Source organism: Rhodococcus sp. PSBB066 (genome assembly GCF_017068255.1).
GTDB lineage: Bacteria > Actinomycetota > Actinomycetes > Mycobacteriales > Mycobacteriaceae > Rhodococcus > Rhodococcus aetherivorans.
In genome coordinates this window covers 3363015-3419782 of sequence record NZ_CP070859.1, presented here as the reverse complement: position 1 = coordinate 3419782, position 56768 = coordinate 3363015, and the positions used below count along the sequence as shown (strand labels likewise).

The following is a 56768-nucleotide window of genomic DNA, read 5'->3' as shown; positions in this document are numbered from 1 at the left end:
CTACGACGGTCCGACGCTCATCGAGCACCTCGAGTCCGTCCCGGTCGACGCCGACGTCCACGGCCGTCACGAGATCGGGCTGCGGTTCCCGGTCCAGTACGTGATCCGGCCCCGCACCGCCGAGTTCCCGGACTACCGCGGCTACGCCGGACAGGTCGCGGCGGGCAGTGTCCGTCCCGGCGACGAGGTCGTGATCCTGCCCGCGGGCACCCGGACCACGATCGAGCGGATCGACACCGCCGACGGCGAGCTCGACGTCGCGCACGCCGGCCGCAGCGTCACGCTGATCCTCGCGGATGACGTGGACGTCTCCCGCGGCGACGTCATCGCCGCCCCGGCCGCCGCCCCGGAACCGATCGGCCAGTTCGAGGCGACGGTGTGCTGGCTGGCGGAGAAGCCGCTGCGGCCCGGTGCCCGGCTGCTGCTCAAGCACGGCACCCGCACGACGCAGGCGATCGTCGGGACGCTCGAGGAGCGCTTCGACGAGCAGACCCTGACCTCGGTTCCCACCCCCGAGTCGCTCGAGCTCAACGAGATCGCCCGCATCACCGTCCGGGTCGCCGAGCCCATCGCGGCCGACGACTACAAGGTCAACCGGCGCACGGGCAGCTTCCTGCTCATCGATCCCGCGGGCGGCAACACCCTCGCGGCGGGCCTGGTGGGCAACAGCCTCGCCGAGATCGAACTCGGGGACCGCGTCCCCGCATGATCCCGCTCGTCGCCGTCGCGCACGGCAGCCGTGACCCGCGCTCGGCGCGCGCCATGGCTGCCGTGCTCGCGGCGCTGCGGGAACGCCACCCGGGCCGGGACGTGCGGCTTGCGTTCCTGGACCTGAACACCCCGTCGGTGGGGCAGGTCGTCGACGCCGTCGCCGCCGAGGGACACCGCCGCGTGGTGGTGGTCCCGTTGCTGCTGGGCAGCGCCTTCCACGCCCGCGTGGATCTGCCCGCGCTGCTCGCCGAGGCCCGCGCCCGGCACCCGCTTCTCGACGTGATCCAGGCGGACGTCCTCGGCGCCGACGACCGTCTCGTCGCGGCGGCCCGCGAGGCGATCGCCGCCACCGGTGTCTCCCGGACCGACCCGACGGTGGGCGTCGCGCTGTGCGCGGTCGGATCCCGCCGCCACGACGCCAACGCCGCCACCGACGCGATCACCCCGCGCCTGCTGCGGGGCACGTCGTGGGCGTGGGGCCGGACGTGCTTCGCCACCGCCGCGGCACCGACCGTCGTCGACGCCCTGGCGGCCCTGCGCGCCGCCGGCGCCACCACCCTCGTGCTCGCGCCGTGGATGCTCGCCCCCGGCCTGCTGTGGGACCGCGCCGTCGCCGCCGCCCGGGCGGCGTTCCCCGAGGTCAGCTGCGCCACCACCCTCGCGGCCTCCGATTCCGTCGGGCTCGTGATCGACGAGCGCTACCGGCAGTCGCTCGTGCACGCCGGGACCGCCGCGCGCCACATCGCCTGACAACCACCGATTGCCTCTGGCGCACGCCGGTCCTATCGGGACAGACTGGAGTCGAGGCAAGGAGGCATCGTCATGGCCACAGCACCGATTCGGCACGGGATCGTAGTCGGCATCGACGGTTCGGACGGCTCGTTCTCCGCGGCCCACTGGGCCGCATCTGCCGCCCGGATCTTCCGCGAGCCGCTGCACCTCGTCAACGTGCTGCCCGATGCGCCGAGCGCGACCGGCGGCAGATCCAAGGAGGAGTTCGCCAAGCTCCTGCAGGCCGACAGCGAACGGCTGCTCGAACGCGCCCGCCGGGCGGCGCTCGACGGCCGCACGGACGTGACGGTCGAATGCAGCAGCCGGCCGGGACCGCCGGCGAAGACCCTCGTCGAACTGTCGAAGACCGCCCGCCTGCTGGTGGTGGGCCGGACCACGACCGGTGAACTGCGCTCGATGTTCGCCGGCTCCGACGTCGTCCGCGTCGCCAACCACGCCCGTTGCCCGGTCGTGGCGTGGCGGGGCGAGGGCGACCACGAGGAGGTGGACACCCGGCCGGTCGTCGTCGGCGTCGACGGCAGCGCGTTGAGCAACGCCGCCATCGAGCATGCGTTCGAGTTCGCGTCGTTCCTCGGCGTACCGCTGATCGCCGTGCACGCATGGACCGAGCAGTCGACCCTGCGGGGCTACGACGAGTCCGCCCGCTTCGTCGACTGGACGACGTACGCGGAGCAGAAGGTCGCCGACCTCGCGGAGAGCCTGGCCGGCTGGCGCGAGCGGTATCCCGACGTCGAGCTGCGGACGGAGCTCGAGCGCCGCGGCGCGATGGTGGCCCTCATCGAGCGTTCCATCGACGCGCAACTCGTCGCGGTGGGCAGCCACGGTCGCAGCACGATCGCGTCGGCTCTGCTCGGCTCCACCGGCCAGGGCCTGCTCCATCACTCCCGCTGCCCGGTACTCATCTGCCGCGAGTGACGCATGCGGCCGTGACCTCCGGTCGCGCAAGGAATTTCGAGCGCAGCAGTCCGCAGGGCGCGCGGATCCCCGGCTCCGTCGCCCTAGTTCGCCGCGTCGGCGTAGATCACGGCGATGCTGCCGGTACCGGGCCGGAACAGCTCGGCGTCGACCGTGCTCCAGCCACCGAGATCCTCGACGGTCCACAGTCTTTCGGGATCCGGGAAGTCGTCGGCGAACTCGCGTGCGGCACCCGGGTCGGCGGGCCGGAATCCGGCCGCCGCCCACAGCCGTTGCGCCTCCCCGGTGTAGAGGAAGTCGTTGAACTCCTGGGCCGCCCGCACGTCGGGTGCGTTGTCGATCACCGCGGCGGGGCTGTCGATCCGGAGAGTGGTGGTCAGGGGGACACGCCGGACGGCGGCGCCGTCGCGCTCGAGCCGCAACGCCTCCTGTTCCGAGAGGAGCAGCACGTCGCCGGCACCCTGCACGAACGCCTCCACGGCCTCTTCGCCGCTCGCGGGCGAGGTTTCGACGTGGTCACCGACGAGCGCGGCGAGGTAGTCCAGCCCCGCCTGCGGATCGGCACCGCCGTCGCTCGTCGCGGCGTACGCGGCGAGCAGGTTCAGCTTCGCCGCACCGGAGGCCGACGGGTCGGGGGTGATCACCTCGAGACCGGGCGCGAGCAGATCGTCCCAGCCCGCCACACCCCGCGGATTGCCCTCCCGCACGACCATCGTGACGACGGACCCGTACGGGACTCCCCGGTACGCTCCCGCGTTCCAGTCCGGGTCGACGAGTCCCGCGTCGACGAGGCCGGTCAGGTCCGGCACCGATGCGAAGGTGACGAAATCGGCCGAGGCGCCGTCCACGACGGCGACGGCCTGCTGCGCGGACGGACCGGACGCGACGTCGAACCGGACGTCCTCGCCGGCCTCGGTGGCGCCGAACGCGGCGATCACCGTGTCCAGCGCCGCCCGGGCACCCTCGTGGGCGTACAGGTCGACGGTGGGCCCGGAGGCGGCCTCGGCCGCGTCGCCGCGATCGCCGGAGCCGGCCGAACACGCGGTGAGCACGACGGCCGCGATCGAGGCGAGCGCCGCGACGCGCCGGCCCGGACGAGATTTCACGACGTACCTCCGGCGCAGGGTCAGCGGGTCAGCAGCCAGGCCACGACGACGAGAACGAGCAGGGCCAGCAGGGCCAGGGTCACGCGCGAGCGTGGCATGTCAGCGATCCTCCGTCTTCCGTTCGGACGCGGCCGGCTCTCTGCGTCCGACGGCCGCGAGCACGCCCGCGAGGGCGCGGTCGAGCAGCCAGGCCACGCCGGCGCACAACGGCACCATGACGACCAGCACCAGCGCGACCTGCGGGACGAAGGGAAGGCCGGCCAGCCACAACTCGAAGCCGTCCCACCACGATGCCACCCGATCCACGCCCCCACCCTAGTCGTCGCCGTTTCGGTGGACGCCGACGGCCGGGTGCCGGGATCATGAGGTGATGGCACAGACGTTTCCGGGGTCCGGGATCTCCTCCGCGCATTCCCACCCGCCACACCGCAGCCCGTACCCGCCGATCGACGACTACGCGTTCCTGTCGGACTGCGAAACGACATGCCTCATCGCGCGCAACGGGGCGGTGGAATGGATGTGCCTGCCCCGGCCCGACTCGCCCAGCGTGTTCGGGGCGATTCTCGACCGCAGCGCCGGGTACTTCCGCGTCGGACCGCACGACCGCACCGTGCCCGCTGCACGCCGGTATCTGCCCGGCGGACTGATCCTCGAGACCACGTGGCAGACCGAGACGGGATGGATGGTGGTGCGGGACGCGCTGGTGATGGGGCCCTGGCACGCCGTCCAGGAACGATCGCGCACCCACACCCGGACGCCGACGGACTGGGACGCCGAGCACATTCTGCTGCGCACCGTCCGCTGCGTGAGCGGGACGGTGGAACTCGACGTCAGTTGCGCGCCGGCGTTCGACTACCACCGCGCCCCGGTGCGCTGGGAGTACACGGGCAAGGTGTACGAGGAGGCCACCGCGTTCTGCACCGGCGGCGAACCCGGCGAGCATCCCGAACTACGGCTCACCACCGACCTCCGGCTCGGGCTCGAGGGCGGCGAGGCCCGGGCACGCACCCGGATGGTCAAGGGCGACAAGGCGTTCGTCGCGCTGTCGTGGTCGGATGTGCAGTGTCCCGCCACGTTCGAGGAAGCCGCCGCGAAAATGGCGGAGACGGCCGACTTCTGGCGCGAGTGGATCACCACGGGCCGTTTCCCCGATCACCCCTGGCGGAGTTACCTGCAGGCCAGCGCCCTGACCCTCAAGGGCCTGACCTACGCACCGACCGGCGCCCTGCTCGCGGCGGCCACCACGTCTCTCCCGGAAACGCCTGGCGGAGAACGTAACTGGGACTACCGCTACGCATGGGTGCGGGATTCCACGTTCGCACTGTGGGGCCTGTACACCCTCGGCCTCGACCGGGAGGCCGACGCGTTCTTCGCGTTCATCTCCGACGCCTCCCGCAGCGAGGACGGCCGGTTGCAGCCGCTGCAGGTGATGTACGGCGTGGGTGGGGAGCGCGTGCTCACCGAATCGCAGCTCGACCACCTGTGCGGCTACGACGGGGCCCGTCCGGTGCGGATCGGCAACGATGCGTATCACCAAACGCAGCACGACATCTGGGGCGCCATGCTCGACTCGGTGTACCTGCACGCGAGGACCCGCCGGCACATGCCCCAGACCTTCTGGCCGGCCGTGCAGCGGCTCGTCGGCCAGGCCGAGGACCACTGGCGCCTGCCCGATCGCGGCATCTGGGAGGTCCGGGGAGAGCCGCAGCATTTCACCTCGTCCAAGGTGATGTGCTGGGTCGCCCTCGACCGCGGCGCGCGACTGGCGCGCATGCAGGGCCGCCCGGACCACGCCGCGCGGTGGGACGCCGTCGCCGACGAGATCAAGGCGGACATTCTCGCCCACGGCGTCGACGAGCGCGGGGTGTTCACCCAGCGCTACGGTCATCCCTCCCTGGACGCGTCCGCGCTGCTGGTCGTGCTGCTGCGGTTCCTGCCGGCCGACGACCCGCGGGTGCGGGCGACGGTCCTGGCGATCGAGGACGAACTGACCGAGGACGGCCTGGTCCTGCGATACCGGGTGGACTCCACCGACGACGGATTGACCGGCGAGGAGGGCAGCTTCACGATCTGCTCGTTCTGGCTGGTCTCCGCCCTGGTGGAGATCGGCGAGGTGGAACGGGCCCGCACCCTGTGCGAACGACTCCTCGGCTACGCCAGCCCGCTCAAGCTCTACGCCGAGGAGATCGACCCGCGCTCGGGCCGGCACCTGGGCAACTTCCCCCAGGCCTTCACCCACCTGGCGCAGATCAACGCGGTCGTGCACGTGATCCGGGCGGAGGAACAGATCGCGGCCGGGGAGTTCCTGCCCGCGCGTCCGGCGCCCTGACCCGCTACCCGAAGCGGCGCAGCAGTTCCTCCGCGCGGGTCGCGATGTCGCGGACGATCTCGCCGGCGGGCCGCTGTTCCCGCACGAGTCCGGCCGCCTCACCCGCGTAGACCACGCCGAGCCGGGGGTCGTTGCCGTCGTACGCGGCGGCGAGGGTCTCCTCGTCGGCGCCGCGCCCGTGCCACTCGGCGGTGTAGTCGTTCGTCAGGGCCCGGCCGCCCCACCGCGCCGGCCACGGCTGGTGCCGGGCCCGGTCGAAGACGTCGGTGTAGACGGTGTCGGTGCTGCTCGCCGCGACGAGCCTGTCCCGGGCATACTCCGGGCCGACCGTCTCGGGGCTCGCCAGCAACGCGGTGCCGACGAGCGCGCCCTCGGCGCCGGCCGCGAGCACCGCGGCCAGTCCCCGTCCGGACGCGATGCCGCCGGCGGCGAGCACCGGCAGCGACGTCGATTCGAGCACCTCCTGCAGGAGCGGCAGCGTCCCGATGCGGCCGGTGTGCCCGCCGGCCTCGTGTCCCTGCGCGACGACCGCGTCGACCCCGGCGGCCTCGACGATCCGCAGGTCCTCGATCGTGTTGATCTGGGAGATCGCCAGGGCGCCCGCCGCGTGCACGCGCGGCACATAGGGCGCCGGATCGCCGAAGGACAGCGACACCACCCGGGGCCGTTCGGCCAGCACCGCGTCGAGAAGACTGTCGTCGGCGGCCAGCGACCACGTCATCAGGCCGAAACCGAGCAGCCCGCCGCCGAGTTCGCGGGCCACCGCCGACTCGGCCGACAGCCATTGCGGGGTGTTGTAACGCGCGGCTCCGATCAGACCGAGGCCCCCCGCGCGGGTCACCTCGCCGGCCAGCCGGCCGCCGGCGCGGCCTCCCATCGGGGCGCCGAGCAGCGGGACGGTGACGCCCAGGGTGCGCGTGAGCCAGGTCTCGAGCACGGTGGGCTACTTCCCCTTCGGCTTGTCGGCAGACGCCTCGGACGAGAGCGCGGCCACGAACGCCTCCTGCGGAACGTCCACCCGGCCGATCGTCTTCATCCGCTTCTTGCCCTCCTTCTGCTTCTCGAGCAGCTTGCGTTTGCGGCTGATGTCGCCGCCGTAGCACTTGGCGAGCACGTCCTTGCGGATCGCGCGGATGTTCTCCCGGGCGATGATCTTCGACCCGATCGCCGCCTGCACCGGGACCTCGAACTGTTGCCGCGGGATGAGCTCCTTGAGTTTGGTGGTCATCTTGTTGCCGTACGCGGCCGCCGCGTCCTTGTGGACGATCGCACTGAACGCGTCGACGGCCTCGCCCTGCAACAGGATGTCCACCTTCACCAGCGCGGCTTCCTGCTCGCCGGCCTCCTCGTAGTCGAGGCTGGCGTAGCCGCGGGTGCGGGACTTCAGCGAGTCGAAGAAGTCGAAGATGATCTCGGCCATCGGCAGGGTGTAGCGCAGCTCGACGCGGGTCTCGGACAGGTAGTCCATGCCGCCGAGCTCGCCGCGCCGCGACTGGCACAGTTCCATGATCGAACCGATGAACTCGCTCGGGGAGATGATCGTGCACTTGACGATCGGCTCGTAGATTTCGCGGGCCTTGCCCTCGGGCCAGTCCGACGGGTTGGTGACGATGTGCTCCTGCCCGCCCTCGAGCACCACGCGGTAGACCACGTTGGGGGCGGTGGAGATCAGGTCGAGGCCGAACTCGCGCTCGAGCCGCTCCCGGGTGATCTCCATGTGCAGCAGGCCGAGGAAGCCGCACCGGAATCCGAAGCCCAGAGCCACCGACGTCTCGGGTTCGTAGGTGAGCGCGGCGTCGTTGAGCTGCAACTTGTCGAGGGCGTCGCGCAGGACGGGGTAGTCCGACCCGTCCACCGGGTACAGGCCGGAGTAGACCATCGGGCGGGGCTCGCGGTAGCCGGTGAGCGGCTCGGCGGCGCCGCCGCGGGCAGAGGTGACGGTGTCGCCGACCTTCGACTGGCGCACGTCCTTCACGCCGGTGATGAGATAGCCGACCTCGCCGACGCCGAGACCGGCGGTGGCCTTCGGCTCGGGCGAGACGATGCCCACCTCGAGCAGCTCGTGGGTGGCGCCGGTGGACATCATCTTGATCTTCTCGCGGGGCACGATCTTGCCGTCGACCACACGCACGTACGTGACGACGCCGCGGTAGGTGTCGTACACCGAGTCGAAGATCATCGCGCGGGCCGGCGCGTCGGGGTCGCCGACCGGCGGCGGCACCTGCCGGATCACCTCGTCGAGCAGTTCCGGCACGCCCACGCCGGTCTTGCCCGACACGCGCAGCACGTCCTCGGGCTCGCAGCCGACGATGTGGGCGAGCTCGGCGGCGTAGCGGTCCGGGTCGGCCGCGGGCAGATCGATCTTGTTCAGGACCGGGATGACCGTCAGATCCTTGTCGAGAGCGAGGTAGAGGTTCGCGAGGGTCTGCGCCTCGATGCCCTGGGCGGCGTCGACGAGGAGCACCGCGCCCTCGCATGCCTCGAGCGCACGGGAGACCTCGTACGTGAAGTCCACGTGCCCGGGCGTGTCGATGAGGTGCATCACGTAGTCCTCGCCGTCGACCTGCCACGGAAGCCGCACGTTCTGGGCCTTGATGGTGATCCCGCGCTCGCGCTCGATGTCCATCCGGTCGAGGTACTGGGCCCGCATCTGGCGCTCCTCGACCACACCGGTGAGCTGCAGCATGCGGTCCGCGAGCGTCGACTTGCCGTGGTCGATGTGCGCGATGATGCAGAAGTTCCGGATCTTCGCGGGGTCCGTGAACGTGGTGTCGGCGAAGGTGCTGATGTCGGGCTCCTGACTCGGACGGGCAGCGGCCCTGGCGGGACGCGGTCACCCTTGCAGAATATCCAAGTCGCGGCGGGTCCGGTCCCGCGGCCGCACCTGCGCGGCCCCGCACGCCGCTAAGCTCGCCGACGTGGCTGGCACATGGAAGAAACTGGGCAGGCAACTGGGACGGCTCGCGGTCGAGCAGGGACCGCGATTGCTCGAGCAGGTGCAGCGCTCCGGCGCCCTCGACCGGGCCCGGACCGCGCTCGGCTCCGGTGCCGCCGACACCGCCCGGCCGGTCCCGAAGCCCGGCCGCCCGGTGACCTCCCACACCGCTCCCACCGCGCAGCGCGCCCGGCGGATCGCCTACGCCCCCGACCTCGACGGCCGCGCGGACCCCGGCGAGATCGTGTGGACGTGGGTGGCCTACGAGGAGGACGCGACCCAGGGCAAGGACCGGCCCGTGCTCGTCGTCGGACGCAACGGTGGCACCCTGCTCGGCCTGATGCTGTCGTCGAACAACGACCGGGACGGTCACCGCGACTGGCTGGCCCTGGGCAACGGCAGCTGGGACGCGGGCAACCGGCCCAGCTGGGTCCGTCTGGACCGCGTGCTGGACGTGCCCGAGGAAGGCATCCGGCGCGAAGGCGCGGTGCTCGACCGGGCCCGGTTCGAGCAGGTCGCCGCGCGCCTTCGCGCCGAGTACGGCTGGCAGTAGCCGGCCCTCGCCTTACCGCCGGCGGGCGCCCGCCACCCGCGCCGTGGACGGCCGCAATCCGGCGAACCGCCCGAACAGCGACCGGTAGACCAGCGCCCCGAGGGCGCCGCCGATCAGCGGGAACAGGATGAACAGCCAGAGCTGTCCGAGCGCGCCGTCCTGGTACGGCGCGACCGCGATGCTCCGCGCCGGATTGACCGAGGTGTTGTCGATCGGGATCGAGACCAGGTGGATCACCGCCAGGGTGAATCCGATCGACACCCCGGCCAGCAGGACGTCCGAGGCCTGGTCCGTCGCGGCGAGCACCACGAACACCAGCAGCGCGGTCAGCAGCACCTCGACGACCATGGTCGCCCCGATCCCGTAACCCTCGACGAGCACACCGCCGAGCGGGCCCTCCACCGCCGACGGGCTGTGCGGGCCCCAGCCGTTGGCGCCGAGCCCCTGCGCGGCCCGGTCGTAGGTGGGCAGCGACTGCGCCACCGAGTAGATCGTCACGCCCGCGACGAGGCCGCCGAGGACCTGGGCCACGACGTAGAACACCGCCCGCTTGAGGGTGACCTGGCCGATCGCGAGCTGGCCGACCGTCACCGCCGGGTTCACATGGCATCCGGAGATCGGCCCGATGGCGTAGACGAGGAACAGCAGGGTCAGCCCGAACGCCAGCGCGACGCCGAGATTGCCGACCTTGTCCCCGGCGAACACCGCCGTGCCGACCGCGGAGAAGACCAGCACGAACGTGCCGATCGCCTCCGCGGCGTACTTCTTGGCGTCCGAGAATTCGTCCTTCTCCACGGCCTCGAGCGCGGTCTCGTGCTCGGTCTCGTGCTCGGCGGCCCCGGGTGCCCGGTCCGCCGCCCGGCCCTCGTGGCCCGTCTCGCGTTCGTTCGTCATGCGCCCACCTCGCGTCGTGCGGTCCCGCGGGACCGGATCCGATGTGTCGAACTTCGGCACTGGCGAGCACCACGGGTCGAAGACGGGCTCACAGGCCGCACAGCACTACCGCAACAAGACACAGCGGACACTACGCAAGCCGGGTGACCTCCACAACAACGTCGAGTGCCGTCGAACCGCCGCCGGAGTAGATGCCCTTCAGCGGCGGCACGTCCGCGTAGTCCCGGCCGGTACCGACGGACACGTGCTGTTCACCGACGACCGTGGCGTTGGTCGGGTCGTAACCCCACCACGAACCGGTCCAGGCCTCGACCCACGCGTGCGACTCCCCCGCGACGGTCGCCCCGACGGGGGCAGCGGCCGTCGGATGCAGGTAACCCGACACGTACCGGCTGGGAATTCCCATGCCGCGCAGCAGGAGCAGCGTCAGGTGCGCATAGTCCTGGCAGACCCCCTCGCGTTCCTCGAAGGCCTGCACGGCCGAGGTGTGCACCCCCGTCGTGCCGGGGACGTAGGACATCTCGTCGTGCACCCACTGCGCCGCGGCCAGCACCGCGGCCACCGGATCGGCACCCTTGGCGATCTGCCGGGCGACCCTGGCGAGACCGCGATCGGCCGGCACGTACCGCGACGGCAGCAGCACCTCGTCGTAGCGGTCCCGGTTCTCCTCGCTGCGCAGTTCGTCCCATCCGATCGCCTCGTCGGGCACCGCGGTCTCCTCGGTCTCCACCACCGACAGTCCGGTGACCTCCAGCGAGGTGTGCGGCGCGTGCAGGTCGAACGCGGTCACCGCCGTGCCCCAGTAGTCGACGTACCGGTACGACCGTGTCGCCGGGGTGGTCTCGACCCGGTTGAGCACGACGGTCTGCCGGCTGTCCGCGCGGGGCGTGAGCCGTACCTCGTTGTACGACGAGGTGACCGGCGCGTCGTACGCGTACCCCGTCTTGTGGACCACTCGCATCCGCCAGGTCACAACTCACCCTCCACGATCGTCTCCCCCTGTGCCGCGCCGGCATCGGTCCAGGCCACCCACGGCGCTGCGTGGAAGTACTGCAGCGCGATCGCCTCGCCGACCTGCCGGCACATCTCCTGCAGCGACTGCAGGCGCGTCTGCAGATCCTCGAGCAGCCGTCCGGGGGCGAGGAACTCGAGTTCGCTGCGGGCACGGCCGAGCAGACGTTGCGCCTCGTCCCGGGCACCGATCCGGCTGTGCGGATGCCGGTCGAGCGCACCGAGGCACCGCTCGGCCTCGCTGATGGCGAAGAACACCGACCGCGGGAACAGCCGGTCCAGCAGCATGAATTCGAGCACCAGGCTCGCGTCGAGGGCACCGCGGTAAGTGCGCAGGTAGGTGTCGTGACCACCGACCGACCGCAGGACCGTCGCCCACGTCGGCGAGCCCGGGCGGTCGCCCGCCCGGGAGAGCAGCAGCCGTACCACCATGTCGACGCGTTCGATGGACCGGCCCAGCAGCAGGAAGCGATAGCCGTCGTCGCGGCTGAGCGTCGAGTCCGCCAGGCCCGCGAACATCGCCGCACGCTCCTCGACGTACCGGAAGAACTCGTGCGGTCCGAGCCGCTGGGCGGCCCGCTTGCGCTCGGCGAGACCGTTGTAGGTGGCGTTCAGGCACTCCCACATCTCGCTGGAGGTGACCTCGCGGGCGCCGCGGGCGTTCTCGCGCGCGTGCGCGACGGAATCGACGATCGACCCCTGCCCCTGCCGGTCGAACGCGATCAGGTCGACCACGGTGGACACGTCCAGCACGCCCGGCGGCTCGGCGAATCCGAGTACCCGCAGCAGCTGCCGGCAGGTGCGGTCGGGGTCGACCGTGGAGTCCTCGAGCAGCTGGTGCACCGCGACGTCCATGATGCGGGCGGTGTCGTCGGCGCGTTCGACGTAGCGGCCGATCCAGAACAGGGACTCGGCATTGCGGGCCAGCATCAGCGCCCACCCCCGAGCCCGCTCTGCTGCTGCTGTTGTTGCTGTTGCTGTTGCGGGCCGCCGATGTCGGGTCCGTGCTCGACCTGCGCGCCGTGCGCCGGCCGGTCGACCACCTGGGCGCCGCCGAGTTCTCGTTCCTCCCCGGAACTGCGCGCGGCGAGCACCCACGTGTCCTTGCTGCCGCCGCCCTGGCTCGAGTTCACCACGAGCGACCCTTCGGGCAGCGCGACGCGCGTGAGACCGCCGGGCAGCACCCACACCTCCTCCCCGTCGTTGACGGCGAAGGGCCGCAGGTCCACGTGACGCGGCGCGAGCCGGTCCCCCACCCGGGTGGGAACGGTGGACAACTGCACGACGGGCTGGGCGATCCAGCTGCGCGGGTCGTTGCGGATCTTGCGGGTCATGGTCTTCAGCTCGGCGGGCGAGGCGTCGGGACCGAACACGATGCCGTACCCGCCGGAGCCTTCCACCGGCTTGATCACGAGTTCGTCGAGACGGTCGAGCACCTCCTCGCATTCCTCGTCCAGCCAGCAGCGCAGCGTGTCGACGTTGGGCAACAGCGGCTTCTCGCCGAGGTAGTAGTCGATGATCTCGGGGACGTAGGTGTAGACGAGCTTGTCGTCGCCGACACCGTTGCCGACGGCGCTCGAGATCACGACGTTGCCGGCGCGGGCGGCGTTGAGGATGCCGGCGACGCCGAGCACGGAGTCGGGACGGAACTGCATCGGATCGAGGAAGGCGTCGTCGATCCGGCGGTAGATCACGTCGACCTGCCGTTCGCCTTCGGTGGTGCGCATGTAGACCGCGTTGTCACGACAGAACAGGTCCCGGCCCTCGACGAGTTCGACACCCATCTGCCGGGCCAGCAGGGAGTGCTCGAAATACGCGGAGTTGGCCACGCCGGGGGTCAGCACCACCACGGTCGGGTCGGCAGCGTTGAGCGCGGCGGCCGCCCGCAGCGCCCGCAGCAGGTGCGAGGCGTAGTCGCCGACGGGACGCACCCGGTGCTCGCGGAACAGGTCCGGGGCGATCCGGGCCATCACCCGCCGGTTCTCCATGACGTACGACACCCCGGACGGCGAGCGCAGATTGTCCTCGAGGACCCGGAACGTGCCGTTCTCGTCGCGGATCAGGTCGATGCCCGCGACGTGGATCCGGACGCCGTTGGGCGGGACGATGCCGACGGCCTCGCGGTGGAAGTGCTCGCACGAGGTCACCAGCCGCTTGGGGATGACGCGGTCGCGGAGGATGTGCTGCTCGCGGTAGACGTCGTCGAGGAACATCTCGAGCGCCTTCACCCGCTGGGTGATGCCCCGTTCGAGGCGGGCCCACTCCGCCGCCGCGATGACCCGGGGCATCAGGTCGAGCGGGAAGGGCCGCTCCTGTCCGGACAGGGAGAAGGTGACGCCCTGGTCGGTGAAGGCGCGGCCGAGGGCCTCGGTGCGCGCCGCGAGCTCGTCGGCGCCGGTGGAGACGAACCGTTGGTGCAGCCGCCGGTAGGGGGCTCGCACCCCACCGGCCTCGTCGAACATCTCGTCGAACGCGAGCGTGTAGCCGGGCACGTCGCGATAGCCGTCGAACACCCCGTCGGAACGCCTGCGCGAGCGGGAGCGGTCGGGGGGTCGGGCGACGGTTGTTCGGCTGCTCATGCCCGAAATCCTGCTACAGGATGCCGGGCTGTGCAGTGCCGGAAACCCGCTTGTCACCTGCCCGTCACCACCGGCGGTTCCGGCGCCCGGTTTGGGGTTTGCGACAGGCCGCTGGTATCGTGGTCCGTCGGTGCCGTAGTGCGCCCAGAGCTTTCCGACCAACTACCAGCAAGACGACAGGATTTTACGCGTGGCCAACATCAAGTCCCAGGTGAAGCGGATCCGCACCAACGAGCGCAACCGACTCCGCAACCAGTCGGTCAAGTCCTCGCTGCGCACGGCGATCCGTTCCTTCCGCGAGGCCGCGGCCGCCGGTGACAAGGACAAGGCCACCGAGCTCCTCGTCTCCACCAGCCGCAAGCTCGACAAGGCTGCCAGCAAGGGCGTGATCCACGCCAACCAGGCCGCCAACAAGAAGTCCGCCCTGGCCAAGGTCGCCAACGGACTCTGAGGTAGAACGCAAGCTCTGCTCCGGAAGCCGCCCCGTCCCTCGGACCGGGCGGCTTCCGTCGTCTAGTGGGTCCGGCCGGCCAGCCCCGCGACGCGGCGCACGGCGCGCTCCACCGCGTAGTCGGCGTCCGCGGCCGCGCCCTTGACGTCGGCATTGAGGTCGGCCACGACCTGCAGCGCCGCCCCGATCGATCCCGGGTCCCACGCGCGTGCCTGGGCCTGAGCCTTCTTCACCTTCCACGGAGGCATCCCGAGCTCGGATGCCATCTTGAACGGGTCCCCGCGCCCGGCCGAGCCGACCCGCGCGATCGTGTGGACAGCATCCGCGAGGGCGTCGGCGAGCAGGACGTGCGCGACGCCCCGATGCGTCGCCCACCGCAACGATTCCAGCGCCCCCGGCTCGTCGCCCGCCACGGCCTTCTCGGCCACCTCGAACCCGGTGACCTCGGCCTTGCCGGAGTAGTAGCGCTGCACGGCTGCGGCGTCGATCTTGCCGCCCGTGTCGGCGACCAGCTGGCTGCACGCCGCTGCCAGCTCCCGCAGGTCGGAGCCCACGGCGTCGATGACCGCCTGTACGACCTCCGGCGCGACCCGCACACCCGCCGCGCGAAACTCCGCACGCACGAAGTCCACCCGCTCGGCCGCCTTGGTGATCCTGGCGCACTCGTGGGTCTCGGCGCCGCACTTCTGCAGGGCGCCCACCATGGCCTTCGCGCGGCCGCCGCCACTGTGCAGGACGACCAGGGAGACCCCCTCGGGCGGTTCGGTCGCCGCATCGAGGATCAGCGCGACGGCGTCCTTGCCGGCCTCCGCGGCGGATTCGAGGACGACCACCCGGTCCTCGGCGAACAGCGACGGGCTCAGCAGCTCGGCGAGTTCGGCCGCGCCGGCGTCCCCGGCGCGCAGCCGCGAGACGGGCAGCTCGGACCCCGCACCCGTCCGCGCCCGGACGTCACCGACGATCCGCGCGACGGCGCGTTCGACGAGGAGGTCTTCGTCACCGAGCACGAGATGCAGCTGCGGGTTGCTCACGGATCGATCGTGCCACGACGGCCGGACATCACCGCCGGTGCCCCGGGCCGGCGTCCACGCCACAGTCGCGGCAGGCACCGGGCGGCGACGAGCCCGCCCCCGACGGCGACTGCTCCGCCCACGCCTCCGGGCACGGGCACCTCGGCCAGGGGCAGGTCGGCCGCGCGGTCCGCCACCTCGAGGATCCACCACAGCATGGGTGCGGTGCCGCGGGCGAGCAGCTCCGCCGCCGTCGGCGACGCCGTGGAGACCACCGCGACGGTGGTACCGAGCACGGTCAACGGCGGAAGTACCGGCGCGACGAGGATGTTGGCCGCGACCGCCACGACGCTGACGGTGCCGGACAGTGCGGCGACGATCGGGGCGGTCACGACGAACGCGGCCGCCGAGACGGCGCACACCTCCGCCGCCGAGCGGGGCCAGCCGCGGGCCCGCAGCCGGGTCACCCAGGCCGGCGCCACCAGCACCAGCCCGGCGGTGGCCGCGACCGACAGGGCGAACCCGACGTCCGTCGCGAGTTCCGGTGCGGCGACGAGCAGGGCGCCGACCGCGCCCGCGAGGGCCGGCAGGCCGTGCCGGCGCCGGCCCGTCACCAGAGCGAGCAACCCGATCGCTCCCATCGCGGCGGCGCGCAGCACACTCGGCGACGGGCGCACGACGACGACGAACGCCACCAGCGCGACCGCCGCGAGCGCCGTGCCGGTGCGGGGGCCGAGGCCGAGGCCCCGCACGGCGAGGAGCACCGCGCCGAGGACGATGCTGACGTTGGCCCCGGACACCGCGGTCAGGTGGGTCAGTCCCGCCACCCGGAAGCTCTCCCGGACGTCGTCGGACAGCCGTGAGGTGTCGCCGACGACGAGGCCCGGCAGGAGCCCGGCCGCAGCGGGCGGGAGCACCGCTCCGGACGCCGAGGCGAGCCGCTCGCGGATCCGTCCCGCCCACTGCTGCACCCGCGAGGGGGCCTGCACCGATCGGGGCGGGCCGTCGACACGGACCACGGCCACCGTCAGATCCGCGCCGTCCGGTTCGGCGAGCCGTCCGCGCAGGGTGATCCGCTGGCCCGGCAGCAGCTCCGCCCAATCGTCGACAGGGGCGAACACCACGACGGCGCCGCCGCCCGAGTACCGGTCGGGTCCCAGCTCGGCGCGGTGCAACGTTGCCGGCACCAGCACCTGGTCCCCGCCGAACGCACTGTCTCCCAGTCTTTTCGGGTCCTCCGTCGGTTCGACCACCAGGGTGGCCCAGCCGGCGCGTGCGGCCGCGGCGGCGAGCGGATGCGTCTCGGCCGCCCACACCCGCAGTGCGACCGCCGCCGAGAATCCGGCAGCGACGACGAGAGCGGCGAGCAGCGGCCGGGCCGCGGCACGAAGCCGTCGTCGCCGTGCCACGACGACCGTGGCCACCGCGCACACGGCGGCCGTCGCCGCGATCCCGAACGAGACCCGCCAGCCGGCGTGCAACCCGAGCGCGGTTGCGGCCCACGCCGCGACCGCGCCCGGCACCAGTCGCGCGTCGTCGCGGTCGGGCGCGGTCACACCACGACCAGCGTCCGCAGGCGTGCCAGCCGAGCGGGACCGATCCCGTCGACCTCGGCGAGCTGTTCGATGTCGGTGAACGGCCCGTTGTCCCGGCGCCACGCGACGATCGCGGCCGCGGTGACGGGACCGACGCCGGGCAGCGCATCGAGCGTCGCCTCGTCGGCGGTGTTGAGGTTCACCGGCCCCGCCCCGGGGGCGGCGCCGGGCTCCCCGACCCCACCCTCGCCGCCGGAGCCGGACACCCCGCTCGCCGGCGGAACCGGCGGCGACGCACCCACCACGACCTGGTCTCCGTCCGCGAGCCGCTGCGCCAGATTCAGGGTGGCCAGGTCCGCACCGTCGAGGGTGCCGCCCGCGGCGGCGAGGGCGTCGGCGACCCGCGCGCCGGGCGCGACCCGCACCAGGCCGGGCTTGCCCACCAGGCCCACCACGCTGACCACCACCTCGTCCGGCGCCGTGTCCTGCCGGGACGCAACGGGGTCGGCCGCCGGTGCCGCAACCTCCACCGCCGGCAGCGGCGGTACCGGCTCCGCGACGGGACGATCGCCCCAGACCACGACGAGTGTGGCCAGCACCGCCACGACACCGACCGCGGCGAGGGCCCCGGCCCCACCCCGGCCGGTCTGCCAGCGCGCCGCGCGCAACCGCTCGAGCGGACCCGGCGGCTCGACGGTGCCGGCCGGGTCGTACCACGGGTGCGGGTCGTCGTCCGCCTGGTGCGGGATCGTCGGCGCCGCCGATGCCCGATCGCCGGCGGACCGGGCGATCGCGTCGAGCCGGCTGCGCACGAGATCGTGCTCGTCGCTGCTGCCCATGGCGCGACGCTAACCGGATCCGGCCGCCGTCCACGCGGCCGCCGAAGCGATCCGGCGAATCTGTGGATGAATCGTGTGCCTGTGGACAACCCCTACGCGCGGGAGACGACCACCCCGACGGCGCCGGGACCGACGTGTGCGCCGAGAACCGCGTCGAGTTCGGACACCGACAGCGCGGTGCCGGCGGGCAGCCGCTCGGCGAGCTGCGCGACGAGCTGTTCGGCGCGTTCGGGGGCCTCGCGGTGGTGGACGGCCACCGCGGTCACCGGGTCCGCGGTGTCGACGACGCCGTCGACCAGCTTCGCCATCGCCTTGGTCATGGTGCGGGTCTTCTCCCGCAGCACCAGCCGGCCGTCGACGAGGTGGAGCACCGGCTTCATCGCCAGAGCGGTGCCCAGCAGGGCCGTGGCGGTGCCGATGCGGCCGCCACGGCGCAGATGGTCGAGCCGGTCGACCACCAGCAGGGTCCGGCTGCGGGCGGCGACCTCCACAGCCCGTTCGTAGACGGCCCGCACGCTCGCACCGGACCGGGCCAGCTCCGCCCCCGCCAGGGCAGCGAATCCCAAACCCATTGCGGTGGTTCGACTGTCGACCAGCTGTACCCGGTCACCGAGGGCGTCGGCGGCGTAGCGGGCGGCCGACCAGGTACCCGACAGCTCACGGGACAGGTGCACGGCGACCACGCCGTCGCCACCGCTGTCCGACAGCGCCTCGGCGTACGCCTCCGTCAGTTCGGCCGGGGAGGGACCGGAGGTGGTGACGCCGGACAGGTCGGCGGGCAGATCGTCCACGCCCTCGCGCAATTCGACACCGTCGACGATCACGTGCAGCGGCACGACACGGATGTCGTACCGCTCCACCATTTCCGGGTCGAGACAGCACGACGAGTCGGTCACCACTACTACAGACACGCCGCCTACCGTATGTCCTCCGCGGCGGCGCGCGCATCCCGGCGCACCATCCGTACCGCCTCGAGAACCGCGGCGGCCACCTCGCTGTGACCGTCCCAGCCCCAGTGGATGCCGTCCGGGTTCGCCGCGCCGGAGTGGATGTCCGCGTGCACGGCCTCGCCGAGATCGACCAGGGGAACCGACTTTTCGGACGCCCAGCGGTTGATCGCCCGGGCCGCGGCGGGACGGCCGCGGTGCACGGCGCGGTACTGCTCGCTGCGATGCACCGACGGCAGCGTGCCGATCACGGGCAGGTCCGGCCGCATGTACGCCAGCGACTCGCGGATGGTTTCGAGGTAGTCCACGCTGACCCGGGGCGGCAGGGCCACCGGCCAGCCGAGGGGCGAGAGCCGGGGCTGCAGCCATCCGTAGGTCTCCCGCACGACGCGGCGCAGGCGCGGCGGCCGCACGTAGCGCAGGGTCTCCCGCAGCGCCGTCGGCAGAGGGGACGGCAGGGTGTCCATGCCGCCCACGGCCAGCACGACGGCACCGGCCCGCGGGATCGTCGCCCACACGCGTGGATCCTGCGTCATCGCCCACCACGCGTCGCGTGTCGTCCACCCGATCCGCGCGACGAGTTCGACGTCCCAGTCGAGTTCCCGCGCCACGATGTTCGGCCAGATCCGCGGATGGTCCGCCGGCAGTCCGCCCTTCGGGCCGTAGTAGCTGAGCGAGTCACCGATCACGAGCAGCGTCGGCCGCTGCGGCCCGGCCACCGGCCGTGGGTCAGAGGACGTCATCGGCCGCCACCGTAGCCGTCGCGTTCCACACGTCGAGCCGCCACGCGGGCTGGTCCCCGTATCCGCTGAGCTGGACCCAGCCGGTGTTGCCGAGTCCGCCGAGGACCGGCCACCGGTCGACCGGGAGATCGAGCAGTGCGGCGGTCAGTGCCGCGATCAGTCCGCCGTGCGCGACGACGATGATCGGCCGCTGCACCCACTGCTCGTGTTTGTCGAGCAGTTCCTGGATCACCGGGGCGCTGCGCCGGGCCACGTCGACCCGGCTCTCCCCCTCGGGAGGCGCCCAGGTGGCGTCGGCCCGCCACGCTGCCCGCGCCCCCGGGGACACCGAGTCCACGTCGTGGTGGGTCAGGCCCTGCCACCGGCCGAGGTGGGTCTCGCGCAGCCGCGGATCGATCGCCACCGGCAGGCCGGCCTGGTCACCGAGTTCGACGGCGGTGTCGTAGGCGCGCCGCAGATCGGAGGAGACGATCGCCACGGGCCGGTGCTCGACGAGGATCCGGGCGGCGGCCACGGCCTGACGCCGCCCCAGCTCGGACAGCTCGGTATCGAGCTGCCCCTGCATCCGGCTGGTGGCGTTGTACTCGGTCTGCCCGTGACGCACCAGGATCAGGCGCCGGACCGGTACCCGATGGGTCACCGGTCGCCCGGCGTGTCGTCCGCGGTGGGCGTGGCGTCGTCGGCCGCGGGCGACCCCGCGCCGGTGTCGTCGGCCGCGGGCGACCCCGCGCCGGTGTCGTCGGCCGCGGGCGACCCCGCGCCGGTGTCGTCGGCCGGCGCGGGAGCGCCGATGCCGTCGACGGTGATCACCGGGCAGTCCTTCCACAGCCGGTCGAGTGCGTAGAAGTTGCGTTCGTCGTCGTGCTGGATGTGTACCACCACGTCGACGTAGTCCAGCAGCGTCCAGCGACCCTCGCGGGTGCCCTCGCGCCGCACGGGCTTGTGGCCTGCCAGCCGCAGCTTCTCCTCGACGTTGTCGACGATGGCGTTGACCTGACGCTCGTTGGCCGCGGAGGCGATCACGAAGCAGTCGGTGATGACCAGTTGCTCGGACACGTCCAGCACCACGACATCGGTGGCCAGTTTCTCGTCGGCCGCGCGGGCCGCGATGCGTGCCATCTCGATGGCTTCTGCAGTTGCCGTCACTGCGTGGTCTTCCTCTCGGGGTGGGGGTGGGACTCGGGGTGGGGGTGGGACTCGGCGTGGGGATATGACACGGTCGCCGCCCCGTCGAGGCGCCGCGAGTTCGCGGGCCGGTACAGGTTGCGCTTGGTGATGTACTGCACCACCCCGTCCGGCACCAGGTACCAGATGGGCCTGTGGTCACGCACCCGCGTCCGGCAGTCGGTCGAGGAGATCGCCAGCGCGGGGATCTCGACGAGACCGACGGTGTCGGCGGGCAGTTTCTCGAGGTGTTCGGCGAGATGCTCGACGTGCAGGTCGTAGCCCGGACGCGACACTCCCACGAACCGGGCCAGCTCGAACAATTCGGTCCAGTTCTGCCACGACAGGATCGAGGCGATCGCGTCGGCGCCGGTGATGAAGTACAGCTGGGCGTCGGGCATCAGCGAACGCAGGTCGCGCAGCGTGTCGACAGTGTAGGTGGCCTTGTCCCGCTCGATGTCGACCCGGCTGACGGAGAACCGCGGATTCGAGGCGGTCGCGATGACCGTCATCAGATAGCGGTCCTCGGCCGTGCTGACCTCGCTCCCCGACTTCTGCCACGGCTGTCCGGTGGGCACGAACACGACCTCGTCGAGGTCGTACCGGTCGGCCACCTCGCTGGCTGCGACGAGGTGCCCGTGGTGGATGGGGTCGAAGGTGCCGCCCATGACACCGACGCGACGTCGTGTGTCACCGACGCCGTGTCGTGTGTCACCGTCGCGACGTCGCGGCGCCGGATTCGGGGCGGATGGCTCATGCACGATTGTCCAGCTTACGGGTTCACACCGGCAGCAGGCCCGCCACCACCTGCGCGAGCTGCTGCGCGGACCGGCACTCGTGCATCGTGATCACCTCGCCGTACGCCTTCGCCGCCGAATCTCCGGCTCCCCATTGGCCGCGGGGTTCCGGGTTGAGCCAGTGGGCGTGCCGGGCGACGGCCACCAGGTGCTCGAGGGCGCCGAGGTTGGGATCGCGGTAGTTGGTCCGCGCGTCACCGAGCACGAGCAGGGAGCTGCGGCTGGTGAGGCTGTGCGCGTACCGCTCGGTGAACACGCCCAGCGCGTGACCGTAGTCGGAGTGGCCGTCGTAGGCGATCAGCTCGGCCTCGCGCAGCATCCGCGACATAGCGGCCCCGAGGTCGGCGCCGGCGGAGAAGTGGTGGGTGACCTCGTCGGTGCTGTCGATGAACGCGAACACCCGGACGCGGGAGAACTGCTCGCGCAGGGCATGCACGAGCAGCAGGGTGAAGTGGGAGAAGCCGGCGACCGACCCGGAGACGTCGCAGAGCACCACCAGCTCCGGACGGGCCGGGCGCGGCTTGCGGTTGACCAGGTCGATGGGCACCCCGCCGGTGGACATCGACTTGCGCAGCGTCCGGCGCAGGTCGATCGCTCCCGCACGGGCCCGCCGCCGGCGCGCGGCGAGCCGGCTCGCCAGCAGCCGCGCCAGCGGGGTGACGCTGCGGCGCAGCGCGGTGAGCTCGGCGTCGGTGGCACGCAGGAAGTCGACCTCCTCGGCGAGCTTGGGCACCCCGTAGGTGGCGACGCGGTCGCGTCCGACCTGTTCGGCGGTGCGGCGACGCGTCTCGCGCTCGACCATGGCCCGGAAATCCGCCACTCGGCGCGCCGCCGTGCGGCGCGCCACCTCGGTGGCGTACTCGGTGTCCTGAGCCCGCTCCTCCGGGCCGGCGTTGCCGAGCAGGCCCTCGAGGATCTTCGAGACCAGCGTTTCGGGCGACACCTGGCGCAGCGCCTGGTACGCCGAGAACGACGGTCCGTTGCCCGAGGTGTACTGCCCCAGCTCCTCGACGATCTGCGCGGTCAGCAGCTCGACGAGCTCGACCGCGTCGGCGGAGTCGTCGGCGAGTATCTCGGCGATCAGATCCCGCAGCGCCTCGAAGTCGATCTCGCCGTCCGGGGTGCGCGGCAGCGCCGGATCGATCCCGCCGGCCTCGCGGCGGCCGACCGCTGCCGGGAACCACAGGTCGAACAGGGCATCGAAGGTCGGGCGGTGGGTGGGCCGGCGCAGCAGCGCGCACGCCAGCCCCTCGCGGAGGGCGTCCCGGTCGAGCAGGTCGAGCACCGACATGACCCGGCCGGCATCGACGGTCTCGGACGGTCCTACGGGAATGCCGCGGCGGCGCAGTGCCTCGACGAACCCGACCAGGTGGCCGGGCAGGCCGTGCGGCGCCGCCGGCCCCTGGTCCCGCACCGGCGGGCGTGCCCCGGCCATGTCAGTTCAACCGCAGCTCGGCCGCGGCCCGCAGCTGATCGGACTGGTGTTTGAGGATCACCCCGAGCGTGGCCCGCACGGCGGCGTCGTCGAGGGTGTCGAGGCCCAGGGCGAGCAGCGTGCGACCCCAGTCGATCGTCTCCGCCACCGACGGCAGCTTCTTGAGCTGCATGCCGCGCAGCACCCGGACCGTGCGCACGAGCTGCTCGGCGACCGTCTCGGGCAGCTCCGGTACCCGGCTCGCCAGGATGCGGCGCTCGAGGTCGGCGTCGGGGAAGTCGAGGTGCAGAAACAGGCAGCGTCGCTTGAGTGCCTCGGACAGCTCCCGCGTCGCGTTCGAGGTGAGCACCGTGAAGGGCTTGCGGGTGGCGCTGATGGTGCCGAGCTCGGGCACGGTCACCGCGAAATCGCTGAGCACCTCGAGCAGCAGACCCTCGATCTCCACGTCCGCCTTGTCGACCTCGTCGACCAGGAGCACCGTCGGATCCTCCCGGCGGATGGCGGTCAGCAGCGGGCGCGGCAGGAGGAACTCCTCGGAGAACACGTCCTGCTTCGTCGCGTCCCAGGAATGGTCGGTGCCGGCCTGGATCCGCAGGATCTGCTTGGCGTGGTTCCACTCGTACAGCGCCCGCGACTCGTCGACACCCTCGTAGCACTGCAGCCGCACCAGCTCGGCGCCGGAGGTCTGCGCCACCGCCCGGGCGAGCTCGGTCTTGCCCACCCCGGCGGGGCCCTCGATGAGCAGCGGCTTGCCGAGGCGGTCGGCGAGGAACACCGCGGTGGCCGTGGCCTTGTCGGCGAGGTATCCGGTCTCGGCGAGGCGGTCGATCACCTCGTCGACGTCGGCGAAGATCGGCGGGGTGGTCGGCAGCGCACGGTCCACGCTGTGTCCTTTCGTCGGGGCCGGCCCTGTCGGGTCCGGGTCTCGTCCGGTCCGGTCTCGTCGAGCGCTGTCGCGAACCCTCAGGCCGGCCGGGTGTGGCCGTCGCCCCACACCACCCACTTGGTGGAGGTGAGTTCCGGCAGTCCCATCGGGCCGCGGGCATGCAGCTTCTGGGTGGAGATGCCGATCTCGGCACCGAACCCGAACTGCTCGCCGTCGGTGAACGCCGTCGAGGCGTTGACCATAACGGCTGCGGCGTCGACCCGCGCGGAGAACTCCCGGGCCGCCGCGAGGTCGGAGGTGACGATGGCCTCGGTGTGGCCGGTGCCGTACCGGTCGATGTGCGCGACGGCCGCGTCGAGGTCGTCGACGACGGCGAGCGCGATGTCGAGGCTCAGGTACTCCTCCGCCCAGTCGGCCTCGGTGGCCGGCTCGAGGCCGGGCAGGTCACCGTGCACGGTGACGCTGTGGTTCTGCAGCACATGCAGCAGCCGGGGTACGGCGGTGTCGGCGACGGCCTTGTCCACCAGAATCGTCTCGGCGGTGTTGCACACGCTGGGCCGGCGGGTCTTGGCGTTGACGACGATCTTCTCGGCCATGTCCAGATCGGCCGACGCGTGCACGTACACGTGGCAGTTGCCCACGCCCGTCTCGATGGTGGGCACGGTGGCGTCGCGGACGACGGCGGAGATCAGGCCGGCACCGCCGCGCGGGATGACGACGTCGACGAGTCCGCGTGCCTGGATGAGGTGCGTGACCGAGGACCGGTCCGCGCTGGGCAGCAGTTGTACGGCGTCCTCCGGCAGCTCCTGCATCGCGAGGGCGCCGCGCAGGGCCTCGACGAGGGCGGCGTTGGAGTGGGCTGCCGACGACGACCCGCGCAGCAGGGCCGCGTTGCCGGACTTGAGGGCCAGGCCGAAGGCGTCGACGGTGACGTTGGGCCGGGCCTCGTACACCATCCCGACGACGCCGAGCGGCACCCGCATCTGCCGGATCTCGAGGCCGTTGGGCAGGGTCGAGCCACGGACCACCTCGCCGATCGGGTCGGGCAGCCCCGCGACCTGCCGCAGCCCCGCCGCGATGCCCTCGACGCGGGCCTGCGTCAGCCGGAGCCGGTCGAGCAGGGACTCCTCGGTGCCCGCCGCGCGGGCGGTCTCGATGTCCTCGGCGTTCGCGGCGAGCACCGCGTCGGACGCGGCGAGCACCGCGTCCGCGGCGGCGTGCAGGGCGGCGTCCTTCTGCGCGGTGGTGAGCAGGGCGAGCCGGCGGGAGGCGACGCGGGCGCGACGGGCCGCGGCGTGCACGGCCTCGCGGGTGTCCCCGGCGCCGGTCGCCCGGACGTCCCCGGAAACGGTTGCAGATGAGTCAGGGGTCACGGCAGTCATGGCCCCCAGACTAGTCCGCGCCCGGGCGGATCAGCGCAGCCCGGTCCCCCCGCGCCAGGGCGGATCAGCGCAGCCCGGTCCCCCGCGCCAGGGCGGTGTCCACCAGCGTGGACAGCAGCGTGCGGTACTCGAGACCGCTGGCCTCCCACATACGCGGGTACATCGAGATCGACGTGAACCCGGGCATGGTGTTGATCTCGTTGATCACGGGCCCGTCCTCCGTGACGAAGAAGTCGACGCGGGACAGGCCCTGGCAGTCGAGGGCGCGGAAGGCGCGGACCGCGAGCTCCCGGATCCGGTCGGAGACGTCGTCGTCGAGCTTGGCGGGCACGTCGAACTCGCACACGTCGTCGAGGTACTTGGTGTCGAAGTCGTAGAACGCCTCGTGATCGCCGGACGGGTCGGGCATCCGGATCTCGGCGACGACACTGGCGCGCACGTCGCCGTCGGGGAACTCGAGCACGCCGCACTCGACCTCGCGACCGACGATCGCGGATTCGACGATCACCTTCGGGTCGTGCCAGCGGGCCTTCTCGATCGCCGCGTCGAGCGCCGCCCAGTCGGCGACACGGCTGATCCCGATGGAGGAGCCGCCGCGGGCGGGCTTGACGAAGACCGGGAGGCCGAGACGCTGTTTCTGCTCCTCGGTGAGGGTCGCGGCGCCGGGGCGCAGCACGATCTGGAATCCGACGGGCAGGCCCTCGGCCGCGAGCAGCTTCTTGGTGAACTCCTTGTCCATCCCGGCGGCGCTGGCGAGCACGCCGGGTCCCACGTACGGAACGCCGGCGAGCTCGAGCAGCCCCTGGATCGTGCCGTCCTCGCCGTAGGCGCCGTGCAGCACCGGGAACACGACGTCGACGGAGGCGAGCACCTTGCCGAACTCGCCCTCGTCGAGGGCGACGATGTCACCGGCCCGAGTGGGGTCGGCGGTGAGCACCAGCGCCGTTCCCTCCGCGTCGACGGTCGGCAACTCGCGGCCCGCCTTGGCGAGCCGTTCGGGATCCGTGTCGGCGAGCACCCAGGCGCCGTCGGTGGTGATGCCGATCGGGACGGCCTCGTAACGCTGCGGGTCGAGGTGGCGCAGGATGCTGCCCGCCGAAACGCAGGAGACGGAATGTTCGTTGCTGCGGCCGCCGAAGACGACGGCCACCCGGATACGGGGTGTGCTCACGGCACAAACCGTACCGGTGCCGCCGCCCCGGTAGATACCCGAGTCCTGCTCAGCACCGGGAGAGCGCGCGGTCGAGATCGTCGAGCAGGTCGGCGGTGTCCTCGATCCCGCAGGACAATCGCACGAAGCCGGCCGGTACGGGATCGCCCCAGCGGGCGCGCCGGTCGGCGGTGGTGTGGATGCCCCCGAAACTGGTCGCGGCGGTGACGAGCTCGCTCGCCGCGACGAACCGGTGGAACTGCTGTTCGCCGTCGAGCCGGAACGTCACCAGCGGCCCGAACCGGCGCATCTGTGCCGCGGCGACGGGGTGGGCGGGATCGTCGCCCAGACCGGGGTAGCGGACGCCGCGCACGGCGGGATGCTCGCGCAGCATCGACGCCGCGGCGAGCGCGTTGGCGCACTGCCGGTCGAAGCGCAGCCCGGCGGTGCCCAGGCTGCGGTGCGCCAGCCACGTCTCGAACGGGCCGAGGACGGTCCCGGAGAGCAGGCGCTCCCGGTCGAGGGCCGGCACGAGTGCATCGTCGGCGACAGCGAGGTACCCCATCAGCAGATCGCTGTGCCCGCTGAGCGATTTCGTGCCGCTGGCGACGACGATGTCCGCGCCCAGCGCGAGCGGCTGCTGCCCCAGCGGGGTGGCGGTGGTGTTGTCCACCAGCAGCAGGGCGCCGGCCGTCCGGCACAGCGCCGCGGTGGCGCGCAGATCGACGACGTCCAGTCCCGGGTTCGACGGGGTCTCGGCCAGCACGAGCGCGCCCTCGCCGGCGCCGGCGAGGACAGCGCGGAGACTGCCGTCGCCGAACTGGGCGGCGGTGAGTTCGTGGACCGTGATCCCGAGGGGCTCGAGGCGTTCCCGCGCGTATTCGCGCACCTGGTAGTACCCGTCGGCGGGGACGACGACGGTGCCGCCGCCACGGGTCAGCGCCCGCAGCGCGACGGTGACCGCGGACATCCCGGACCCGACGACCCGGGCCGCGGCCGCGCCCTCGAGCGCGGCCAGCGCGGATTCGAGGGCACGCCAACCGGGATTCGAGGCGCGGGCGTAGGTGTCGGTCTCCGTGCCCTCCGCGCCGAGCTGGTAGGGGGCGGCGAGGACCGGACCGGGCTGCAGCGGAGCCCCTGGAATATGTTCGGCAGCAACCGCTTTCACGCAGCGTGTGGAGTCACCCGGCACGGTCTCACTCCGGCTTGATCCGGCGGCCGAGCAGCAGCCCGATCGCCTCGGGCACCGACATGCCCTCGTAGCAGACGCGGTGCACGGCGTCGGTGAGCGGCATCTCCACGTCGTAACTGGCCGCCAGCGCCCGGACGGAGGTGCACGACTTGACCCCCTCGGCCACCTGGCCGTGCGTGGCCTCCTGGGCGCTTTCGAGTGTCCCTCCCCTGCCCAGTCGCTCCCCGAACGAACGGTTACGCGACAGCGGCGAGGTGCACGTGGCCACGAGGTCGCCGACACCCGCCAGCCCGGCCAGGGTGGTCGGCTTGGCACCGAGGGCAGTTCCCAGCCGGGTGATCTCGGCCAGCCCACGGGTGATGATGGAGGCGATCGTGTTGTCGCCGAGGCCGACACCGGCGGCCATGCCGCACGCGAGCGCGATGACGTTCTTGCACGCGCCGCCGATCTCGCAGCCGATCACGTCGGTGTTCGTGTAGGGCCTGAAATACCCTGTTGCACATGCTCTTTGAATCTCGAGCGCCCGAGTGGAGTCGGAACACGCGATCACCGTGGCGGCGGGCTGCCGATCGGCGATCTCGCGGGCGAGATTCGGCCCGGACAACACCGCGATGCGGTCGTGTTCGGCACCGGTCACCTGGGCGATCACCTGACTCATCCGCATGAGGGTGCCGCCCTCGATGCCTTTCGCCAGGCTCAGCAGGGTCGCGTCGGAACCGATGTCGTCGCGCCACGCCCCGAGATTCGCGCGCAGCGTCTGCGACGGCACCGCGAGGACGAGGAAGTCCACTCCGTCGAGTGCGACGCGGTGATCCGCGGTGGCGCGCAACGTCGAGGGCAACTCGACGCCCGGCAGATAGTCCGGGTTCTCGTGCCGGGCGGCGATCGCCTCGGCCACCTCCGCGCGCCGCGCCCAGATCGTCACGTCCGTTCCGGCCTCCGCCAGTACCTTCGCGAAGGCCGTCCCCCACGACCCCGCACCCAACACCGCAGCCTTGCTCACGCAGTCCCCTTACTCGTGTCCGATCCCGTCCGCAGACCACCGCCGCGACCGCTCCAGTATCGCCCACCGCCGCGCCCGCGACCGTCCTCGTCGCCGACTGGCAGAATCGACGACCATGACCGCCGCGCACGCGCTGATTCCCGTCAAGGCCCTCGGCCTGGCGAAGTCGCGGCTGGCGCACGTCCTCGACCCCGGCACCCGAGCGGCCCTGGTGCTCGCGATGCTCGACGACACCCTCCACGCGGCGCTGGCGGTCGAGGGGCTCGCCGTCACCGTGATCACCACCGACGCCGATGTCGCCGCGCTGGCTCTCCGCGCGGGGGCGCACACGCTCGCCGATCCCCCCGCCGTCGACACGGCCGGCACCGCCGTCGATCCGCTGAATGCGGCGCTCGCCGCCGCGGCCCGGCGGGTGCGGTCCCGCGAGCCCGGCGTGGATCTGGTCGCGCTGCACGCGGACCTGCCGGCCCTGCGGCCCGCCGAACTGTCCGCGGCCCTGACCGCGGCGCGCGAGGTCGGCCGGGCGGTCGTCGTGGACCACACCGGCACCGGCACCTCGGCGCTGCTGCACTGCACGACCGAACCGCTGCACCCGCTGTTCGGCCCGGACTCGGCGCACCGTCACGTGCGGGCGGGAGCCCACCCCCTGGCCGGGGACTGGCCGGGACTGCGGCTCGACGTGGACACCGTCGCCGATCTCGAGGCCGCCACGGCGCAGGGCGTGGGGCCCGCGACGGCCTCGGCTCTGGGGCGGATCGGATGGCCGATGCCCGTTCGTCATCCCGACTTCGGGTGACGTACGTCGACGGATTGTCCGCCGTTCCGAAACTGAGGGATGATCGACGTGTGAAACACGGCGATTCCACGGACCAGCGCATCGACACCGAACCTCCCGGGTTCGCCGGGGCATCCGGCGACGGCGGAGCCGGACTCGACGGCACCACCGCCACCCGTTCGGCCTCGGCGCCGAGTGCCCCGCCCGCAGCCACGATGCTGCAGGCGGTCGCCGACGGCTTGCCGCTGGACCGCTACCTCAACCGGGAACTGAGCTGGCTCGACTTCAACGCGCGGGTGCTCGCGCTGGCCGAGGACACGTCTCTGCCGCTCCTCGAACGCGCCAAGTTCCTTGCGATCTTCGCCTCGAACCTCGACGAGTTCTACATGGTGCGCGTCGCCGGCCTCAAGCGCCGTGCCGAAACCGGCCTGTCGGTCCGCTCCGCCGACGGGCTGTCGCCACGAGCGCAACTCGCGCTCATCGCGCGCAGCACCCAGGAGATCGCGCGCCGGCACGCTCTCGTCTTCCTCGATTCGGTCCTGCCCGCCCTGACCGCCGAAGGCATTTCCATCATCGACTGGGAGGATCTGACCGACGACGAAAAACAGCGCCTGACCGCGTACTTCGTCGAGCAGGTGTTCCCGGTACTGACGCCCCTCGCGGTCGATCCGGCACACCCGTTCCCGTACATCAGCGGGCTGAGCCTCAACCTCGCTGTCACCGTGAAGGATCTGGAGTCCGCCGGGGAGCACTTCGCGCGGGTGAAGGTGCCGGACAACGTCGATCGCTTCGTCCGGGTCCGCCGGGAAGGCTCCCCGGACGAGATCGACGCGTTCCTGCCTCTCGAGGAACTCATCGCGTCACATCTCGACGTGCTGTTCCCCGGCATGGAAATCGTCGAGCACCACGCCTTCCGGGTCACGCGCAACGCCGACTTCGAGGTCGAGGAGGACCGCGACGAGGATCTCCTCCAGGCGCTCGAGCGGGAACTCGCCCGTCGCCGCTTCGGTTCTCCCGTGCGTCTCGAGGTCGCCGACGACATGACCGAGCACATGCTCGAACTGCTGCTGCGCGAGCTCGACGTCGATCCCGCCGACGTGGTGCAGCTGCCGGGACTGCTGGACCTGTCGAGCCTGTGGCAGGTGCACGGCGTGGACCGCCCCGACCTGAAGGACCGGCCGTTCGTGCCGGCCACGCACCCCGCGTTCGGCGAACGCGAGACCCCCAAGAGCGTGTTCTCGACGCTGCGCGAGGGCGACGTGCTGGTGCACCACCCCTACGATTCCTTCTCCACCAGCGTGCAACGGTTCATCGAGCAGGCCGCAGCCGACAGCCAGGTGCTCGCGATCAAGCAGACCCTCTACCGCACCTCCGGCGACTCCCCCATCGTCAACGCACTGATCGCCGCGGCGGAGGCCGGCAAGCAGGTGGTGGCGCTGGTGGAGATCAAGGCCCGCTTCGACGAGCAGGCGAACATCAAGTGGGCCCGCAAACTCGAACAGGCCGGCGTGCACGTGGTGTACGGCCTGGTGGGACTCAAGACCCACTGCAAGACGTGCCTCGTGGTCCGCCGGGAGGGCTCGCTCATCCGCCGCTACTGCCACATCGGTACCGGCAACTACAACCCGAAGACCGCCCGGCTCTACGAGGACGTCGGCCTGCTCACCGCCGCCCCGGAGATCGGCGCGGACCTGACCGATCTGTTCAACACGCTCACCGGTTACTCGCGGATGGCGAAGTACCGCAACCTGCTCGTGGCCCCGCACGGCGTGCGGGCGGGCATCATCGAACGGATCGACGCCGAGATCGAGCACCACGCGGCCGGTCGCGACGCCCGGATCCGCCTGAAGGCCAATGCGCTGGTCGACGAGCAGGTCATCGACGCGCTGTACCGCGCCTCCTGCGCGGGGGTGCCGGTGGAGATCGTCGTGCGCGGCATCTGCGCGCTCAAGCCCGGAGTACCCGGACTGAGCGAGAACATCACGGTGCGGTCCATCCTCGGGCGGTTCCTGGAGCACTCGCGCGTCCTGCACTTCCGGGCAGCCGACGAGATCTGGATCGGCAGCGCCGACATGATGCATCGCAACCTCGATCGCCGGGTGGAGGTGATGGCACAGGTGAAGGATCCCCGACTGGCGGCGCAACTCGACTCGATCTTCGAGTCGGCGCTCGACCCGGCCACCCGGTGCTGGACGTTGCGGGCCGACGGAACCTGGCTCGCGTCGCCGGCTCCCGGAACCGCGGCCCGTGACCATCAAGAAGAGCTCATGCGTAGCCGTAGCTCCTGATCGGAAGGATGTCGGTGTCCCCCGTTTCCGACAACGCAATGCGAGCCAACATCTTCGCCGCCGGGGCTGTCCTCTGGCGACGGAATCCGACCGACCGGAACCGTTTCGATGTGGCGGTCGTGCACCGGCCGCGTTACGACGACTGGTCCTTCCCCAAGGGCAAGCTCGATCCCGGCGAGACCCCGATCGTCGCCGCCCTGCGCGAGATCGAGGAGGAGACCGGGATTTCGGCGCGTCTCGGCCGGTATCTCGGCAAGGTCACCTACCCGGTGCCGGGTCACCGCAAGCTCAAGCGGGTGGACTACTGGGCCGCCGAGAAGCGCAGCGGGGAGTTCACCCCCAACGACGAGGTCGACGAGCTGCGCTGGCTCGCACCCGACGACGCCTTCGCGGCCCTGTCGTACCCGATGGACCACACGGTGCTGCGCCGCTTCCAGGCCCTGCCGCCGGACACGGCGACGGTGCTGATCGTGCGGCATGCCAAGGCCGGCAGCCGCAGGAATCACCGGGGCGACGATCGGGACCGGCCGCTCGACGCGGCGGGCCGTGCCCAGGCCCAGGCCCTCGTTCCGCAACTGCTCGCGTTCGGCGCCGACAGCGTGGTCGCCGCGGACCGGGCACGCTGCGTGCAGACGGTGCAACCGCTCGCGGACCGGCTCGGGATCGACGTTGCCGTCGAACCCTCCCTCACGGAGGAGGAGTACAGCGCCGACCCGCAACTCGGGCGCAAGCGGGTGCTCGACCTCGCCCAGCGCGGCGGGGTGCCGGTGATCTGCAGCCAGGGCAAGGTGATCCCGGACCTTGTGCAATGGTGGGCCGAGCACGACGGGATCACCGCGCCGAACACGCGTAACCGCAAGGGCAGCACGTGGGTGCTGTCGCTCGCCGGCGACCGGCTCGTCGCGGTGGACCACATCGACAGCCCGCTGCCCGCCGGGCCCGCCTGAACGCGCTTCGGCGGCCATCGAGGTTCCCCCGATGGCCGCCGAACGGACGGTATCCGGTTGGCAGCCCTAGTTCTCGGCAGCCCTACTCCCAGCAGCCCTACTTCTTGGCTGCAGCCTTCCGGGCCGGCGCCTTCTTGGCCGCGGTGGTCTTCTTGGCCGGAGCCTTGGCCGCGGTGGTCTTCTTCGCCGCGGTGGTCTTCTTGGCCGCGGTGGTCTTGGCCGGAGCCTTGGCCGCGGTGGTCTTCTTCGCCGCGGTGGTCTTCTTGGCCGCGGTGGTCTTGGCCGGAGCCTTGGCCGCCGTGGTCTTCTTCGCCGCCGTGGTCTTCTTGGCCGCGGTGGTCTTGGCCGGAGCCTTGGCCGCCGTGGTCTTCTTCGCCGCGGTGGTCTTGGCCGGAGCCTTGGCCGCCGTGGTCGCCTTCTTCGCCGGAGCTGCCTTGGCGGCAGTCTTCTTCGCCGCCGCGGTCTTCTTGGCCGCGGTCTTCTTCGCGGCCGCGGTCTTCTTCGCCGCGGCAGCCGCGCCCCGCTTGACGGCCGGACCGGTCGCGGGGAGCTTCTGGCTGCCGGCGATGACCGCCTTGAACTGCGCGCCGGGGCGGAACGCCGGCACCGACGTCGGCTTGACCTTCACGGTCTCACCCGTGCGCGGGTTGCGCGCGACCCGCGCCGCGCGGCGGCGCTGCTCGAAGACGCCGAAGCCGGTGATCGTGACGCTCTTACCCGAGTGCACTGCGCGCACGATCGCGTCGACCATGTGCTCCACGGCCGCCGTTGCAGTGCGCCTGTCCGAACCGAGCTTTTCGGTCAGAACATCGATCAGCTCTGCCTTGTTCATTGCATTCCTCCGCACATAACGGTCCACCGTCAGACCGACTCGAGTCCACGGTAGACCCGCAAACGGGCAAGAGTCTATGTGCCACGCCAATTCTCATGCAAATTACAGGCGGGCCGGATCCGAACGTGTCGTCGGATCCGGCCCGCCCAGGCCCGATTCGGGGCCGGATCAGGGCGCTGGGAGGGTCCGCGGTTTCCAAGACGGCCTTGCGTTTTCGAACTCGGAAATCGCCTCTACCTGCCGTAACGTGAGCCCGATGTCGTCGAGACCCTCCAGCAGACGCCACCGGGTGTAGTCGTCAATGCTGAACGGCACCACGGTGGTTCCGGCGGTCACGGTGCGATGCTCGAGGTCGACCTCCAGCTCCAGTCCCGGCTGTTGTTCGATGAGTTTCCAGAGCAATTCGACGTCCGGCTGCTCGACCTGAGCGGCCAGCAGTCCGGCCTTTCCGGAGTTGCCCCGGAAGATGTCTGCGAAGCGGGACGAGATCACGACGCGGAAGCCGTAATCGGACAGCGCCCACACGGCGTGCTCGCGGGAGGACCCGGTGCCGAAATCCGGCCCGGCCACGAGGACACTGCCCCGGTCGAACGGCGGAGTGTTCAGTACGAAGGCCGGATCCGTGCGCCAGGCGGCAAACAGCCCGTCCTCGAATCCGCTTCGAGTGACCCGCTTCAGATACACCGCGGGGATGATCTGGTCGGTGTCGACGTTCGACCGGCGCAGCGGAACGCCGATGCCCTTGTGAGTGGTGAAGGCTTCCATCGAAATTCTCCTTCGGTTCCGTGACCTAGTCCAGATCCGCCGGAGCGGAGAGAGTGCCGCGCACCGCGGTCGCCGCGGCGACCTCAGGCGAGACGAGGTGGGTGCGTCCGCCCTTGCCCTGGCGGCCTTCGAAGTTCCGGTTCGAGGTCGATGCACAGCGCTCGCCCGGCGCCAGCTGATCCGGATTCATGCCCAGGCACATCGAGCAGCCGGCCTGGCGCCATTCCGCGCCCGCGGCCGTGAAGACCTCACCGAGACCTTCGGCTTCGGCTTGGGCACGAACGCGCATCGATCCGGGTACGACGAGCATACGAACGCCGTCGGCGACCTTGCGGCCCTGGAGAACTTCCGCAACGGCGCGCAGATCCTCGATCCGGCCGTTGGTGCACGAGCCGACGAAGACGGTGTCGACCGGCACCTCACGCAGCGGGGTTCCGGGCTCGAGTCCCATGTACCGCAGCGCCTTCTCGGCCGCGAGGCGCTCACCCTCGTCCGCCATCGCCTCCGGGTCGGGCACCGACGCGCCGAGGGGCGCGCCCTGGCCGGGGTTGGTGCCCCACGTGACGAAGGGCGTCAGGGACGAGCCGTCGATGTGGACCTCGGCGTCGAAAACCGCGTCCTCGTCGGTCTTCAACTGCTCCCACGCGGCCACCGCGGCGTCCCAGTCCGCGCCCTGGGGGGCGTGCGGGCGGCCCTTCAGGAACTCGTAGGTGATCTCGTCGGGCGCGATCATCCCGGCCCGGGCGCCCGCCTCGATGGACATGTTGCAGATGGTCATCCGTGCTTCCATCGACAGCTTCCGGATCGCCTCGCCGCGGTACTCGAGCACGTAGCCCTGGCCGCCGCCGGTGCCGATCCGGGCGATGACGGCGAGGATCAGATCCTTGCTCGTGACGCCGGGCGGCAGTGCGCCGTCGACGGTGATCGCCATGGTCTTGAACGGGCGCAGCGACAGTGTCTGGGTTGCCAGCACGTGCTCGACCTCGCTCGTGCCGATGCCCATCGCCAGGGCACCGAAGGCGCCGTGGGTGGAGGTGTGGCTGTCGCCGCACACCACCGTCATGCCCGGCTGCGTCAGGCCGAGCTGCGGTCCGACGACGTGGACGATGCCCTGTTCGACGTCACCCATCGGATGCAGCCGGATGCCGAACTCCTCGCAGTTGCGGCGCAGCGTCTCGACCTGGGTGCGCGAGACGGGGTCGGCGATGGGCTTGTCGATGTCGACCGTGGGCACGTTGTGGTCCTCGGTCGCGATGGTGAGGTCCGGCCGCCGCACGGGCCGATCCGCCAACCGCAGACCGTCGAACGCCTGCGGGCTCGTGACCTCGTGCACGAGATGCAGATCGATGTAGATCAGGTCCGGCTGTCGCGCCGCGCCCTCTCCCGTACCGCGCACGACCACGTGCTGGTCCCACACCTTCTCCGCCAGAGTCTTTCCAGCCATCTTCTCCACCTGTCGTACGTGACGAACGCGGATCCCGTTCTCGGGGCTGTCCCGGGCCGCGAATGCTGTCGTCCCCGCCCGGTTCCGCGTGGGTTATGCTTCCCATTATGCGAGACGGAGGTATCGACCTATGAGACAGCATAGCGGGATCGGAGTGCTGGACAAAGCGATGGCCGTCCTCCATGCAGTGGCGGAGCAGCCCTGCACTCTCACCGAACTGTGCGCCCGCACCGGACTTCCCCGCGCCACCGCCCACCGGCTCGCGGTCGGGCTCGAGGTGCACCGGCTGCTCGCCCGCGACGGTGACGGCCAGTGGCGGCCGGGTCCCGGTCTGGCCGAACTGTCGGCAGGCGCGGGCGACGCACTCGTCGACGCCGCCTCGCTCGTGCTGCCGCGCCTGCGCGAGATCACCGGCGAGAGCGTGCAGTTGTATCGACGGGAGGGCACCCACCGGGTGTGCGTCGCGGCCCTCGAACCCCCGACGGGCCTGCGCGACACCGTCCTCGTGGGGGCCCGGCTGCCGATGACCGCCGGGTCCGGAGCCAGGGTCCTGCTCGCCTGGGCCGACGCCGCGACGCAGCGGGCGATCCTGCCGGAGGCCGCATTCGGCGAGCGGGTCCTCGCCGAAGTCCGGCGCCGGGGCTGGGCGCAGAGCGTCGCCGAACGCGAACCCGGGGTCGCCTCGGTGGCCGCCCCCGTGCGCGATGCATCCGGGGCCGTCGTGGCCGCGATCTCCGTCTCGGGACCCGTCGACCGCATGGGCCGCCGGCCCGGGGCGCGCTGGGCCGCGGACCTGCTGGCGGCCGCCGACGCGCTGCAGAAGCGACTGCAGTAGCCCGTCCACCCGCCGGCTCCTGTGCGACAGTGCACGGATGGGAACCAACCAGCGCACACAGATCACGATGACCGACGCCGAGATCGGCGACTTTCTCGAACGCAGCCGCGTCGCGACGATGGCGACGATCGGCCCCGGCGGCCTCCCGCACCTCGTCGCGATGTGGTACGCGGTGCTGGACGGCGAGATCTGGTTCGAGACGAAGCTGAAATCGCAGAAGGCGGTCAATCTGCGGCGCGACAACCGGATCAGCGCCCTGGTCGAGGACGGCCACACCTACGACACCCTGCGCGGCGTCTCGCTCGAGGGGCATGCCGAGGTGGTCGAGGATCGAGAGGTGCTGTTCGAGGTGTGCCGCAGCGTGTGGGAACGCTACACCGGCCCCTACACCGCGGAGTTGCGGCCCGCGGTCGAGCAGATGATGCACAAGCGCGTCGCGGTGCGGGTCGTCGCGGACCGGACCCGGTCCTGGGACCACCGCAAGCTCGGGATGCCGGCGATGCCGATCGGCGGCAGCACGGCACCGTACCTGTTCGAGGCCCTGGAAAACCGGGCGACAGACGCCGGGTTGCCGAGTTAGATTCCGGGATGTCCCGGACCGAGCTCCGGGCGAGGGAAGGGAGACAGCGATGAACGACCCGAGCGGGGACCGGATCGCGGAGCAGTTCCGCGCAGCCCTCGAGCGCAAGAATCAGCACGCCCGTCGCGGCTCGGACCATCTCGACGGGAGGGCCAAGGCGCAGGCGCCGCACGGCAGTGCCGACCACCGCCGCAATTTCCGGCGCAAGAGCGGATGACGAGCACAAACAGCGAAGGTCCCTCCGATCCGTGGATCGGAGGGACCTTCGCATGGTAGCCCCGACGGGATTTGAACCCGCGCTACCGCCTTGAGAGGGCGGCGTCCTAGGCCGCTAGACGACGGGGCCAGGAACTTTCACTGCTCAGAGAAGAACGCCCTTCGAACTCGCGATCGAAGGGCCGTCCGTGGTAGCCCCGACGGGATTTGAACCCGCGCTACCGCCTTGAGAGGGCGGCGTCCTAGGCCGCTAGACGACGGGGCCAGGAACTTTCTTCTCTGTTGCTCCTCCCACCCTGCGGCGGGAAGCTCAGCCAGCTTAACCGGCCGAGGCTCGGTGACAAAATCACCGGGCAGACGCTGGGGTACCAGGACTCGAACCTAGAATGGCTGAACCAGAATCAGCTGTGTTGCCAATTACACCATACCCCAATGGCTTGTTCCGAAGACCTGCCTCGCGGCGCTGCGGCCTCCGTTCCGAACCGAGAAGAAGGTTAGCACCATGGGTGCCCCCAATAACAAATCGCCAGGTCAGAGCGGGTAAATCCACAACCTGCGCGACGCCGGGCCGACCGCGGGGGCGCCGCGGCCGGCCCGGCACCGCTCAGGCGATGCGGGCCCGGGCGGCACGCAGGCGCGTGAGCGAGACGTCCCGGCCGAGCAGTTCCATCGACTCGTACAGGGGCGGGCTGATGTGCGAGCCCGTGAGCGCCACGCGCACCGGCGCGAAGGCCTTGCGGGGCTTGAGGCCGAGCTCGTCGATCAGCGCGGCCTTGAGGGCCTCTTCGAGGGCCGCCGCGCTCCACTCGGCCACACCGTCGGCCGCGGCGATCGTCGCGTCCAGCACGGGCGCGGCGTCGGGGCCGAGGTTCTTGGCCGCGGCCGCCTCGTCGAGCGTGAAGTCGGCCTCGGCCACGTAGAGGAACTTCAGCAGGTCCCACGCGTCCGAGAGCACCACGATGCGGGTCTGGACCAGCTCGGCCGCCACCGCGAACCGGGCGTCGTCGACGTCACCGGTGATGTGCCCGTGCTCCACGAGGAACGCCTTCAGCCGGGCCGCGAAGTCGGCCGGTTCGAGCATGCGGATGTGCTCGGCGTTGATGGCGTCGGCCTTCTTCTGGTCGAACCGGGCCGGATTCGAGTTGACCTTGGCGATGTCGAAGGCGGCGACCATCTCGTCGAGCGAGAAGACGTCACGGTCGTCGGCCAGGCCCCAGCCGAGGAGCGCGAGGTAGTTGAGCAGTCCCTCGGCGATGAAGCCACGGTCGCGGTGGATGAACAGGTTGGACTCGGGGTCGCGCTTGGAGAGCTTCTTGTTGCCCTGCCCCATCACGAACGGCAGGTGGCCGAACTCGGGCGTGAAATCGGTCACGCCGATGCGCTGCAGCGCCTCGTAGAGCGCGAGCTGGCGCGGGGTCGACGAGAGCAGATCCTCGCCGCGCAGCACGTGGGTGATCCGCATCAGGGCATCGTCGACGGGATTGACGAGCGTGTACAGCGGGATGCCGTTGCCGCGGGTGAGGGCGAAGTCGGGCACGGTGCCGGCCTTGAACGTGGTCTCGCCGCGCACCAGGTCGTTCCACGTCAGGTCGTGATCGGGCATGCGCAGCCGCACCACGGGCTTGCGCCCCTCGTCGCGGTACGCCTGCCGCTGCTCCGCGGTCAGATCGCGGTCGTGGTTGTCGTAGCCGAGCTTCGGGTCGCGGCCGGCCGCGCGGTGGCGCGCCTCGACCTCCTCGGGCGTGGAGAACGACTCGTACGCCTCGCCCGCCTCGAGCAGCCTGGCGACGACGTCGAGATGCAGGTCGCGGCGCTGCGACTGCCGGTACGGCTCGTACGGGCCGCCCACCTCGGGACCCTCGTCCCAGTCGAGGCCGAGCCACCGGAGCGCGTCGAGGATCGCCTGGTACGACTCCTCGGTGTCGCGGGCGGCGTCGGTGTCCTCGATGCGGAACACGAAGGTGCCGCCGTGGTGACGGGCGAAAGCCCAGTTGAACAGGGCGGTGCGCACGAGGCCCACGTGCGGGGTTCCGGTCGGGGACGGACAGAAACGAACGCGTACTTCGCTGTTGGTCATGGCTCACTCGGGTCGAGGGATCGAAAAGTCCCCTCCAGGCTAGTCCCGGGCGTGCCGGCCGCGAAGCCGCGGTCCGCCTGCTACCTGCGCTTGGCGGTCACCGGATTCGTCAGCGTGCCGATGCCCTCGACGGTGATCGAGACGGTGTTGCCGTCGACGATCGGCCCGACCCCCTCCGGGGTCCCGGTGAGGATCACGTCGCCCGGCAGCAGCGTCATCACCGCCGAGATCCACTCGATCAGCTTCGGAATGTCGTGCACCATCAACGACGTTCGGCTGCGCTGGCGCGTCTGCCCGTCGACCTCCGCGGAGATCTCGAGATCCGAGGGATCGATGTTCGTCTCGATCCACGGGCCGAGGGGACAGAACGTGTCGTGCCCCTTGGCCCGCGTCCACTGCCCGTCCTGCTGCTGATGGTCGCGCGCGGAGACGTCGTTGGCGACGGTGTAGCCGAGGACGACGTCGAGGGCCTTCGCGGCCGGAACGTCCTTGCAGGGACGGCCGATGACGACGGCGAGCTCCGCCTCGTGGTGGACGAGGCCGCTGCTCGGCGGGAGCACGATCGGCGCCCCCGGGCCGACGATGGAGGTGTTCGGCTTGAGGAAGATCACCGGCTCGTCGGGAACCTCGTTCCCGGATTCGGCCGCATGGGCGGCGTAGTTGCGGCCGACGCAGACCACCTTGCTCGCCAGGATCGGCGCGAGCAGCCGGACGTCGGCGAGCGGCCAGCTGCGGCCGGTGAAGGTCGGGGTGCCGAAGGGGTGTTCGGCGATCTCCTTCGCCGTCGCGGCGTCCCCCTCTCCCTCGATGCTGACGAAGGCGACACCGTCCGGGCTGGCAATTCGACCAAGGCGCATGCCGGGGAGTCTATCCGTGTCGCCGCTGGCGGCCCTGCGGACCACGGGACGCAGGTATAGGCTGCCACCGGGAAGTTCACAATACGGGAATTTTGTTTCAGATAGTGAGATGACATGACGGTTCGGGACATCGGCGCGCGGCGCTGGGTCATCCTGGCGCTCGGCGTGTTCGCGCAGGCGGCCCAGGCGGTCCTCGTCAACGGCGCCGCCTTCCTCATCCCCGCGCTCCACGAGGATCGCGGACTCACGCTCGCCCAGGCCGGAACACTTTCGGCCGCGCCGATATTCGGGGTCGTGTTCAGCCTCGTCGCGTGGGGTGCCCTGGCCGACCGGTTCGGCGAGCGGCGGGTCCTGGCCGCAGGGCTCGCACTGGCTGCGGCGGCCACGGCCGCAGCCGCCGCCAGCGGGACCCTGCCGATGCTCGCGCTCATGCTCGCTCTCGGTGGTGCCGCCGCGGCGAGCGCCAACGCCGCGAGCGGTCGCGTCGTCGTCGGCTGGTTCCCGCCGCACCAGCGTGGTCTCGCCATGGGGATCCGGCAGATGTCGCTGCCGCTCGGCGTCGCCGTCGCCGCGTTGACCATTCCGCCGCTCGCGCGCGACCACGGAATCGGCTCGGCCCTGGCCTTCTCCGCCTCGGTGTGTGCCGTCGCCGCGGTGGCGTGCGCGGTCGGCATCGTCGACCCACCGCGGCCGGAACGCGGCCGGGCCGCAGAGCTCGGCCTGCTCGACAACCCCTACCGTGCCGGGCGGTCGCTGCAACGGATCCACGCCGCGTCGGTGCTGCTGGTGGTGCCCCAGTACGTGGTGTGGACCTACGCGCTGGTGTGGCTGATCTCCGAGCGCGGCTGGACCGAGTCCGCCGCGGGCCTGGTCATCACCGCCGCGCAGTTCCTCGGTGCGCTCGGTCGCGTCGCCGCCGGCGGGTGGTCCGACCGGGTCGGCAGCCGCCTGCGGCCGCTGCGGCTCGTGGCGCTCTCCGTCGTGCTGTCCATGGCAGCGCTCGCGGCCGCCGCGCTCACCGACTCGGCCGTCGCCGTCGCGCTGCTGATCGTGGCATCGGTGACGACGGTGGCCCCGAACGGGCTGGCCTTCACCGCCGTCGCCGAGATCGCGGGACCGTTCTGGGGTGGCCGCGCGCTCGGCATCCAGAACACCGGCCAGTTCGTCGCGGCGGCGTGCGTGGGTCCCGCGTTCGGCGGGCTCATCGCACTGGCCGGCTTTCCCGCGGCGTTCGCGCTCGCCGCGCTGATCCCGGCCGCCGCGGTGCCCCTGGTCCCCCGCAAATGAGCCGGTGCGGCCTCCCGGACACCGGGAGGCCGCACCGAGACCGGATCAGAGGGCGGCCGCGATGCGGTCGCCGACCTCCGTGGTCACGATCGGGCCCGTGCCGCGGGCGGCGAGGTCCGCCTCGACCGCACGCTCGACCCGGGCCGCCTCGTCCGCCCGGCCGAGGTGGCGCAGCAGCAGGGCGACCGACAGGATCGCCGCGGTCGGGTCGGCGATGCCCTTGCCCGCGATGTCCGGGGCGCTGCCGTGGACCGGCTCGAACATCGACGGGTTGGTGCCGGAGGCATCGATGTTGCCGCTGGCCGCCAGGCCGATGCCCCCGGTGACCGCACCGGCGAGATCGGTGATGATGTCGCCGAACAGGTTGTCGGTCACGATCACGTCGAACCGGCCCGGGTCGTCGACCATGTAGATGGTGGCGGCGTCGATGTGGCAGTAGGCCATCTCGACCTCCGGGTACTCCGCGCCCACCGTCTCGACCGCACGCGTCCAGATGGCACCGGCGTTGGAGAGCACGTTGGTCTTGTGGATCAGGGTGAGGTGCTTGCGCCGGCTCTGCGCGAGCTCGAAGGCGTAACGCACGACGCGCTCGGCACCGAACCAGGTGTTGACCGAGACCTCGGTGGCGATCTCGTGGGGGGTGCCGACGCGGATGGCGCCGCCGTTGCCGGTGTAGGGGCCCTCGGTGCCCTCCCGCACCACGACGAAGTCGATCTCCGGCTGCGCCGCGAGCGGGGACTTCGCCCCCGGGTACAGCCGCGACGGCCGCAGGTTGACGTGGTGATCGAGCGCGAACCGCATGTTCAGCAGCAGGCCCCGCTCGAGCACGCCCGGGGTGACGGACGGGTCGCCGATGGCGCCGAGCAGGATCGCGTCGTGCGCGCGGATCGCCGCCAGGTCGGCGTCCGGGAGCAGTTCCCCGGTGGCGTTGTACCGCCGGGCACCGAGGTCGTACTCGGTGGTCTCGAGATCGGGGACCAGCGTCCTGAGCACCTTGAGGGCCTCGGCCGTGACCTCGACACCGATGCCGTCACCGGGGATGACCGCAAGCTTCATGGGCACACACTCTCTTCCTCTTCGCGACGACGGCCGCGACCGTGCTCGACGATCGCGGCCATCGGATACAGCGGGGGGTGGTTCAGGACAGGTCGACCTGCGCGACGCGGGCGTCGAGCCGCTCCACGATCTGCGCGACCTCGGTGTCGCCGACGACCCGGTCGACCCGCAGGATCACCGTGGCGCCGGGGCCCTCGACGTCCTGGCTCAGTGCCGCCGCCTGGATGTCGATCCCGGCGTTGCCGAGGACCGTGCCGAGGACACCGAGCACGCCCGGGCGATCCTCGTAGTGGACGACGAGGTTGTGGCCCTCGGCGCGCAGGTCGAAGCTGCGGCCGTTGATGTTGACGATCTTCTCGATCTGCTGCAGGCCGGTCAGCGCACCGGTGACGGTGGTGACGAGACCGTCGGCGGCCACGGCGCGGACCTCCACCGCGCTGCGGTGGGTGGAGGCCTCGCTGTGCTTGTCGACCTCGACACTCACGCCGCGCTGCTCGGCGAGGGCCGGGGCGTTGACGAAGGTGACCGGCTCGTCGCTGCTGGCGGAGAACAGGCCGCGCAGCGCGGCGAGGCCGAGGATCTCGACGTTCTCCGCGGAGAGTTCGCCGCTGGCGACGACCTGCACGTTCTGCACCGCCTCCGGCGAGAGGGTGCCGGCGATCAGGCCGAGCTTGCGCACGAGCTCGAGCCACGGTGCGACCTCCTCGCCGACCGGGCCGCCGGAGACGTTCACGGCGTCCGGGACGAACTCACCGGCCAGGGCCAGCAGCACGCTCTTGGCGACGTCGGTTCCGGCGCGGTCCTGGGCCTCGGTCGTGGAGGCGCCGAGGTGCGGGGTGACGACGGTGTTGTCGAGGTCGAACAGCTTCGAGTCGGTGCAGGGTTCGGAGTGGAAGACGTCGAGGCCGGCGGCGCGAACCTTGCCGGAGACGAGGGCGTCGTGGAGGGCGTCCTCGTCGATGAGACCACCGCGGGCGGCGTTGACGATGATGACGCCGTCCTTGGCCCGCGCGAGCCGCTCGGCGTTGATCAGGCCGGCCGTCTCCTTGGTCTTGGGCAGGTGCACGGAGATGAAGTCGGCACGCTCGATCAGCTCGTCGATGTCGACCAGTTCGATCCCGAGCTGGGCGGCACGGGCCGGCGGCAGGTAGGGGTCGTAGGCGATGACGTGGGTCTCGAAGGCGGCGAGGCGCTGCGCGAACAGCTGCCCGATCCGGCCCAGACCGACGACGCCGACCGTCTTGCCCAGGATCTCGGTGCCGTTGAAGCTCGAACGCTTCCAGGTGCGCTCACGCAGGGTGCGGTCGGCGGCGGGGATCTGCCGGGCCGTGGCCATCAGCAGCGCCACGGCGTGCTCGGCGGCCGAATGGATGTTGGACGTCGGAGCGTTGACGACCATCACACCGCGCTCGGTGGCGGCCGGGATGTCGACGTTGTCGAGGCCGACGCCGGCGCGACCGACGATCTTCAGCCTCGTGGCGGCGGCGAGGACCTCGGCGTCGACCGTGGTCGCCGAACGGACCAGCAGGGCGTCCGCCTCGGGCACCGCCGCGAGCAGCGCGGGACGGTCCGGACCGTCGACCCAGCGCACCTCGACACCGTCACCGAGCGCATCGACGGTCGACTGCGCCAGCTTGTCGGCGATCAGGACAACGGGACGGCCATTCTGGCTCACGTGCGAACTCCCCTGTGGTTGGTTTGTCTGACGGGTCGTCGACGGCGCCGCACCCCGAGGTGCGCGAATGCAGCCGTGACCGGGCTCAGTTTAGTGCCCGGGCCGTGGCCCCGGGGCCACGGCCCCGGAATGGGTTGCCTACTGGTACGAAACGACCCACGCCCGCGGCGCCACGGCCGCGGTCCGTTCGGACCCGAACGCCGGCGAATCCGAGCCGGGAAGGCCCTCCGGCCGATCCGGTACCTGGTGCCGCCGTCCCGGCGCGAGCCGCATTCCGGGTCCGGAGCGGGACCGTCCGGGTGGCACCTGTGGTCCGGCGAACCTGCGCCCGGGGGAACGTCGCTCGCAGACCACCGACGAGTTCCGTTCGCACGGGCACCGTTTCGCCGGGACCCTGCACCAGGCCGCGGCCCGGCGCGAGTGGACCGCGAGGGCGGAACGCCGTGCCCCGGCTATGCGGGGCCGGGACCCGCGGTGGATCGCCGGTGCCGGAACGCGACGACGGCGGTGCGGACCGTCGGATAGAAGCGGTCCCGGGTGAACCGATCTCCCAGCCCGAACCGCACCAGCCGGTCCTTGATCGGACCCTTCATCGCGGCGAAGGCCAGGTGGATGCCCTTGCCCGCCAGGTACCGGTCCAGGTCGACGAGTTCGTCGACGGCGGTGGTGTCGAGGCCGGTGATCGGTTCCGCGGCGATCACGACCCACTCGACCGGCTCGGGCGATTTCGCGACCAGCGAGCGGACGTAGTCGTCGAAGATCGAGCCGTTGGCGAAGAACAGCGGGGCGTCGAACCGCACGAGCAGCAGGCCCGGGATCCGATGCCCCTCGGGGTGGCGGTTGATGTCGTGGAAACCCGCGACGCGGGTAAGCTCGACGAGTTCGGTGCGGTACGGCGACCATGCGTGTCCCACGACGGCGACGAAGGAGAGCCCGATGGCGACGAGAATCCCCTCGAGCACCCCGACGAGCGCCACTCCGAGGAAGGCCGCCGCCGCGAGACCGGCCTCGATCCGGCTCATCCGCCACATGCGGATCACGCCGCGCACGTCGATGAGTGCCGAGGCGGCGACGAGGACGACCGCGGCGAGGGTCGCCTCGGGCAGATAGGCGGTCGCGCCGGGCGCGAGCAGCACGAACAGCAGCACGGCGGCGGCGCCGACCACCCCGACGAGCTGGGTGCGGGCACCGTTCTGCTCGGCGACGGGCGTGCGCGACGAGCTCGCCGAGATGGGGAAACCGCTGAACAGCCCGGTCGCGACGTTGGCGGCGCCGATGGCCTTCATCTCGGTGCTGCCGTCCACGTCGTCGCCGCGGCGGGCGGCGAACGTGCGCGAGAGCACGCCGGTGTCGGCGAACGCGATGAGCGCGACGCCGGCCGCCGGGCCGAGCAGTGCGAGCACGTCGCCCCAGCTCACCGCTGCCACATCGGGCGTCGGCAGTCCCGACGGCAGCGCCCCGACCATGACGATCTCGTCGGTGAGGCCGAGCAGCGCGGACACCACGGACGCCCCGACCACGGCGACCAGGACACCCGGGATGCGCGCCCGCAGGAGGCGGAACGCCAGGATGACCGCCAGGGACGCCACACCGACGGTCGCCGCGACGAGGTCGACGTCGCCGGCGGCCACCGCCCGGACGATCGCGGCTGTGTCCTGGAGCAGGCCCGGCTCGTCGATCGAGAAGCCGAGCAGTTTCGGGAGCTGACCGACCACGACGACCAGCGCGATGCCGTTGAGATAGCCGAGCCTGATGGGCTTGGACAGCAGTTCGGTGACGAAACCGAGGCGCAGGAAGCCGGCGACGACGAGGATCACGCCCACGAGCAGGGCCAGAACCCCCGCGAGCGCGAGCGCCTCCTGCGGGTCGCCCGTCGCGGCGAGCGGGAGCACCGCCGCGGCGATGAGCGGGGCGAGGGACGAATCAGGCCCGAGCACAAGCACTTTCGACGGACCCACCAGCGCGTACACCAGCAGCGGGACGATCGTGGCGTACAGGCCGGCGTAGGCGGGCAACCCGGCGGCCGTCGCGTAGCCCATGCCCGCGGGGATGAGCAGCGCGGTGAGTGCCAGGCCGGCGGTGATGTCGGGGCGCAGCCACTCCCGGCGGTAGGTGCGGGCCGTGACGACCCCCGGCAGCTTTCCCAGGCCCCAGGACATCAGCGCATTATCCACCCTGGAACGCCGACGGCCCGACACCACAGCGGTGCCGGGCCGTCGAAGCGGCGGGATCCGATCAGGCGGTCTCGGTGATCGGGCGGTCCACCCAGCTCATCAGGTCGCGCAGCTGCTTGCCGACGACCTCGATGCCGTGCTCGGCGTTCTTCTTGCGCAGCGACTCGAGCTCCTTGTTGCCGCCCTCGACGTTGGCGACGAGACGCTTGACGAAGGTGCCGTCCTGGATGTCCTTCAGGATCTCCTTCATGCGCTCCTTCGTGCCGGCGTCGATGACGCGCGGCCCGGAGAGGTAGCCACCGAACTCGGCGGTGTCGGACACCGAGTAGTTCATGCGGGCGATGCCGCCCTCGTACATGAGGTCGACGATGAGCTTGAGCTCGTGCAGCACCTCGAAGTACGCCATCTCCGGGGCGTAGCCGGCCTCGACCATCACGTCGAAACCGGTCTTGACCAGTTCCTCGGTGCCACCGCAGAGGACGGCCTGCTCACCGAACAGGTCGGTCTCGGTCTCTTCCTTGAAGGTGGTCTTGATGACGCCGGCCCGGGTGCCGCCGATGCCCTTGGCGTAGGACAGCGCCAGCGCCTGGCCCTCGCCCTTGGGATCCTGGTGGACGGCGATGAGCGCGGGGACGCCCTTGCCGTCGACGAACTGGCGGCGCACGAGATGGCCGGGGCCCTTCGGGGCGACCATCGCGACGGTGACGAACTCCGGCGCCTCGATGAGACCGAAGTGGATGTTCAGGCCGTGGCCGAAGAACAGCGCGTCGCCGTCCTTCAGGTTCGGCGCGATGTCCTCCTTGAAGATCGACGCCTGCGCGGTGTCGGGCGCCAGCAGCATGATGACGTCCGCCCACTCGGAGACCTCGGCCGGGGTGCCGACCGCCAGGCCCGCCTCCTCCGCCTTGGCCCGCGACTTCGAGCCTTCCTTCAGACCGATGCGCACCTCGACACCGGAGTCGCGCAGGCTCAGCGAGTGCGCGTGTCCCTGGCTGCCGTAGCCGATCACCGCGACCTTGCGGCCCTGGATGATCGACAGATCGGCGTCGTCGTCGTAGAACATCTCGACTGCCACAGTTGTTACCTCTCTCAGCAAATAAGGGTGTGTTCAGGCTAACGGGTGGCCGTGATCGACTTCGGACCGCGTCCGACCGCGACGACCCCGGACTGCACGATCTCGCGGATGCCGTAGGGCTCGAGCATCCGCAGCAGGGCGTCGAGCTTGGACCGGGTACCGGTGGCCTCGATCGTGAGCGACTCGGGCGAGACGTCGATCACCTTGGCGCGGAACAGATTCACCGTCTCGATGACCTGCGTCCGCACGCTCGCGTCCGCCCGCACCTTGATCAGCAGCAGCTCGCGGGCGACCGAGGCCTCCTCTTCCTGCTCGACGATCTTGATGACGTTGACGAGCTTGTTGAGCTGCTTGGTCACCTGCTCGAGGGGGAACTCGTCGACGGTGACGACGATCGTCATCCGGGAGATCTCGGGGATCTCGGTGCCGCCCACCGCGAGGGATTCGATGTTGAACCCGCGGCGGGAGAACAGGCTCGCCACGCGGGCCAGCACGCCCGGCTTGTCCTCGACGAGAACGCTGAGGGTGTGACTGGTGCTCACTGACGATCCTCTCCTGCTGCTGCGGCGCCGCGCTGGTCCGGGTGCTTCTCGTGCTCGAGTGCCTCGTGGATGACGGCCGGCTCGGCGGCCGCCTCGTCCTCGTCGAACAGCGGGCGGATGCCCCGCGCCGCCATGATCTCGTCGTTGCCGGTGCCCGCGGCGACCATCGGCCACACCTGGGCGTCCTTGCCGACGATGAAGTCGATGACCACCGGACGGTCGTTGATCGACTGCGCCTGGCGGATCGCGTCCTCGACCTCCTCCTCGCGCTCGACGCGGATGCCGACGCAGCCCAGAGCCTCGGCCAGCTTGACGAAGTCGGGGATGCGCAGGGTGTGGGTGGCCAGGTCCGTGTTCGAGTACCGCTCCTCGTAGAACAGCGTCTGCCACTGCCGCACCATGCCGAGGTTGCCGTTGTTGATGAGCGCGACCTTGATCGGCACACCCTCCACCGCGCAGGTCGCCAGTTCCTGGTTGGTCATCTGGAAGCAGCCGTCGCCGTCGATGGCCCACACCTCGGCGTCGGGCACGCCCATCTTGGCGCCCATGGCCGCCGGAACGGCGTAGCCCATGGTGCCCAGGCCGCCGGAGTTGAGCCAGGTCCGTGGCTTCTCGTAGTCGATGAACTGCGCGGCCCACATCTGGTGCTGGCCGACGCCGGCGCAGTAGATCGCGTCCGGTCCGGCGAGCTTGCCGACCTTCTGGATCACGAACTCCGGCGAGAGCATGCCGTCGGCGGGCCGGTCGTAGCTGAGCGGGTAGGTGCGGCGGATCCCGTCCAGGTACTCCCACCACTGGGCGTACTCGAGCGTGGTGCCCGTCGCGAGATCCGCACGGATCGCCTCGATCAGCTCGACGATCACCTCCTTGCAGTCACCCACGATCGGCACGTCGGCGTGCCGGTTCTTGCCGATCTCGGCCGGGTCGATGTCCGCGTGGATGACCTTCGCGCCGGGCGCGAACGAGTCGAGCTGACCGGTGACGCGGTCGTCGAACCGCGCGCCGAGCGTGATCAGCAGATCGGACTTCTGCAGGGCGGCGACCGCCGCGACGGTGCCGTGCATGCCGGGCATGCCGCAGTTGAGCCGGTGAGTGTCGGGGAACGCACCGCGCGCCATGAGCGTCGTGACGACCGGGATGCCGGTGAGCTCGGCCAGCTCGAGCAGCTCCGGAGAGGCCTCGGCCTTGATGACACCGCCGCCGATGTACAGCACGGGCGACTTCGCCTCGGCGATCAGGCGGGCGGCTTCACGGACCTGCTTGCCGTGCGGCTTGGTCACGGGACGGTAGCCGGGCAGGTGCATCTCCGGGGGCCAGCTGAAGGTGGTCTGGGCCTGCAGGATGTCCTTCGGGATGTCCACGAGCACCGCGCCGGGACGGCCGGACGCGGCCAGGTAGAACGCCTCGGCGAGGACGCGGGGGATCTCGGCGCCGTCGGTCACGAGGAAGTTGTGCTTGGTGATCGGCATGGTGATGCCCGAGATGTCCGCCTCCTGGAAGGCGTCGGTGCCGATCAGACCGCGGCCGACCTGGCCCGTGATCGCCACGACGGGGACAGAGTCCATCTGCGCGTCGGCGAGCGGGGTGACGAGGTTGGTGGCGCCGGGGCCGGAGGTGGCCATGCACACGCCGACCTTGCCGGAGGCCTGGGCGTATCCGGTCGCGGCGTGGCCGGCGCCCTGCTCGTGGCGGACCAGCACGTGCCGGACCTTCTGCGAGTCGAACAGCGGGTCGTAGACGGGGAGGATCGCACCGCCCGGAATGCCGAATACCGTGTCGACTTCGAGCTCCTCGAGGGCCCGGACCACCGACTGTGCGCCGGTGACCCGCTCGGGGGCGACCTGGCGACGGTTACCGGACTGGGTGGCCGCGGCCGCGGGCGACGGGGCTGCGGCCCCGGGCTTGCGCGGCGAAGGTTGAGGCCTTGCGGTTGGTGCGCTCACTGCGATTCCTCTGGTTCTGGCTCCGGGCAACAAAAAACCCCCGTCAGCAGCATCTGCTGTACGAGGGTGGCGCGTCGTGGGCGAGTTGCGAGAAGCGGCTCAGGCGACGACGCGCCGGCCGATTACGAGCAACCCATTCTGATTCACGCGCTCGACGGTAGGCGCGCGAAGGTCCGACAGTCAACTTGGTTCGGTCACCTGTCCCAGAATGTGAGATGCCTCGGCTGCAATGGGAAGATGGTGAGGTGTCATCTCCACAGCAGCCCGTGCCACCACGCCCATCATCCCATACGGCCGAACAGCAGCCGCAGGTCATCCAGATTTCCCGGCTCGCGCTGCTCGCATGTGGGTTCGTGCTGCTCGGAGTGGCCTCCCCGGCCCTGGCCTGGCCCGCCGCGTTCGGCTGGATGGTGGTGATTCCGTTCCTCGTCGGCGCGTGGGTGCTGCGGGTGCGCACCGTCGTCGGGCCCGAGGGCATCACCGCCCGGTCCGCGTTCTCGACCCGGACCCTGGCCTGGGACGAACTCGACGGCCTGCGATTCCCCAAGCGGGGCTGGGCGCGCGCCCGCCGCACCGACGGCACCGAGGTACCCCTGCCGGTCGTCACGTTCGGCCGTCTCCCCCAGCTCGCCGCCGGTAGCGGCGGTCGCATCACCGACCCGTATGCGGCCGCGCGCGAGGCGGAGGCACGGGAGCAGGCCGCGGACACCGAGCCGGACGCGGACGTCGAGTCGAAATAGCACACGAGTAAATTCGAAGCCGCCCAGGCCCGCTCCGGCCCCGTCCGGCGGAGCCCGGTCCCCGGCGTCGCCGCGCCCGCGCAGCACACAGCCCCGAAGCAGCCCCAGCCCCGAAGCAGCCCTAGCCCCGAAGCAGCCCTAGCCCCCGAGGAACCCGATGCCCCCGTTGAGGTCACGCACCACCACCGCCGGACGCAACGCCGCCGGGGCCCGCGCCCTGTGGCGCGCCACCGGCATGACCGACTCCGACTTCGGCAAGCCGATCGTCGCGATCGCGAACTCCTACACGCAGTTCGTGCCCGGCCACGTCCACCTCAAGGACGTCGGCGAGATCGTCGCCGAGGCGGTGCGGGCCGCCGGCGGTGTGCCGCGCGAGTTCCACACCATCGCCGTCGACGACGGGATCGCCATGGGCCACGGCGGCATGCTGTACTCGCTGCCCAGCCGCGAGATCATCGCCGACTCGGTGGAGTACATGGTCAATGCGCACACCGCCGACGCGCTGGTGTGCATCTCCAACTGCGACAAGATCACCCCCGGCATGCTCAATGCCGCGATGCGCCTGAACATCCCGACGGTGTTCGTCTCGGGCGGCCCGATGGAGGCCGGCAAGGCGGTGGTCGTCGGCGGTGTCGCGCAGGCCCCCACCGACCTGATCACCGCGATCTCGGCGTCGGCCAACGACGCCGTCAGCGACGACGGCCTCGACGAGGTCGAGCGCAGCGCCTGCCCCACGTGCGGGTCGTGCTCGGGCATGTTCACCGCGAACTCCATGAACTGCCTGACCGAGGCGCTCGGACTGGCACTGCCCGGCAACGGGTCGACGCTGGCCACCCACGCGGCACGCCGGGCGCTGTTCGAGCGGGCCGGCACCACGGTCGTCGAGGCGGCGCTGCGCTGGTACCGGGACGAGGACGAGTCGGTCCTGCCGCGCAACATCGCCTCCCCCGCCGCGTTCCGCAACGCCATGGCGCTCGACGTCGCGATGGGCGGCTCGACCAACACCGTGCTGCACACGCTCGCCGCGGCGCAGGAGGGCGAGGTCGACTTCGACCTCGGCACGATCGACGCCATCAGCCGCAAGGTGCCGTGCCTGGCGAAGGTCTCCCCCAACTCGGACTACCACATGGAAGACGTCCACCGGGCCGGCGGCATCCCCGCGATCCTCGGCGAGCTGCGCCGCGCCGGGCTGCTCGAGACGGACGTGACCACGGTCCACACGACGAGCTTCGACGAGTGGCTCGATACGTGGGACGTGCGCTCCGGCAAGGCCTCCGACGAGGCGATCGAGCTGTTCCATGCGGCCCCCGGCGGTGTCCGCACCACCGAGCCGTTCTCCACCGCCAACCGCTGGTCGTCGCTGGACACGGACGCCGCGGCCGGCTGCATCCGGGACGTCGAGCACGCCTACACCGTCGAGGGCGGACTGGTCGTCCTGCGCGGCAACCTCGCTCCGGACGGCGCGATCCTCAAGACCGCCGGCATCGACGAGGACCTGTTCACCTTCGAGGGCCCGGCGTTGGTCGTCGAGTCGCAGGAGGAGGCCGTGTCGGTGATCCTCGGCAAGAAGGTGCAGGCCGGGGACGTCGTCGTGGTCCGCTACGAGGGGCCGTCGGGCGGGCCGGGCATGCAGGAGATGCTGCATCCCACCGCGTTCCTGAAGGGCGCGGGACTGGGCAAGCAGTGCGCCCTGATCACCGACGGCCGGTTCTCCGGCGGCACGTCGGGACTGTCGATCGGCCACATCTCGCCCGAGGCGGCGTCCGGCGGCGTCATCGGTCTGCTCGAGAACGGTGACCGGATCCGCATCGACGTCCCCACGCGCACCCTCGAGGTCCTCGTCGACGACGCCGTCCTCGCCGAGCGGCGCGCCAAGATGGAGGCTTCGGAGCGCCCGTGGCTGCCGGTCGACCGGCAGCGCACGGTCACCACCGCCCTGCGCGCCTACGCCGCGTTGGCCACCTCGGCCGACAAGGGTGCAGTCCGCCGGGTGCCGTAGGCACCGGTGCGTCCTTCGGGCTGTTCCTGCCGCCCGAAGGACGCACCGTCCGCGTCAGCGGCCGAATATCCAGAGGCAGACCCCACCCGCGACGCCGAGCAGCAGCGCGACGAACGAGCCGGCGAACGGCCGGGTCGCCCAGCCGCGGGTGCCGTCGACCGCGACCCGACCGGGACCGGTCAGCACGATCACTGCGGCGGCGGCCGCGAGCAGGGTCTCGTACTCCACCCCGTCCGGCGCGAAGTACTGCAGTCCCGGCTCGGCGGACTGCCGGAACAACCACGCGTTGATCATGATCGCCAGCACGGCGGCGGCGGCGAGCGGGGTGAGCAACCCGAGGATCAGCAGCGCTCCGGCCGCCACCTCCCCCACCGCACCGAGCACCGCGAGCAGGGCCGGACGCTGGTAGCCCGCGTCGGCGAGCATCGCCTCGAACCCGTCCATGCCGGGGCCGCCCCACAGCCCTGTCAGCTTCTGCACCCCGTGCACCACCATCGTGCCGCCGACGACGAGCCGCAGCACGAGCAACCCCAGGTCCAGTGTGCCGCGGCGCGCCTTCGCCGGCCCGGGCGCGGCACCGGTCTCCGCTCCGATCGGCGCCGCGACGGCGCCCGCGGGCTCGTACCGGTGCATCCGCTCGGTGGGGGCGACGTCGGAGTCCGCGTACCCGTACTGCGCCGGGCCGCGCCGCTCGAAGGCGGAGTTGTCGAGATCGAGGTCGTCATCGGACTCGAGCATCGACGAGCGGGGGCGCTGCAGCTCCAGGGTGGGATTGTCGTAGGGACTCGACACCGGCTCCGCGGCATCCTGCGGCGTCGGCTCCGGGACGTGGTCTTTCGCCTTGTCGGTCACCGAACCAGGGTAGGTCGCCCGGGTCGGCCGACCCGGGAACCGAGTCGGGGCGCGCCGCCCCGGTAACGTCATGGTCATGACGAGGCGCGCGAGAGTCGGTGGGTCGCGACGGATGCGAGCGACGGTCGCGTCGATCGTGGGTCTGCTCGCCCTCACCACGTCGTGTGCCCGTTTCGACGACGCGACCACCACCCCGTTCACGCCGGAGCCGAGCTTCGACGCGGGCGCCGAACTCGAACCGCTCGAGCCCCCGACGACGACCACGACGCCGGGCGCACCGCCGACACCGCCGGGCCCGTGTCAGGACCCCGACCCCGCGGTGGTCGCCACGTGCCTCGACACCACGGGAGGGCTGGTCACCATGCCGGACGGCGGCTCCGCTCTCGTCGCGGAGCGGCGCACGGGCCGGATCCTGCGGGTGGCACCGCGGACGGAACCGGTGGAGGTGGCCACCGTGCCGGTCGACGGTTCCGGCGACGGCGGGCTGCTCGATCTCGCGCTGTCGCCGACCTTCGACGAGGATCGGCTGCTCTACGCCTACATCACCACCCCGACCGACAACCGCGTCGTGCGGCTCGCCGCGGGCGACGTCCCGAAGCCCGTGTTCACCGGCATCCCGCGGGGGGCGAGCGGGAACGCGGGCGCGCTCGAGTTCACCTCACCCACCGACCTGGTGGTGCTCACCGGCGACGCCGGGAATCCGGCCGCGGCCGCCGATCCGGCGTCGCTCGCCGGGAAGCTGCTGCGGATGCCTCTGCCGGCGCCGGGCGCGGCCGCGGCGCCGTCGGTCGTGCTCTCGGGGATCGGAACGGCCGGCGACGTGTGCCGGGATCCCGCCGGAAACCTGTGGGTCACCGACCGCACCGCGCTCGAGGACCGGCTGCAGCGTGTCGGAGTGGACGGCGCGGTGGGCGCGTCCCCCGCCTGGACGTGGCCCGAGCGTCCGGGCGTGGCCGGATGCGCGGCCGGTGCGGACGCGGTCGCGGTGTCGCTGACGGACGGCAAGGCGGTTGCGGTGGTCGCCATCGATCCGGGAACAGGGGCGGTGACGGCGGCGCCCGTGCCGGCGGTGCAGGACCGCTACGGCCGTCTCGGCGGCGCGTCGGCGGGCGGCGACGGGCAGCTGTGGGTGTCCACCGTCAACAAGGCCGGCGGCGAACCGGGCCCGAACGACGATCGGGTCGTGCTGATCCAGTTCCCCGCCGGCGGGGGCGGCTTCGACTAGCCGGAACCGTTCGTCTCGGGGTACGTCACGACAGCGTGAAGGGCGGCTCGGCCGCGTCGGTGAACGCGCCGCTCACGTTGCCCAGCAGGCCCGGTTTCGCAAGGTCGAGCTTGCGGCAGGTCGAGAAGTCCAGGTCGGCCGACCGGGTCCACACGATGTTCGGGCTGAACGACGATTCGAACATGTACAGCCCCTCGGTCAGGTCCGTCAGCGTGCGCCAGATCGTCATCGAGATGTTCGGCCGTTGCGGATCGGGTTCGCCGAACGGTTGCGCGACATTGCGCATGACGCTGAGCAGCGCCGCATACGCACGGGCCGGGGTCTCCACGGCGGGCAGTCGGTCGAGATAGTAACTTGCCCGGACGAAGCGGTCGGACGCCTCCGTGGTGCCGGGCAGCGGCTCGGATCCCCCGAAACCGGTAAAGCTCTTCCGGAGTTCGATCTGCTCGTCGTACGGCGGTGAATTCGTCATGACGGTGTTCGCGCGGCCGTGATGTATCCGCAGCGTTCCACCGATGTGCTCGAGGATCAGGGAGTCACCGCTCGCGTCCTCGAGGGCCAGATGCACGGTCGCGGGACGCTGGGAGCGCGGCTCGATCAACGGTCGGACCTGGAAGGGCCGCTCGGCCATCAGGGCGAGGCACTCGTCGACGGTGCCGCACAGGTCCAGAAAGATCTGCGGCCACAGGGACACCGCGAGCGCGGGCAGTTCCGGGTCCCGTTCCCCGAAGTCCGCCTCCGCGAGCCACAGCACGTGGGCGGCCAGGCCGCGCTCGTTGATCCCGTCGCTCGTGGCGTTGTCCCAGACGGCGGCCACGAGACTGCCGTACCGGGCCGTCCAGGTCACCGGGTCGGGATCGCGGTCGTGCCCGATCCTGTCGACCCCCCGCGGAAGTGACCACAGGTTCGTGTCCATCTCCTCGCGCCAGTCCATGTTCCGGCCGACGAGAACGCCGTGCCCGCTTCCGGTCCACATTGCCCGAGTGCACATTGATCCTCCGCGATGTCCGACGAGAAATCCGGCCGCCCGTGCGCCGTGAGCGTCGACCCGCCCCACGACGACAGTGACAATACGGACGTTTCGGTCGAATCTCAGCGTTTTCGCGGCGGATCCGCCCGCACCCGCTCCCGCGACGGTTCGGATTACTCGAATTCGACTGTGTCGCAATTGCTTCCGGCACACTTCCCCGTTCGACCCGGGACGGTGCAACAATGTCGCCGATCGGTCCGAAGCAGTGGCACGCCCGAGGGAGGGGCCCGCATGACCACACGCCTGAATCCGTACATCAGCTTTCGCGACAATGCCCGCCAGGCCATGGAGTTCTACCGATCCGTGTTCGGCGGAGAATTGGATGTGAGCACGTTCGCGGAGATGCACGCGAGCGACGACCCGTCCGAGCAGGACAAGATCATGCATTCGATGCTGGCGAGCCCGAACGGTCTCGTCCTGATGGCGGCGGACACCCCCAACCAGATGAGCTACAACCCGGGGGACAACATCTCGATCTCGCTCAGCGGCGACGACGAGGCCGAGCTGCGGGGCTACTGGGACCAGCTGAGCGACGGCGGAACCATCGCCATGCCGCTCGAGCGAGCACCGTGGGGCGACCACTTCGGCATGTGCACCGACAAGTTCGGCATCCAGTGGATGGTGAACATCGCCGGCGACACGCAGTAGACACACGGGCGGCCTGCCATCCCGGCAGGCCGCCCGCTCGCGGAAGAACCTCTCGTGGAAGAACTCAGCTGCAGGCGGCGAGCACGAGCTCCTTGACCAGGGCCGGGTCGGCCTGGCCGCGGGTGGCCTTCATCACGTCGCCGACGATCTTGCCGGCCGCCTGGACCTTGCCGCTGCGGATCTTGTCGGCGATGTCGGGGTTGGCGGCCAGCGCCTTCTCCACCTCCGACTTGATGAGCGAGTCGTCGCGCACGACCACGAGTTCGGGGTGCGCAGCGAGGATCTGCTTCGGGTCGCCCTCACCGGCGAGCACGTAGTCGACGACCTTGCGGGCGAGCTTGTTGGTGAGCGTGCCGTCGGCGACGAGGGCGATCACCTGCGCGACCTGCTCCGGGGTGATCGGCAGCTCGACGAGCTCGACGCCGCGGGTGTTGGCCTGCTGGGCCAGGTAGGCGACCCACCAGGACCGGGACTCGGAGGCGGGGGCGCCGGCCTCGGTGGTGGCGATGATCAGGTCCAGGGCGCCGGCGTTGACGAGGTCGCGCAT

General features: G+C 71.2%; 53 protein-coding genes and 3 tRNA genes (2 of these 56 cut by a window edge). 17 read left to right on the top strand and 39 right to left on the bottom strand.

The window, feature by feature from the left end; translation table 11 throughout:
- From JYA75_RS15660 to JYA75_RS15650, 3 genes are all read left to right on the top strand, one after another.
- On the top strand, window positions 1-709 hold the 3' portion of the coding sequence (locus tag JYA75_RS15660; RefSeq protein ID WP_006933807.1) for a GTP-binding protein. It extends 593 nt beyond the left edge of the window; 709 of the gene's 1302 nt are visible here — the last part of the coding sequence; its start codon lies beyond the left edge, outside the window; its stop codon occupies window positions 707-709.
- Window positions 706-1461 (top strand): CbiX/SirB N-terminal domain-containing protein, encoded by a 756-nt coding sequence (locus JYA75_RS15655; RefSeq protein WP_029544357.1) that lies wholly within the window; start codon window positions 706-708, stop codon window positions 1459-1461. Before JYA75_RS15660 ends, JYA75_RS15655 begins: the two co-directional genes overlap by 4 nt.
- A gap of 72 nt (window positions 1462-1533) precedes the next feature.
- Entirely contained in the window at window positions 1534-2418 is an 885-nt protein-coding gene (locus JYA75_RS15650; protein ID WP_029544359.1) for a universal stress protein, read from the top strand.
- An 83-nt stretch (window positions 2419-2501) separates the two neighbouring features.
- On the opposite strand, the gene JYA75_RS15645 is transcribed toward JYA75_RS15650, so the two are convergent.
- Window positions 2502-3524: an extracellular solute-binding protein gene (locus JYA75_RS15645; RefSeq protein ID WP_029544361.1), complete on the bottom strand. Its 1023-nt coding sequence runs from the start codon at window positions 3522-3524 to the stop codon at window positions 2502-2504.
- Window positions 3525-3623: 99 nt separating this feature from the next.
- Entirely contained in the window at window positions 3624-3830 is a 207-nt protein-coding gene (locus JYA75_RS15640) for a hypothetical protein (RefSeq protein WP_006933801.1), read from the bottom strand.
- Window positions 3831-3894: 64 nt separating this feature from the next.
- Here JYA75_RS15640 and JYA75_RS15635 point away from each other — a divergent pair, with 64 nt between their 5' ends.
- On the top strand, window positions 3895-5853 hold the full coding sequence (locus JYA75_RS15635; protein ID WP_029544363.1) for a glycoside hydrolase family 15 protein: 1959 nt from the start codon (window positions 3895-3897) through the stop codon (window positions 5851-5853).
- Window positions 5854-5857: 4 nt separating this feature from the next.
- Here the strand turns inward: JYA75_RS15635 and JYA75_RS15630 are convergent, their stop codons facing one another.
- Together JYA75_RS15630 and lepA are read right to left on the bottom strand one after the other, a co-directional pair.
- Complete coding sequence (locus tag JYA75_RS15630; RefSeq protein ID WP_203329194.1) at window positions 5858-6790, bottom strand: nitronate monooxygenase; 933 nt, start codon at window positions 6788-6790, stop codon at window positions 5858-5860.
- Between the two features lie 6 nt (window positions 6791-6796).
- Window positions 6797-8584, bottom strand: coding sequence for a translation elongation factor 4 (gene lepA / locus JYA75_RS15625; protein ID WP_230304568.1), 1788 nt, complete (start codon window positions 8582-8584; stop codon window positions 6797-6799).
- Window positions 8585-8771: 187 nt separating this feature from the next.
- Between lepA and JYA75_RS15620 the strand changes: the two genes are divergently transcribed.
- The gene (locus JYA75_RS15620) at window positions 8772-9341 is read left to right on the top strand and encodes a type II toxin-antitoxin system PemK/MazF family toxin (RefSeq protein WP_029544366.1); all 570 of its coding nucleotides are present in this window, start codon (window positions 8772-8774) and stop codon (window positions 9339-9341) included.
- Between the two features lie 12 nt (window positions 9342-9353).
- Here the strand turns inward: JYA75_RS15620 and JYA75_RS15615 are convergent, their stop codons facing one another.
- The 4 genes from JYA75_RS15615 to JYA75_RS15600 form a co-directional block, all read right to left on the bottom strand.
- On the bottom strand, window positions 9354-10235 hold the full coding sequence (locus tag JYA75_RS15615) for an aquaporin (protein ID WP_029544368.1): 882 nt from the start codon (window positions 10233-10235) through the stop codon (window positions 9354-9356).
- A gap of 130 nt (window positions 10236-10365) precedes the next feature.
- Entirely contained in the window at window positions 10366-11196 is an 831-nt protein-coding gene (locus tag JYA75_RS15610) for a transglutaminase family protein (RefSeq protein WP_029544370.1), read from the bottom strand.
- 8 nt (window positions 11197-11204) lie between these two features.
- Window positions 11205-12176 (bottom strand): alpha-E domain-containing protein, encoded by a 972-nt coding sequence (locus JYA75_RS15605; RefSeq protein ID WP_006933787.1) that lies wholly within the window; start codon window positions 12174-12176, stop codon window positions 11205-11207.
- Window positions 12176-13825: a circularly permuted type 2 ATP-grasp protein gene (locus JYA75_RS15600; protein ID WP_006933779.1), complete on the bottom strand. Its 1650-nt coding sequence runs from the start codon at window positions 13823-13825 to the stop codon at window positions 12176-12178. The genes JYA75_RS15605 and JYA75_RS15600 overlap by 1 nt, the downstream gene beginning before the upstream one ends.
- Window positions 13826-14015: 190 nt before the next feature.
- On the opposite strand from JYA75_RS15600, the gene rpsT reads away from it, so the two are divergent.
- The gene (gene rpsT / locus JYA75_RS15595; protein WP_003937021.1) at window positions 14016-14276 is read left to right on the top strand and encodes a 30S ribosomal protein S20; all 261 of its coding nucleotides are present in this window, start codon (window positions 14016-14018) and stop codon (window positions 14274-14276) included.
- Between the two features lie 62 nt (window positions 14277-14338).
- Here the strand turns inward: rpsT and holA are convergent, their stop codons facing one another.
- The 14 genes from holA to JYA75_RS15525 form a co-directional block, all read right to left on the bottom strand.
- Window positions 14339-15307: a DNA polymerase III subunit delta gene (gene holA / locus JYA75_RS15590; protein WP_006933777.1), complete on the bottom strand. Its 969-nt coding sequence runs from the start codon at window positions 15305-15307 to the stop codon at window positions 14339-14341.
- Complete coding sequence (locus JYA75_RS15585) at window positions 15304-16842, bottom strand: ComEC/Rec2 family competence protein (RefSeq protein WP_203329193.1); 1539 nt, start codon at window positions 16840-16842, stop codon at window positions 15304-15306. The genes holA and JYA75_RS15585 overlap by 4 nt, the downstream gene beginning before the upstream one ends.
- A complete protein-coding gene (locus JYA75_RS15580; protein ID WP_029544380.1) occupies window positions 16839-17660 on the bottom strand; it encodes a ComEA family DNA-binding protein in 822 nt (273 codons plus the stop codon). Before JYA75_RS15580 ends, JYA75_RS15585 begins: the two co-directional genes overlap by 4 nt.
- A 92-nt stretch (window positions 17661-17752) precedes the next feature.
- Complete coding sequence (locus JYA75_RS15575) at window positions 17753-18571, bottom strand: DegV family protein (protein WP_029544382.1); 819 nt, start codon at window positions 18569-18571, stop codon at window positions 17753-17755.
- A 5-nt stretch (window positions 18572-18576) separates the two neighbouring features.
- Window positions 18577-19350, bottom strand: a complete 774-nt coding sequence (gene octT / locus JYA75_RS15570; protein ID WP_029544384.1) for a diglucosylglycerate octanoyltransferase — start codon at window positions 19348-19350, stop codon at window positions 18577-18579.
- Window positions 19337-19990: a histidine phosphatase family protein gene (locus JYA75_RS15565; protein WP_006933762.1), complete on the bottom strand. Its 654-nt coding sequence runs from the start codon at window positions 19988-19990 to the stop codon at window positions 19337-19339. The genes octT and JYA75_RS15565 overlap by 14 nt, the downstream gene beginning before the upstream one ends.
- Window positions 19987-20496 (bottom strand): ribosome silencing factor, encoded by a 510-nt coding sequence (gene rsfS / locus JYA75_RS15560; protein WP_006933760.1) that lies wholly within the window; start codon window positions 20494-20496, stop codon window positions 19987-19989. Before rsfS ends, JYA75_RS15565 begins: the two co-directional genes overlap by 4 nt.
- Window positions 20493-21275: a nicotinate-nucleotide adenylyltransferase gene (nadD, locus tag JYA75_RS15555; RefSeq protein ID WP_080688406.1), complete on the bottom strand. Its 783-nt coding sequence runs from the start codon at window positions 21273-21275 to the stop codon at window positions 20493-20495. The genes rsfS and nadD overlap by 4 nt, the downstream gene beginning before the upstream one ends.
- 19 nt (window positions 21276-21294) lie before the next feature.
- Entirely contained in the window at window positions 21295-22746 is a 1452-nt protein-coding gene (locus tag JYA75_RS15550; RefSeq protein ID WP_029544388.1) for a VWA domain-containing protein, read from the bottom strand.
- A 1-nt stretch (window position 22747) separates the two neighbouring features.
- Complete coding sequence (locus JYA75_RS15545; RefSeq protein ID WP_006933754.1) at window positions 22748-23629, bottom strand: MoxR family ATPase; 882 nt, start codon at window positions 23627-23629, stop codon at window positions 22748-22750.
- A gap of 80 nt (window positions 23630-23709) precedes the next feature.
- The gene (locus JYA75_RS15540; RefSeq protein ID WP_168579777.1) at window positions 23710-25014 is read right to left on the bottom strand and encodes a glutamate-5-semialdehyde dehydrogenase; all 1305 of its coding nucleotides are present in this window, start codon (window positions 25012-25014) and stop codon (window positions 23710-23712) included.
- A 64-nt stretch (window positions 25015-25078) separates the two neighbouring features.
- Window positions 25079-26185: a D-alanine--D-alanine ligase family protein gene (locus tag JYA75_RS15535; RefSeq protein WP_203329192.1), complete on the bottom strand. Its 1107-nt coding sequence runs from the start codon at window positions 26183-26185 to the stop codon at window positions 25079-25081.
- 49 nt (window positions 26186-26234) lie between these two features.
- Window positions 26235-27356: a cystathionine gamma-lyase gene (locus tag JYA75_RS15530; RefSeq protein ID WP_006933748.1), complete on the bottom strand. Its 1122-nt coding sequence runs from the start codon at window positions 27354-27356 to the stop codon at window positions 26235-26237.
- Window positions 27357-27360: 4 nt separating this feature from the next.
- A complete protein-coding gene (locus JYA75_RS15525; RefSeq protein WP_006933747.1) occupies window positions 27361-28359 on the bottom strand; it encodes an NAD(P)H-dependent glycerol-3-phosphate dehydrogenase in 999 nt (332 codons plus the stop codon).
- Between the two features lie 115 nt (window positions 28360-28474).
- On the opposite strand from JYA75_RS15525, the gene cofC reads away from it, so the two are divergent.
- The 3 genes from cofC to JYA75_RS15510 are packed head-to-tail and all read left to right on the top strand — an operon-like array spanning window position 28475 to window position 32369.
- The gene (cofC, locus tag JYA75_RS15520; RefSeq protein ID WP_006933746.1) at window positions 28475-29155 is read left to right on the top strand and encodes a 2-phospho-L-lactate guanylyltransferase; all 681 of its coding nucleotides are present in this window, start codon (window positions 28475-28477) and stop codon (window positions 29153-29155) included.
- A gap of 50 nt (window positions 29156-29205) precedes the next feature.
- The gene (locus JYA75_RS15515; protein WP_050035410.1) at window positions 29206-31422 is read left to right on the top strand and encodes an RNA degradosome polyphosphate kinase; all 2217 of its coding nucleotides are present in this window, start codon (window positions 29206-29208) and stop codon (window positions 31420-31422) included.
- Window positions 31423-31430: 8 nt separating this feature from the next.
- Window positions 31431-32369 carry an NUDIX hydrolase gene (locus JYA75_RS15510; protein WP_065922444.1) on the top strand — a complete coding sequence of 313 codons (939 nt, stop codon included), beginning with the start codon at window positions 31431-31433 and terminating at the stop codon, window positions 32367-32369.
- 97 nt (window positions 32370-32466) lie between these two features.
- Here the strand turns inward: JYA75_RS15510 and JYA75_RS15505 are convergent, their stop codons facing one another.
- The 3 genes from JYA75_RS15505 to leuC form a co-directional block, all read right to left on the bottom strand.
- Window positions 32467-33201, bottom strand: coding sequence for an HU family DNA-binding protein (locus JYA75_RS15505; protein WP_043796505.1), 735 nt, complete (start codon window positions 33199-33201; stop codon window positions 32467-32469).
- A 168-nt stretch (window positions 33202-33369) separates the two neighbouring features.
- Complete coding sequence (gene leuD, locus JYA75_RS15500) at window positions 33370-33966, bottom strand: 3-isopropylmalate dehydratase small subunit (protein ID WP_006934268.1); 597 nt, start codon at window positions 33964-33966, stop codon at window positions 33370-33372.
- 25 nt (window positions 33967-33991) lie between these two features.
- Window positions 33992-35410: a 3-isopropylmalate dehydratase large subunit gene (leuC, locus tag JYA75_RS15495; RefSeq protein WP_029544403.1), complete on the bottom strand. Its 1419-nt coding sequence runs from the start codon at window positions 35408-35410 to the stop codon at window positions 33992-33994.
- A gap of 130 nt (window positions 35411-35540) precedes the next feature.
- On the opposite strand from leuC, the gene JYA75_RS15490 reads away from it, so the two are divergent.
- From JYA75_RS15490 to JYA75_RS15480, 3 genes are read left to right on the top strand one after another with little or no spacing between them, the layout of a single operon-like run.
- Window positions 35541-36245 carry an IclR family transcriptional regulator gene (locus JYA75_RS15490; protein ID WP_029544405.1) on the top strand — a complete coding sequence of 235 codons (705 nt, stop codon included), beginning with the start codon at window positions 35541-35543 and terminating at the stop codon, window positions 36243-36245.
- Between the two features lie 37 nt (window positions 36246-36282).
- Window positions 36283-36825 carry a PPOX class F420-dependent oxidoreductase gene (locus JYA75_RS15485; protein WP_006934263.1) on the top strand — a complete coding sequence of 181 codons (543 nt, stop codon included), beginning with the start codon at window positions 36283-36285 and terminating at the stop codon, window positions 36823-36825.
- A 49-nt stretch (window positions 36826-36874) separates the two neighbouring features.
- Window positions 36875-37042, top strand: coding sequence for a DUF5302 domain-containing protein (locus JYA75_RS15480; protein WP_006934262.1), 168 nt, complete (start codon window positions 36875-36877; stop codon window positions 37040-37042).
- Window positions 37043-37095: 53 nt separating this feature from the next.
- Here the strand turns inward: JYA75_RS15480 and JYA75_RS15475 are convergent.
- The 5 genes from JYA75_RS15475 to JYA75_RS15455 all read right to left on the bottom strand — a co-directional run bounded on the left by JYA75_RS15475 (window position 37096) and on the right by JYA75_RS15455 (window position 39975).
- Window positions 37096-37171, bottom strand: a tRNA-Glu gene (locus JYA75_RS15475).
- A gap of 59 nt (window positions 37172-37230) precedes the next feature.
- A tRNA-Glu gene (locus tag JYA75_RS15470) sits at window positions 37231-37306 on the bottom strand.
- 95 nt (window positions 37307-37401) lie between these two features.
- Window positions 37402-37473: transfer RNA gene (locus JYA75_RS15465), tRNA-Gln, on the bottom strand.
- 172 nt (window positions 37474-37645) lie between these two features.
- The gene (gene gltX / locus JYA75_RS15460; protein ID WP_006934261.1) at window positions 37646-39118 is read right to left on the bottom strand and encodes a glutamate--tRNA ligase; all 1473 of its coding nucleotides are present in this window, start codon (window positions 39116-39118) and stop codon (window positions 37646-37648) included.
- A gap of 80 nt (window positions 39119-39198) precedes the next feature.
- The gene (locus JYA75_RS15455) at window positions 39199-39975 is read right to left on the bottom strand and encodes a fumarylacetoacetate hydrolase family protein (RefSeq protein ID WP_006934260.1); all 777 of its coding nucleotides are present in this window, start codon (window positions 39973-39975) and stop codon (window positions 39199-39201) included.
- Between the two features lie 114 nt (window positions 39976-40089).
- On the opposite strand from JYA75_RS15455, the gene JYA75_RS15450 reads away from it, so the two are divergent.
- A complete protein-coding gene (locus tag JYA75_RS15450; RefSeq protein WP_006934259.1) occupies window positions 40090-41262 on the top strand; it encodes an MFS transporter in 1173 nt (390 codons plus the stop codon).
- Between the two features lie 45 nt (window positions 41263-41307).
- On the opposite strand, the gene JYA75_RS15445 is transcribed toward JYA75_RS15450, so the two are convergent.
- The 6 genes from JYA75_RS15445 to JYA75_RS15420 all read right to left on the bottom strand — a co-directional run bounded on the left by JYA75_RS15445 (window position 41308) and on the right by JYA75_RS15420 (window position 49727).
- Window positions 41308-42318 (bottom strand): 3-isopropylmalate dehydrogenase, encoded by a 1011-nt coding sequence (locus JYA75_RS15445; protein WP_043796512.1) that lies wholly within the window; start codon window positions 42316-42318, stop codon window positions 41308-41310.
- Window positions 42319-42400: 82 nt separating this feature from the next.
- On the bottom strand, window positions 42401-43993 hold the full coding sequence (gene serA / locus JYA75_RS15440) for a phosphoglycerate dehydrogenase (RefSeq protein WP_006934257.1): 1593 nt from the start codon (window positions 43991-43993) through the stop codon (window positions 42401-42403).
- A gap of 452 nt (window positions 43994-44445) precedes the next feature.
- The gene (locus JYA75_RS15435; protein ID WP_029544415.1) at window positions 44446-46152 is read right to left on the bottom strand and encodes a SulP family inorganic anion transporter; all 1707 of its coding nucleotides are present in this window, start codon (window positions 46150-46152) and stop codon (window positions 44446-44448) included.
- A gap of 76 nt (window positions 46153-46228) precedes the next feature.
- Window positions 46229-47230: a ketol-acid reductoisomerase gene (gene ilvC / locus JYA75_RS15430; protein WP_029544417.1), complete on the bottom strand. Its 1002-nt coding sequence runs from the start codon at window positions 47228-47230 to the stop codon at window positions 46229-46231.
- Between the two features lie 50 nt (window positions 47231-47280).
- Entirely contained in the window at window positions 47281-47784 is a 504-nt protein-coding gene (gene ilvN, locus JYA75_RS15425) for an acetolactate synthase small subunit (RefSeq protein ID WP_006934252.1), read from the bottom strand.
- Window positions 47781-49727 (bottom strand): acetolactate synthase large subunit, encoded by a 1947-nt coding sequence (locus JYA75_RS15420; protein WP_006934250.1) that lies wholly within the window; start codon window positions 49725-49727, stop codon window positions 47781-47783. The genes ilvN and JYA75_RS15420 overlap by 4 nt, the downstream gene beginning before the upstream one ends.
- Before the next feature lie 266 nt (window positions 49728-49993).
- Here JYA75_RS15420 and JYA75_RS15415 point away from each other — a divergent pair, with 266 nt between their 5' ends.
- Together JYA75_RS15415 and ilvD are read left to right on the top strand one after the other, a co-directional pair.
- Window positions 49994-50467: a PH domain-containing protein gene (locus JYA75_RS15415; RefSeq protein WP_029544420.1), complete on the top strand. Its 474-nt coding sequence runs from the start codon at window positions 49994-49996 to the stop codon at window positions 50465-50467.
- A 157-nt stretch (window positions 50468-50624) separates the two neighbouring features.
- Window positions 50625-52466, top strand: a complete 1842-nt coding sequence (ilvD, locus tag JYA75_RS15410; protein WP_203329191.1) for a dihydroxy-acid dehydratase — start codon at window positions 50625-50627, stop codon at window positions 52464-52466.
- A gap of 54 nt (window positions 52467-52520) precedes the next feature.
- Here ilvD and JYA75_RS15405 read toward each other — a convergent pair whose 3' ends face one another.
- Window positions 52521-53318 (bottom strand): DoxX family protein, encoded by a 798-nt coding sequence (locus JYA75_RS15405; RefSeq protein WP_050035413.1) that lies wholly within the window; start codon window positions 53316-53318, stop codon window positions 52521-52523.
- A gap of 112 nt (window positions 53319-53430) precedes the next feature.
- Here JYA75_RS15405 and JYA75_RS15400 point away from each other — a divergent pair, with 112 nt between their 5' ends.
- Window positions 53431-54543, top strand: a complete 1113-nt coding sequence (locus JYA75_RS15400; RefSeq protein ID WP_006947419.1) for a PQQ-dependent sugar dehydrogenase — start codon at window positions 53431-53433, stop codon at window positions 54541-54543.
- 25 nt (window positions 54544-54568) lie between these two features.
- On the opposite strand, the gene JYA75_RS15395 is transcribed toward JYA75_RS15400, so the two are convergent.
- Window positions 54569-55519 carry a linear amide C-N hydrolase gene (locus JYA75_RS15395; RefSeq protein ID WP_029544427.1) on the bottom strand — a complete coding sequence of 317 codons (951 nt, stop codon included), beginning with the start codon at window positions 55517-55519 and terminating at the stop codon, window positions 54569-54571.
- Window positions 55520-55804: 285 nt separating this feature from the next.
- Between JYA75_RS15395 and JYA75_RS15390 the strand changes: the two genes are divergently transcribed.
- Window positions 55805-56221 carry a VOC family protein gene (locus JYA75_RS15390; protein ID WP_006947411.1) on the top strand — a complete coding sequence of 139 codons (417 nt, stop codon included), beginning with the start codon at window positions 55805-55807 and terminating at the stop codon, window positions 56219-56221.
- A 64-nt stretch (window positions 56222-56285) separates the two neighbouring features.
- Here the strand turns inward: JYA75_RS15390 and gatB are convergent, their stop codons facing one another.
- On the bottom strand, window positions 56286-56768 hold the 3' end of the coding sequence (gatB, locus tag JYA75_RS15385) for an Asp-tRNA(Asn)/Glu-tRNA(Gln) amidotransferase subunit GatB (RefSeq protein WP_006942345.1). 1029 nt of this gene lie beyond the right edge of the window; only the last 483 of its 1512 coding nucleotides appear in the window; its start codon lies beyond the right edge, outside the window; it ends in the stop codon at window positions 56286-56288.

What these genes read in the sequence shown, in the direction of transcription:
- ilvD (WP_203329191.1), top strand. Translation starts at nt 50,625, where the DNA reads ATGCCCCCGTTGAGGTCACGCACCACCACCGCCGGACGCAACGCCGCC.
- JYA75_RS15655 (WP_029544357.1), top strand. Translation starts at nt 706, where the DNA reads ATGATCCCGCTCGTCGCCGTCGCGCACGGCAGCCGTGACCCGCGCTCG.
- JYA75_RS15635 (WP_029544363.1), top strand. Translation starts at nt 3,895, where the DNA reads ATGGCACAGACGTTTCCGGGGTCCGGGATCTCCTCCGCGCATTCCCAC.
- JYA75_RS15490 (WP_029544405.1), top strand. Translation starts at nt 35,541, where the DNA reads ATGAGACAGCATAGCGGGATCGGAGTGCTGGACAAAGCGATGGCCGTC.
- JYA75_RS15605 (WP_006933787.1), bottom strand. Translation starts at nt 12,176, where the DNA reads ATGCTGGCCCGCAATGCCGAGTCCCTGTTCTGGATCGGCCGCTACGTC.
- JYA75_RS15450 (WP_006934259.1), top strand. Translation starts at nt 40,090, where the DNA reads ATGACGGTTCGGGACATCGGCGCGCGGCGCTGGGTCATCCTGGCGCTC.
- cofC (WP_006933746.1), top strand. Translation starts at nt 28,475, where the DNA reads ATGACCGCCGCGCACGCGCTGATTCCCGTCAAGGCCCTCGGCCTGGCG.
- ilvC (WP_029544417.1), bottom strand. Translation starts at nt 47,230, where the DNA reads ATGTTCTACGACGACGACGCCGATCTGTCGATCATCCAGGGCCGCAAG.
- JYA75_RS15580 (WP_029544380.1), bottom strand. Translation starts at nt 17,660, where the DNA reads ATGGGCAGCAGCGACGAGCACGATCTCGTGCGCAGCCGGCTCGACGCG.
- leuD (WP_006934268.1), bottom strand. Translation starts at nt 33,966, where the DNA reads ATGGAAGCCTTCACCACTCACAAGGGCATCGGCGTTCCGCTGCGCCGG.
- JYA75_RS15615 (WP_029544368.1), bottom strand. Translation starts at nt 10,235, where the DNA reads ATGACGAACGAACGCGAGACGGGCCACGAGGGCCGGGCGGCGGACCGG.
- JYA75_RS15455 (WP_006934260.1), bottom strand. Translation starts at nt 39,975, where the DNA reads ATGCGCCTTGGTCGAATTGCCAGCCCGGACGGTGTCGCCTTCGTCAGC.
- gltX (WP_006934261.1), bottom strand. Translation starts at nt 39,118, where the DNA reads ATGACCAACAGCGAAGTACGCGTTCGTTTCTGTCCGTCCCCGACCGGA.
- JYA75_RS15435 (WP_029544415.1), bottom strand. Translation starts at nt 46,152, where the DNA reads ATGTCCTGGGGCCTGGGAAAGCTGCCGGGGGTCGTCACGGCCCGCACC.
- JYA75_RS15600 (WP_006933779.1), bottom strand. Translation starts at nt 13,825, where the DNA reads ATGAGCAGCCGAACAACCGTCGCCCGACCCCCCGACCGCTCCCGCTCG.
- JYA75_RS15480 (WP_006934262.1), top strand. Translation starts at nt 36,875, where the DNA reads ATGAACGACCCGAGCGGGGACCGGATCGCGGAGCAGTTCCGCGCAGCC.
- JYA75_RS15400 (WP_006947419.1), top strand. Translation starts at nt 53,431, where the DNA reads ATGCGAGCGACGGTCGCGTCGATCGTGGGTCTGCTCGCCCTCACCACG.
- JYA75_RS15395 (WP_029544427.1), bottom strand. Translation starts at nt 55,519, where the DNA reads ATGTGGACCGGAAGCGGGCACGGCGTTCTCGTCGGCCGGAACATGGAC.
- JYA75_RS15505 (WP_043796505.1), bottom strand. Translation starts at nt 33,201, where the DNA reads ATGAACAAGGCAGAGCTGATCGATGTTCTGACCGAAAAGCTCGGTTCG.
- JYA75_RS15510 (WP_065922444.1), top strand. Translation starts at nt 31,431, where the DNA reads ATGTCGGTGTCCCCCGTTTCCGACAACGCAATGCGAGCCAACATCTTC.
- JYA75_RS15650 (WP_029544359.1), top strand. Translation starts at nt 1,534, where the DNA reads ATGGCCACAGCACCGATTCGGCACGGGATCGTAGTCGGCATCGACGGT.
- JYA75_RS15445 (WP_043796512.1), bottom strand. Translation starts at nt 42,318, where the DNA reads ATGAAGCTTGCGGTCATCCCCGGTGACGGCATCGGTGTCGAGGTCACG.
- octT (WP_029544384.1), bottom strand. Translation starts at nt 19,350, where the DNA reads ATGACGTCCTCTGACCCACGGCCGGTGGCCGGGCCGCAGCGGCCGACG.
- JYA75_RS15485 (WP_006934263.1), top strand. Translation starts at nt 36,283, where the DNA reads ATGGGAACCAACCAGCGCACACAGATCACGATGACCGACGCCGAGATC.
- JYA75_RS15540 (WP_168579777.1), bottom strand. Translation starts at nt 25,014, where the DNA reads ATGACTGCCGTGACCCCTGACTCATCTGCAACCGTTTCCGGGGACGTC.
- leuC (WP_029544403.1), bottom strand. Translation starts at nt 35,410, where the DNA reads ATGGCTGGAAAGACTCTGGCGGAGAAGGTGTGGGACCAGCACGTGGTC.
- JYA75_RS15550 (WP_029544388.1), bottom strand. Translation starts at nt 22,746, where the DNA reads ATGGCCGGGGCACGCCCGCCGGTGCGGGACCAGGGGCCGGCGGCGCCG.
- JYA75_RS15390 (WP_006947411.1), top strand. Translation starts at nt 55,805, where the DNA reads ATGACCACACGCCTGAATCCGTACATCAGCTTTCGCGACAATGCCCGC.
- JYA75_RS15610 (WP_029544370.1), bottom strand. Translation starts at nt 11,196, where the DNA reads ATGCGAGTGGTCCACAAGACGGGGTACGCGTACGACGCGCCGGTCACC.